The 56,234-nt window shown below is 67.8% G+C and carries 50 protein-coding genes, 1 tRNA gene and 1 pseudogene (2 of these 52 only partly in view); 35 read left to right on the top strand and 17 right to left on the bottom strand.

Going from position 1 to position 56,234, the window contains the following annotated elements; all coding sequences use genetic code 11:
* A protein-coding gene (locus tag FFS10_RS03595) for a fumarylacetoacetate hydrolase family protein (protein WP_137891541.1) crosses the window boundary here: on the bottom strand, positions 1-128 show its start. It extends 574 nt beyond the left edge of the window; 128 of the gene's 702 nt are visible here — the first part of the coding sequence; it begins with the start codon at positions 126-128; its stop codon lies beyond the left edge, outside the window.
* Positions 129-327: 199 nt separating this feature from the next.
* On the opposite strand from FFS10_RS03595, the gene FFS10_RS03590 reads away from it, so the two are divergent.
* On the top strand, positions 328-774 hold the full coding sequence (locus FFS10_RS03590; protein WP_137891539.1) for a MarR family winged helix-turn-helix transcriptional regulator: 447 nt from the start codon (positions 328-330) through the stop codon (positions 772-774).
* A gap of 127 nt (positions 775-901) precedes the next feature.
* A complete protein-coding gene (locus FFS10_RS03585; RefSeq protein WP_137891537.1) occupies positions 902-1,558 on the top strand; it encodes a YiaD family glycine zipper/OmpA-like lipoprotein in 657 nt (218 codons plus the stop codon).
* Positions 1,559-1,624: 66 nt separating this feature from the next.
* Here FFS10_RS03585 and FFS10_RS03580 read toward each other — a convergent pair whose 3' ends face one another.
* On the bottom strand, positions 1,625-1,927 hold the full coding sequence (locus tag FFS10_RS03580; protein WP_137891534.1) for an antibiotic biosynthesis monooxygenase family protein: 303 nt from the start codon (positions 1,925-1,927) through the stop codon (positions 1,625-1,627).
* A gap of 129 nt (positions 1,928-2,056) precedes the next feature.
* On the opposite strand from FFS10_RS03580, the gene maiA reads away from it, so the two are divergent.
* Together maiA and pgeF are read left to right on the top strand one after the other, a co-directional pair.
* On the top strand, positions 2,057-2,698 hold the full coding sequence (maiA, locus tag FFS10_RS03575; RefSeq protein ID WP_137891532.1) for a maleylacetoacetate isomerase: 642 nt from the start codon (positions 2,057-2,059) through the stop codon (positions 2,696-2,698).
* A gap of 19 nt (positions 2,699-2,717) precedes the next feature.
* A complete protein-coding gene (pgeF, locus tag FFS10_RS03570) occupies positions 2,718-3,524 on the top strand; it encodes a peptidoglycan editing factor PgeF (protein WP_249931152.1) in 807 nt (268 codons plus the stop codon).
* Here pgeF and FFS10_RS03565 read toward each other — a convergent pair.
* Positions 3,444-3,743: a hypothetical protein gene (locus FFS10_RS03565; RefSeq protein ID WP_137891528.1), complete on the bottom strand. Its 300-nt coding sequence runs from the start codon at positions 3,741-3,743 to the stop codon at positions 3,444-3,446. The genes pgeF and FFS10_RS03565 overlap by 81 nt on opposite strands.
* Before the next feature lie 110 nt (positions 3,744-3,853).
* On the opposite strand from FFS10_RS03565, the gene phaC reads away from it, so the two are divergent.
* The 7 genes from phaC (at position 3,854) to FFS10_RS03530 (ending at position 13,743) form a co-directional block, all read left to right on the top strand.
* Positions 3,854-5,569: a class I poly(R)-hydroxyalkanoic acid synthase gene (phaC, locus tag FFS10_RS03560; RefSeq protein ID WP_249931150.1), complete on the top strand. Its 1,716-nt coding sequence runs from the start codon at positions 3,854-3,856 to the stop codon at positions 5,567-5,569.
* 56 nt (positions 5,570-5,625) lie between these two features.
* Positions 5,626-6,804, top strand: coding sequence for an acetyl-CoA C-acetyltransferase (locus FFS10_RS03555; RefSeq protein WP_137891526.1), 1,179 nt, complete (start codon positions 5,626-5,628; stop codon positions 6,802-6,804).
* Positions 6,805-6,884: 80 nt separating this feature from the next.
* Positions 6,885-7,622 (top strand): acetoacetyl-CoA reductase, encoded by a 738-nt coding sequence (gene phbB / locus FFS10_RS03550; protein WP_137891524.1) that lies wholly within the window; start codon positions 6,885-6,887, stop codon positions 7,620-7,622.
* Between the two features lie 164 nt (positions 7,623-7,786).
* Positions 7,787-8,785, top strand: coding sequence for a tRNA dihydrouridine(20/20a) synthase DusA (dusA, locus tag FFS10_RS03545; RefSeq protein WP_502702648.1), 999 nt, complete (start codon positions 7,787-7,789; stop codon positions 8,783-8,785).
* Between the two features lie 153 nt (positions 8,786-8,938).
* Entirely contained in the window at positions 8,939-10,861 is a 1,923-nt protein-coding gene (locus tag FFS10_RS03540) for a PrkA family serine protein kinase (protein ID WP_137891522.1), read from the top strand.
* Between the two features lie 42 nt (positions 10,862-10,903).
* A complete protein-coding gene (locus tag FFS10_RS03535) occupies positions 10,904-12,178 on the top strand; it encodes a YeaH/YhbH family protein (RefSeq protein ID WP_137891520.1) in 1,275 nt (424 codons plus the stop codon).
* Positions 12,175-13,743: a SpoVR family protein gene (locus tag FFS10_RS03530; protein WP_137891518.1), complete on the top strand. Its 1,569-nt coding sequence runs from the start codon at positions 12,175-12,177 to the stop codon at positions 13,741-13,743. The genes FFS10_RS03535 and FFS10_RS03530 overlap by 4 nt, the downstream gene beginning before the upstream one ends.
* A gap of 25 nt (positions 13,744-13,768) precedes the next feature.
* On the opposite strand, the gene FFS10_RS03525 is transcribed toward FFS10_RS03530, so the two are convergent.
* Both FFS10_RS03525 and FFS10_RS03520 read right to left on the bottom strand, forming a co-directional pair.
* On the bottom strand, positions 13,769-14,173 hold the full coding sequence (locus FFS10_RS03525; RefSeq protein WP_137891516.1) for an RNA-binding protein: 405 nt from the start codon (positions 14,171-14,173) through the stop codon (positions 13,769-13,771).
* Between the two features lie 108 nt (positions 14,174-14,281).
* A complete protein-coding gene (locus tag FFS10_RS03520; RefSeq protein ID WP_137891514.1) occupies positions 14,282-14,929 on the bottom strand; it encodes a GntR family transcriptional regulator in 648 nt (215 codons plus the stop codon).
* A gap of 134 nt (positions 14,930-15,063) precedes the next feature.
* Between FFS10_RS03520 and scpA the strand changes: the two genes are divergently transcribed.
* From scpA to FFS10_RS03495, 5 genes are read left to right on the top strand one after another with little or no spacing between them, the layout of a single operon-like run.
* Positions 15,064-17,220, top strand: coding sequence for a methylmalonyl-CoA mutase (scpA, locus tag FFS10_RS03515; protein WP_137891512.1), 2,157 nt, complete (start codon positions 15,064-15,066; stop codon positions 17,218-17,220).
* The gene (meaB, locus tag FFS10_RS03510) at positions 17,217-18,305 is read left to right on the top strand and encodes a methylmalonyl Co-A mutase-associated GTPase MeaB (protein ID WP_137891510.1); all 1,089 of its coding nucleotides are present in this window, start codon (positions 17,217-17,219) and stop codon (positions 18,303-18,305) included. Before scpA ends, meaB begins: the two co-directional genes overlap by 4 nt.
* Positions 18,306-18,355: 50 nt before the next feature.
* On the top strand, positions 18,356-19,888 hold the full coding sequence (locus tag FFS10_RS03505) for an acyl-CoA carboxylase subunit beta (protein WP_137891508.1): 1,533 nt from the start codon (positions 18,356-18,358) through the stop codon (positions 19,886-19,888).
* A 20-nt stretch (positions 19,889-19,908) separates the two neighbouring features.
* Complete coding sequence (locus FFS10_RS03500) at positions 19,909-21,957, top strand: acetyl-CoA carboxylase biotin carboxylase subunit (RefSeq protein ID WP_137891506.1); 2,049 nt, start codon at positions 19,909-19,911, stop codon at positions 21,955-21,957.
* Between the two features lie 11 nt (positions 21,958-21,968).
* Positions 21,969-22,451 carry a VOC family protein gene (locus tag FFS10_RS03495; protein WP_137891504.1) on the top strand — a complete coding sequence of 161 codons (483 nt, stop codon included), beginning with the start codon at positions 21,969-21,971 and terminating at the stop codon, positions 22,449-22,451.
* Here FFS10_RS03495 and rsxB read toward each other — a convergent pair.
* Complete coding sequence (gene rsxB, locus FFS10_RS03490; protein ID WP_212744082.1) at positions 22,448-23,125, bottom strand: electron transport complex subunit RsxB; 678 nt, start codon at positions 23,123-23,125, stop codon at positions 22,448-22,450. The genes FFS10_RS03495 and rsxB overlap by 4 nt on opposite strands.
* Complete coding sequence (locus FFS10_RS03485; protein WP_137891502.1) at positions 23,118-24,479, bottom strand: polyhydroxyalkanoate depolymerase; 1,362 nt, start codon at positions 24,477-24,479, stop codon at positions 23,118-23,120. The genes rsxB and FFS10_RS03485 overlap by 8 nt, the downstream gene beginning before the upstream one ends.
* 235 nt (positions 24,480-24,714) lie before the next feature.
* On the opposite strand from FFS10_RS03485, the gene ygiD reads away from it, so the two are divergent.
* Positions 24,715-25,572, top strand: coding sequence for a 4,5-DOPA-extradiol-dioxygenase (ygiD, locus tag FFS10_RS03480; protein WP_137891500.1), 858 nt, complete (start codon positions 24,715-24,717; stop codon positions 25,570-25,572).
* Between the two features lie 31 nt (positions 25,573-25,603).
* Here the strand turns inward: ygiD and ppk2 are convergent, their stop codons facing one another.
* Entirely contained in the window at positions 25,604-26,515 is a 912-nt protein-coding gene (ppk2, locus tag FFS10_RS03475; RefSeq protein ID WP_137891498.1) for a polyphosphate kinase 2, read from the bottom strand.
* A gap of 127 nt (positions 26,516-26,642) precedes the next feature.
* Between ppk2 and FFS10_RS03470 the strand changes: the two genes are divergently transcribed.
* On the top strand, positions 26,643-27,647 hold the full coding sequence (locus FFS10_RS03470) for a magnesium transporter (RefSeq protein ID WP_212744081.1): 1,005 nt from the start codon (positions 26,643-26,645) through the stop codon (positions 27,645-27,647).
* 101 nt (positions 27,648-27,748) lie between these two features.
* Here FFS10_RS03470 and FFS10_RS03465 read toward each other — a convergent pair whose 3' ends face one another.
* Positions 27,749-28,948, bottom strand: coding sequence for an amino acid aminotransferase (locus FFS10_RS03465; protein WP_137891494.1), 1,200 nt, complete (start codon positions 28,946-28,948; stop codon positions 27,749-27,751).
* Positions 28,949-29,068: 120 nt separating this feature from the next.
* Between FFS10_RS03465 and uvrB the strand changes: the two genes are divergently transcribed.
* The 12 genes from uvrB to FFS10_RS03405 all read left to right on the top strand — a co-directional run bounded on the left by uvrB (position 29,069) and on the right by FFS10_RS03405 (position 40,193).
* Positions 29,069-31,171, top strand: coding sequence for an excinuclease ABC subunit UvrB (gene uvrB / locus FFS10_RS03460; protein ID WP_137891492.1), 2,103 nt, complete (start codon positions 29,069-29,071; stop codon positions 31,169-31,171).
* Between the two features lie 19 nt (positions 31,172-31,190).
* On the top strand, positions 31,191-31,853 hold the full coding sequence (locus FFS10_RS03455) for a LuxR C-terminal-related transcriptional regulator (protein ID WP_171016067.1): 663 nt from the start codon (positions 31,191-31,193) through the stop codon (positions 31,851-31,853).
* On the top strand, positions 31,850-33,736 hold the full coding sequence (locus tag FFS10_RS03450) for an ATP-binding protein (RefSeq protein WP_137891488.1): 1,887 nt from the start codon (positions 31,850-31,852) through the stop codon (positions 33,734-33,736). The genes FFS10_RS03455 and FFS10_RS03450 overlap by 4 nt, the downstream gene beginning before the upstream one ends.
* Before the next feature lie 192 nt (positions 33,737-33,928).
* Positions 33,929-34,468 carry a Fe-S cluster assembly transcriptional regulator IscR gene (gene iscR, locus FFS10_RS03445; RefSeq protein ID WP_137891486.1) on the top strand — a complete coding sequence of 180 codons (540 nt, stop codon included), beginning with the start codon at positions 33,929-33,931 and terminating at the stop codon, positions 34,466-34,468.
* A gap of 101 nt (positions 34,469-34,569) precedes the next feature.
* Entirely contained in the window at positions 34,570-35,790 is a 1,221-nt protein-coding gene (locus FFS10_RS03440; protein WP_137891484.1) for an IscS subfamily cysteine desulfurase, read from the top strand.
* A gap of 22 nt (positions 35,791-35,812) precedes the next feature.
* Entirely contained in the window at positions 35,813-36,199 is a 387-nt protein-coding gene (iscU, locus tag FFS10_RS03435) for a Fe-S cluster assembly scaffold IscU (protein WP_137891483.1), read from the top strand.
* 13 nt (positions 36,200-36,212) lie between these two features.
* The gene (iscA, locus tag FFS10_RS03430) at positions 36,213-36,536 is read left to right on the top strand and encodes an iron-sulfur cluster assembly protein IscA (RefSeq protein ID WP_137891482.1); all 324 of its coding nucleotides are present in this window, start codon (positions 36,213-36,215) and stop codon (positions 36,534-36,536) included.
* A 58-nt stretch (positions 36,537-36,594) separates the two neighbouring features.
* A complete protein-coding gene (hscB, locus tag FFS10_RS03425; RefSeq protein ID WP_137891481.1) occupies positions 36,595-37,128 on the top strand; it encodes a Fe-S protein assembly co-chaperone HscB in 534 nt (177 codons plus the stop codon).
* 5 nt (positions 37,129-37,133) lie between these two features.
* Complete coding sequence (hscA, locus tag FFS10_RS03420; RefSeq protein ID WP_137891480.1) at positions 37,134-38,993, top strand: Fe-S protein assembly chaperone HscA; 1,860 nt, start codon at positions 37,134-37,136, stop codon at positions 38,991-38,993.
* 14 nt (positions 38,994-39,007) lie between these two features.
* Complete coding sequence (gene fdx, locus FFS10_RS03415) at positions 39,008-39,346, top strand: ISC system 2Fe-2S type ferredoxin (RefSeq protein ID WP_137891478.1); 339 nt, start codon at positions 39,008-39,010, stop codon at positions 39,344-39,346.
* Complete coding sequence (gene dnaQ / locus FFS10_RS03410; protein WP_137891476.1) at positions 39,346-40,080, top strand: DNA polymerase III subunit epsilon; 735 nt, start codon at positions 39,346-39,348, stop codon at positions 40,078-40,080. Before fdx ends, dnaQ begins: the two co-directional genes overlap by 1 nt.
* Before the next feature lie 38 nt (positions 40,081-40,118).
* Positions 40,119-40,193, top strand: a tRNA-Val gene (locus FFS10_RS03405).
* 182 nt (positions 40,194-40,375) lie between these two features.
* Here FFS10_RS03405 and FFS10_RS03400 read toward each other — a convergent pair.
* Complete coding sequence (locus FFS10_RS03400; RefSeq protein ID WP_212744080.1) at positions 40,376-40,858, bottom strand: hypothetical protein; 483 nt, start codon at positions 40,856-40,858, stop codon at positions 40,376-40,378.
* Here FFS10_RS03400 and FFS10_RS03395 point away from each other — a divergent pair.
* Positions 40,857-41,150, top strand: a complete 294-nt coding sequence (locus tag FFS10_RS03395) for a hypothetical protein (RefSeq protein ID WP_137891474.1) — start codon at positions 40,857-40,859, stop codon at positions 41,148-41,150. The two genes, FFS10_RS03400 and FFS10_RS03395, sit on opposite strands and share 2 nt — an antisense overlap.
* Before the next feature lie 47 nt (positions 41,151-41,197).
* Here the strand turns inward: FFS10_RS03395 and FFS10_RS03390 are convergent, their stop codons facing one another.
* The 7 genes and pseudogenes from FFS10_RS03390 to dapC all read right to left on the bottom strand — a co-directional run bounded on the left by FFS10_RS03390 (position 41,198) and on the right by dapC (position 49,247).
* On the bottom strand, positions 41,198-41,725 hold the full coding sequence (locus FFS10_RS03390; RefSeq protein ID WP_137891472.1) for a hypothetical protein: 528 nt from the start codon (positions 41,723-41,725) through the stop codon (positions 41,198-41,200).
* Positions 41,726-41,844: 119 nt separating this feature from the next.
* Positions 41,845-43,812 carry an ABC-F family ATP-binding cassette domain-containing protein gene (locus FFS10_RS03385; protein WP_137891470.1) on the bottom strand — a complete coding sequence of 656 codons (1,968 nt, stop codon included), beginning with the start codon at positions 43,810-43,812 and terminating at the stop codon, positions 41,845-41,847.
* Entirely contained in the window at positions 43,809-44,783 is a 975-nt protein-coding gene (locus tag FFS10_RS03380) for a HemK family protein methyltransferase (RefSeq protein WP_137891468.1), read from the bottom strand. Before FFS10_RS03380 ends, FFS10_RS03385 begins: the two co-directional genes overlap by 4 nt.
* Positions 44,780-45,934, bottom strand: a complete 1,155-nt coding sequence (gene dapE, locus FFS10_RS03375; RefSeq protein WP_137891466.1) for a succinyl-diaminopimelate desuccinylase — start codon at positions 45,932-45,934, stop codon at positions 44,780-44,782. The genes FFS10_RS03380 and dapE overlap by 4 nt, the downstream gene beginning before the upstream one ends.
* 28 nt (positions 45,935-45,962) lie before the next feature.
* Positions 45,963-47,177 (bottom strand): annotated as a pseudogene (locus FFS10_RS03370) (PilT/PilU family type 4a pilus ATPase); the annotation flags it as partial.
* Between the two features lie 31 nt (positions 47,178-47,208).
* Complete coding sequence (dapD, locus tag FFS10_RS03365; protein WP_137891462.1) at positions 47,209-48,033, bottom strand: 2,3,4,5-tetrahydropyridine-2,6-dicarboxylate N-succinyltransferase; 825 nt, start codon at positions 48,031-48,033, stop codon at positions 47,209-47,211.
* On the bottom strand, positions 48,030-49,247 hold the full coding sequence (dapC, locus tag FFS10_RS03360) for a succinyldiaminopimelate transaminase (protein WP_137891460.1): 1,218 nt from the start codon (positions 49,245-49,247) through the stop codon (positions 48,030-48,032). The genes dapD and dapC overlap by 4 nt, the downstream gene beginning before the upstream one ends.
* 139 nt (positions 49,248-49,386) lie before the next feature.
* On the opposite strand from dapC, the gene smc reads away from it, so the two are divergent.
* The 4 genes in view from smc to def are tightly spaced (at most 56 nt apart) and all read left to right on the top strand, a layout consistent with a single transcriptional unit that may run on beyond the window.
* Positions 49,387-52,902 carry a chromosome segregation protein SMC gene (gene smc / locus FFS10_RS03355; protein ID WP_137891458.1) on the top strand — a complete coding sequence of 1,172 codons (3,516 nt, stop codon included), beginning with the start codon at positions 49,387-49,389 and terminating at the stop codon, positions 52,900-52,902.
* A 26-nt stretch (positions 52,903-52,928) separates the two neighbouring features.
* Entirely contained in the window at positions 52,929-53,972 is a 1,044-nt protein-coding gene (locus FFS10_RS03350) for a cell division protein ZipA C-terminal FtsZ-binding domain-containing protein (RefSeq protein ID WP_137891456.1), read from the top strand.
* A gap of 56 nt (positions 53,973-54,028) precedes the next feature.
* Complete coding sequence (ligA, locus tag FFS10_RS03345) at positions 54,029-56,140, top strand: NAD-dependent DNA ligase LigA (RefSeq protein ID WP_137891454.1); 2,112 nt, start codon at positions 54,029-54,031, stop codon at positions 56,138-56,140.
* A protein-coding gene (gene def / locus FFS10_RS03340) for a peptide deformylase (RefSeq protein ID WP_137891452.1) crosses the window boundary here: on the top strand, positions 56,137-56,234 show its 5' end (the start). It continues 442 nt past the right edge of the window; only the first 98 of its 540 coding nucleotides appear in the window; it begins with the start codon at positions 56,137-56,139; its stop codon lies beyond the right edge, outside the window. The genes ligA and def overlap by 4 nt, the downstream gene beginning before the upstream one ends.

Genomic DNA, 56,234 nt, shown 5'->3' with positions numbered 1-56,234 from the left:
AAGCCCATTTCCTTGGCGTGCTCTTCGTAATTGCGGCCCACGCAGTAGATGCGGTGCACCGGGAACCGTTCGCTCTTGCCGGTCACGGGCACGCAGACGATGGCAGGCGGGGAAACAACGTAGCTCATGGAGGCCTTTCTTATGGGGTATGGCGGATTCCTCGGGGGGCCGGGTTGCGGGCAGTGTGCCACGTGGGCGTGACAGGGCCAAGTTTTCCGAATGTCGTAAGTGTGCATATTAAAATGGGGATTGGCATTGGGGGTTCCCCCAGGTCGATGCGGGTCGGCGCAGGACCGCTCGGCGGCAATCGCTACACTCGCCGCCATCATGTCCAAGAGCTTCGATTTCGAGCATGCGCCGGGCCACCTGATCCGGCGCGCGCAGCAACTGGCCGTCGCCGTCTTCATGGAGGAGACGGCGGACTACGACGTCACGCCCGTGCAGTTCGCCATCCTCAACGCCTTGATGGACACGCCGGGCGTGGACCAGGTGACGCTGGCGGGCCGCGTGGCCTTCGATGCGGCGACCTCGGGCTCGGTGATCGGCCGACTGGAGGCCAAGGGCTGGGTGCGGCGGGAGGCCGACACGCAGGACAAGCGCCGCAAGCTGCTGTGGCTCACGCCGGAAGGCGAGCAGGCGGCCCTGCAGATGAAGCGTGCAGTGATCAAGGTGCAGGGCCGAATCCTGAGCCCGCTCGAAGCGGCCGAGCGCGAGCAACTGTTGGCCCTGCTGCACAAGCTGGTGCTGGGACACGAGGCGTCGAGGCAGGCCTGAAGCCTGAGCGCCAGCGGGTTGTTTGACGTAACTCACAATTTGTTGCGACTGCAGGCCAGGCCATCGGAAGCCTGGCGAATTTCACGCGTAAAGTTGTTCCCCCATCAACAACAAGGCAGGACGCAACATGAGCAAGCTTCTTACCCGGAGTCGTACCGCGGTACTCTCCTTGAGCGCGCTGGCGCTGCTCGTCAGCGGCTGCGCCAACATGACCGAGACCCAGCGTGACACCGCCATCGGTGCCGGCATCGGCGCCCTGGCCGGCGCCGTGATCGGCAAGGACACCAAGGGCGCGGCCATAGGTGCAGGCGTGGGCGCGCTGGGTGGCTATGTCTGGTCCAAGCACATGCAGGAGAAGAAGGCCGCGATGGAAAAGGCCACGGCCGGCACCGGCGTGAGCGTGAGCCAGACCGCCGACAACCAGCTCAAGCTCAACATTCCCAGCGACATCTCGTTCGATACCGGCCGCTCCAACATCAAGCCCAATCTGCAGCCCATCCTCAACCAGTTCGCCCAGGGCCTGAGCAGCCAGCCGAACACCGAGATCCGCATCGTCGGCCACACCGACAGCACCGGCTCGGACGCGATCAACAACCCGCTGTCGGTGGACCGCGCCAACAGCGCGCGCGACTACCTGATGGCGCGCGGCGTCGACGGCCGCCGCATCATGACCGAGGGCCGCGGCTCGCGCGAACCGATGGCCGACAACGGCACCGACGCCGGCCGCGCGCGCAACCGCCGCATCGAGATCTTCCTGGCCGAGCGCGCCGTGGCGCAGCAGTGACCCGCTGACGGTCCATCAAAGCACGAAGGGGGCCGCTGGCCCCCTTCGTCGTTCGATGGCCTGCGTTCAGGCCGTCTTGGTCACGAGCTCGAAGTGCTCCACGGCCGGCGGCGCGGCGAAGAACGGCCCGATGATGGCGCGCCACTCGGTGAACAGCGGCGACTGGCGGAAGCCCACCGTGTGGTCCTCCAGTGTGGCCCAGAAGATCTGCAGCATATAGCGCTCGGGCGACTCGATGCCCCGGTTGACCTTGGCGCCCTGGAAGCCCTGGGCGCGCGAGGCCACCGTGGCCAGTGCATGCTGGATGGCCTGCTCGAAGGCGGCCTGCTGGCCGGGCTGGATGCGGATGTCGGCGATCTCGAGAATCATGGTGGTGGGGCCTGATGTGGTCGTGTTGCGAAGCGGCCGAGTCTACCGTCAGAGCCGAGCGGCATCGCTCGCACCCGGGCCGGACTGACCGGGCCGGAATCGGCCCATACGGGTATATCCTTGCAGGCCATGAAGCTCTACAACTACTTTCGCTCCTCTGCCTCGTTCCGCGTGCGCATCGCGCTGAAGCTCAAGGGCCTGCCTTACGACTACCTGCCTGTGCACCTGGCCAAGGGCGAGCACAAGCAGCAGGCCTACGCCGCGCTGTCGGCCGAGCAGCTGGTGCCGATGCTGGAGACCGACGACGGCCAGCGCCTGTCGCAATCCATGGCCATCATCGAGTACCTCGACGAGACGTACCCTGAGCCGGCGCTGCTGCCCGCGGACGCGCTGGGCCGTGCCCGCGTGCGTGCGCTGGCGCAGGCTATCGCCTGCGAGATCCATCCGCTGAACAACCTGCGCGTGCTCAAGTACCTGGTGCGGGAGATGGGCGTGAGCGACGAGGCCAAGAACACCTGGTACCGCCACTGGGTGCGCACCGGGCTGGAGGCCTTCGAGCGGCAGCTGGCCGGCCTGCCCGCCGCCACCTACTGCTACGGCGAGACGCCCACGCTGGCCGACTGCTGCCTGGTGCCGCAGATCTTCAACGGCCAGCGTTTCGACGTGAACTTCGACGGCCTGCCGCGCACCATGGGCGCGTTCGAGGCCTGCATGAAACTCGATGCGTTTGAGCAGGCCCAGCCTTCGGCCTGCCCCGACAACGAAGCCTGAGGCGCTGGTCTTCGTGGGCTTGCACCCCGACTGGATCGTGCCCGACTGGCCCGTGCCGGCGCGCGTGCACGCCGTTTGCACCACGCGTGCGGGCGGCGTGTCCAGGCCGCCCTACGACAGCCTGAACCTGGGCGACCATGTGCGGGACGAGCCGCAGGCGGTGGACGCCAACCGCCGGATCCTGCGTGAGGCGACCGGGGTTCGGCCGGTGTTCCTGCGCCAGGTCCATGGCAGCGGCGTGGCCATGCTCGATCCGGCCATGCCCGACGGCGTGGAGGCCGACGCCAGCGTCAGCAGCGAGCCCGGCCTGGCCTGCGCCATCCTGGTCGCGGACTGCCTGCCGGTGCTGCTGTCCGACGCGCGCGGCAGCGTCGTCGCCGCCGCCCATGCGGGCTGGCGCGGGCTGGCTGGAACGGGTGGGAGAGGGGTGCTCGAGGCGGTGTTCGAGCGCTTTGCGGCCCAGGTTGAGGCGCTGCATGGGGCGCAGGCCAGGGCCGCTCTGGCTTCGCAGTCGCTGGCCTGGCTCGGTCCCTGCATCGGGCCACGTGCCTTCGAGGTGGGGGCCGAGGTGCGCGAGGTCTTCTGCGCCGGCGATGCGGCCGCAGCGCAGCATTTCCTGCCCAGCGGGGCAGGCAAGTACCTGGCCGACCTCGCGGGGCTGGCGCGCCAGCGCCTGCGCGCCTTGGGCATCACGCGCGTCCATGGCAACGACGGCAGCGCCGCCTGGTGCACGGTCAGCCAGCCCTCACGGTTTTTCTCGTTCCGGCGCGACCAGGCCGCGCTCGGCGGCAGCGGCCGGCTGGCCGCCTGCGTCTGGCTCGCCTGAGCCGGGCGTCACATCGGTCGGGGTGGCCGCCGCTTCCCGCGCCCGCAGCGCCTTGCGTCTGGCCGGCGTTCCCATGATGTACAGCACCAGGGCCAGCGGTCCGACGCCGTAGAGCAGGAAGGTGATGACTGCACCGAGCAGGGTGCCATCGGGGTGGCTGGCTTCGGCCACGCTCATCATCAGGGCGACATAGAGCCAGGCAATGGCGACGAGGTACATGTTGAGTTTGTACCTTGGTTTATGACAAGAAAGTCAAATTCCGGTGACAGAAACCTGACATACTCGCCCTATTATCTAAGCACGATTCAGGATCGCAAGGAGGAGAAGGCGTGAATCAAGCCTCATCGGAATACTGGAGCCGTGCCGCTCAGGAATTGCAACAGAACCTGGCCGGCAACTGGGCACAGGCCCTGCAGTCCTTCCAGCACATGGACCTGGGCGGGGTGGTGCCGGGCAAGCTCAACTTGCCTCAGCTGAGCTTCTCGCCCGATCGGCTGGCCGAGGTGCGCAGGCGCTACCTCGAGGAGGCGGCCGAACTGTGGAACCAGGGTCTCCAATCTCCTCCCAAGGTCAGCGACAAGCGCTTTGCCGCCGAGGCCTGGGCCAGCAACCCCATGGCCGCCTACTCGGCCGCGACCTACCTGCTCAACGCCCGGACCCTGATGGGCCTGGCGGAGGCCGTCGAGACCGACGCCAAGACCAAGAAGCGGATCCGCTTCGCGGTCGAGCAGTGGATGGCCGCCGCCGCGCCCAGCAACTTCCTGGCCCTCAATGCCGACGCGCAGAAGAAAGCCGTGGACAGCCACGGCGAGAGCATCGCCAAGGGGCTGCAGAACCTGCTGCACGACATCCGCCAAGGCCATGTCTCGATGACCGACGAAAGCCTGTTCGAGGTCGGCAAGAACGTGGCCACGACCGAGGGCGCGATCGTGTTCGAGAACGAGCTGTTCCAGCTCATCGAATACAAGCCGCTCACGGACAAGGTCTACGAGCGTCCGCTGCTGCTGGTGCCGCCTTGCATCAACAAGTTCTACATCCTCGACCTGCAGCCGGGCAATTCGCTGATCCGTTACGCCGTGGCGCAGGGGCACCGCACCTTCGTGGTCAGCTGGCGCAACCCGGACCGCTCGCTCGCGACCAAGACCTGGGACGACTACATCGAGGACGCGGCCATCCGGGCCATCCATCTGGTGCAGGAGATCTCGGGCGCGCCGCAGATCAACACGCTGGGCTTCTGCGTGGGCGGAACCATCCTGGGCACGGCGCTCGCCGTGCTGGCCGCGCGCGGCGAGAAGGCGGTGGCCTCGGCGACCTTCCTGACCACCTTCCTGGATTTCTCCGACACCGGCATCCTCGACGTCTTCATCGACGAGGCCTTCGTCAAGTACCGGGAGATGGAGCTGGGCCAGGGCGGCCTGCTCAAGGGCCAGGACCTTGCCTGCACCTTCAGCTTCCTGCGGCCGAACGACCTGGTGTGGAACTACGTGGTCGGCAACTACCTCAAGGGCGAGACCCCGCCGCCGTTCGACCTGCTGTACTGGAACAGCGACGCCACCAACCTGCCTGGACCGTTCTACGCCTGGTACCTGCGCAACACCTACCTCGAGAACAACCTCGTCAAGCCCGGCAAGGTCACGGTGTGCGGCCAGAAGATCGACCTGGGCCAGGTCGACCTGCCGGTCTACCTCTACGGCTCGCGCGAGGACCACATCGTCCCGATAGGTGGCGCCTACGCCTCGACCCAGGTCCTGCCCGGACCCAAGCGCTTCGTCATGGGGGCGTCCGGCCACATCGCCGGCGTGATCAACCCGCCTGCCGCGAACAAGCGCAGCCACTGGATCCGAGAGGATGGCCAGCTCCCGTCGAGCGTCGACGACTGGGTCGCCGGTGCCGAGGAGCTGCCGGGCAGTTGGTGGACCGACTGGTCGGACTGGCTGCGCGGCCAAGCTGGCAAGCAAATTGCTGTACCCAAGACCTATGGCAAGAAGGGCAAGTACCAGGCCATCGAGCCCGCGCCCGGCCGCTACGTCAAGGCCCGGGCCTGAGCCACCGTTTTCTCCCCCTGTTTTCTTCTCTTCTCTAGTACCAGGAGACCTTTCAAATGGAAGACATCGTCATCGTTTCGGCTGCCCGCACCGGAGTGGGCAAGTTCGGCGGATCCCTCGCCAAGACGCCCGCCACGGAGCTGGGCGGCATCGTGATCAAGGAGGCCATCGCGCGGGCCGGCCTACAGGCCGACCAGATCGGCGAGGTCATCATGGGCCAGGTGCTCGCGGCCGGTGCCGGCCAGAACCCGGCGCGCCAGGCCATGATGAAGGCCGGCGTGGCCAAGGAAACCCCGGCGCTGACCATCAACGCCGTGTGCGGCTCGGGCCTGAAGGCCGTGATGCTGGCGGCGCAGGCCGTGGCCTGGGGCGACAGCGAGATCGTGGTGGCCGGCGGCCAGGAAAACATGAGCGCATCGCCCCACGTGCTGCTGAACTCGCGCGACGGCCAGCGCATGGGCGACTGGAAGATGGTCGACTCGATGATCGTCGACGGCCTGTGGGACGTCTACAACCAGTACCACATGGGCATCACCGCCGAGAACGTGGCCAAGCAGTACGGCATCAGCCGCGACATGCAGGACGCCCTGGCCCTGGCCAGCCAGCAGAAGGCCGTCGCCGCGCTGGAGGCCGGCCGCTTCAAGGACGAGATCGTCACCGTCTCGCTGGCCCAGAAGAAGGGCGATCCCATCCTGTTCAACACCGACGAGTTCATCAACAAGAAGACCAGCGCCGAAGCCCTGGCCGGCCTGCGCCCGGCCTTCGACAAGGCCGGCTCGGTGACGGCCGGCAATGCCTCGGGCATCAACGACGGCGCCGCCGCGGTGGTCGTGATGACGGCCAAGAAGGCCGCCGCGCTGGGCCTCAAGCCGCTGGCGCGCATCGTCGCCTTCGGCACCAGCGGCCTGGACCCCGCCACCATGGGCATGGGCCCGGTGCCGGCCTCGCGCAAGGCCCTGCAGCGCGCCGGCTGGAAGGCGTCCGACGTCGACCTGTTCGAGCTCAACGAGGCCTTCGCGGCCCAGGCCTGCGCGGTCAACAAGGAGCTGGACATCGATCCGGCCAAGGTCAACGTGAATGGCGGCGCCATTGCCATCGGGCACCCGATTGGTGCATCTGGCTGCCGCATCCTGGTCACGCTGCTGCATGAAATGCAGCGGCGCGATGCCAAGAAGGGCCTGGCGGCGCTGTGCATCGGCGGCGGCATGGGGGTTTCCCTGGCCGTGGAGCGCTGATTCAGCGCAATAGACTGCTTCTGAGCCCGGATGGTCGGGTTCTTGAGCTATCGTGTTTGTAGCAAGACGAGGAGAGCGATATGAGCCAGAAAGTAGCGTACGTGACCGGCGGCATGGGGGGCATTGGCACCGCGATCTGCCAGCGCCTGCACAAGGACGGCTTCAAGGTGATCGCGGGCTGCGGCCCGACGCGCGACCACGCCAAGTGGCTGGACGAGCAGAAGGCCCTGGGCTTCACTTTCTACGTCAGCGTGGGCAACGTGGCCGACTGGAATTCCACGGTCGACGCCTTCGCCAAGGCCAAGGCCGAGCATGGCAGCATCGACGTGCTGGTGAACAACGCCGGCATCACCAAGGATCGCATGTTCCTCAAGATGAGCCGCGAAGACTGGGATGCGGTGATCGACACCAACCTGAACTCCATGTTCAACGTCACCAAGCAGGTGGTCGGCGACATGGTCGAAAAGGGCTGGGGCCGCATCGTCAACATCTCGTCGGTCAACGGCGAGAAGGGCCAGGCGGGTCAGACCAACTACTCGGCCGCCAAGGCCGGCATGCACGGTTTCACCATGGCCCTGGCGCAGGAACTGGCGAACAAGGGTGTGACCGTGAACACCGTGAGCCCGGGCTACATCGGCACCGACATGGTCAAGGCCATTCGCGAGGACGTGCTCGACAAGATCGTCGCCACCATCCCGGTCAAGCGCCTGGGCGAGCCGGGTGAGATCGCCTCCATCATCGCCTGGCTGGCATCGGAGGACGGCGGCTACTCCACGGGCGCCGACTTCTCGGTCAACGGCGGCCTGCACATGGGCTGAGCGGCGCCGGACCGGCCGCATCAAAACCCGCTTCGGCGGGTTTTTTTCGTTCCGGGGCGGGGAAAAGCGGGACTGGCGCCGGGCATGTCGCCTGGGCGCATTCGCCCCGGGGGCATGACGGCGACCGGCCGCGGCGCGCCGGCGGGCCTGGGATAATCGGGGCGATGCATTCCCAGATGTCCGTGCCCGCCAGCCGCTGGAGACTTTCCGTCGCCCCGATGATGGATTGGACCGACAGGCACTGCCGCCACCTGCACCGCCTGCTCAGCCGCCACACCTTGCTCTACACCGAGATGGTGACCACGGGCGCCCTGATCCATGGCGACGTGGACCGCCACCTGCGCTACGCCCACGAGGAGCACCCCGTGGCCCTGCAGCTCGGCGGCAGCGAGCCGGCAGACTTGGCGCATTGCGCCCGGCTGGGCGAAGCCTGGGGCTACGACGAGATCAACCTCAACTGCGGCTGCCCCAGCGAGCGCGTGCAGCGCGGCGCCTTCGGCGCCTGCCTGATGGCCGAGCCGCAACTCGTGGCCGATGGGGTCAAGGCCATGCTGGACGTGGTCGACCTGCCGGTCACCGTGAAGCATCGCATCGGCATCGACAAGGCCGAGAGCTACGGTTTCGTGCGCGACTTCGTCGGCCAGGTCAGCGAGGCCGGCTGCCGGGTCTTCATCGTGCACGCGCGCAACGCTTGGCTGCAGGGGCTCTCGCCCAAGGAGAACCGCGAAATTCCGCCGCTGCGCTACGAGCTGGCCTACCGGCTCAAGCAGGACTTCCCCGGCCTGGTGGTCTGCGTGAACGGCGGCATCACGCGTGACGATCAGATCGACCAGCACCTGGGCCAGGTCGATGGCGTGATGGTCGGGCGCGAGGCCTACCACAACCCCTGGCTGCTGGCCGGCTGGGACCGGCGCTTTCACGGCGCCGCCGCCTCGGACCTCTCGCGCGAGGCCGTGGAGGAGCAGATGGTTGCCTACATGGAGCGCGAGGCGGTCCAGCACGGCACGCCCTGGCAGGCCATCGCTCGCCACATGCTGGGCCTGCGCAGCGGCCTGCCGGGCGCGCGCCGCTGGCGCCAGGTCTGGAGCGACCACCGCCTCAAGGCCCTGGCGCCGCGCGAGGTCATGGCGCTGGCGCACGAGGGCTTGCGCCTAGCGGCCTGAGGGCCGTCGCCACCGGAACTTTCCCTAGGGCCGGCGCTCTTATCCGGCAGACTCGATGTAGACATGCGAGTCTGGTATGCGGTAAGCTGAGTCCAGACACCACTCTGTGTTGTGCGATCCTCTCCTCAGATCGCTGCGTACAAAGGAGGTTTTATGGATGTCGTCAGCAATTTCCTCACGCGTTACGAGCAGACGCGCGAAGAAGAACTCTCCATCGAGGAATACCTCGAAGCCTGTCGGCGCGATCCGCTGATCTACGCAACGGCGGCCGAGCGCATGCTGGCCGCGATCGGCGAGCCCAAGCTGCTCGACACCCGGCACGACCAGCGCCTGTCGCGCATCTTCGGCAACAAGGTCATCAAGATCTATCCGGCCTTCCAGGACTTCTACGGCCTGGAGGACCCGATCGAGCAGGTCGTCTCCTATTTCCGCCATGCGGCCCAGGGCCTGGAGGAGAAGAAGCAGATCCTCTACCTGCTGGGGCCGGTGGGCGGCGGCAAGTCCTCGATCGCCGAGCGGCTCAAGCAGCTGATGGAGCATGTGCCGTTCTACGCGCTCAAGGGCTCGCCGGTCAACGAGTCGCCGCTGGGCCTGTTCAATAACGCCGAAGACGCGCCGGTGCTGGAATCGCAGTACGGCATCGCGCAGCGCTACCTGCAGCGCGTGCTCTCGCCCTGGGCCGTCAAGCGCCTGGACGAATTCGGCGGCGACATCCGCAAGTTCCGTGTCGTCAAACGCTACCCGTCCATCCTCAAGCAGTGTGCGATCGCCAAGACCGAGCCGGGCGACGAGAACAACCAGGACATCTCCTCGCTGGTCGGCAAGATCGACATCCGCAAGCTCGAGACCTTCGCCCAGGACGACCCGGACGCCTACAGCTACTCGGGCGGCCTGTGTCTGGCCAACCAGGGCCTGCTCGAATTCGTCGAGATGTTCAAGGCGCCGATCAAGGTGCTGCACCCGCTGCTGACCGCCACCCAGGAGAGCAACTTCAAGGGCACGGAAGGCTTCGGCGCGATTCCCTTCGACGGCATCGTGATGGCGCACTCCAACGAGAGCGAGTGGAAGGCGTTCAAGAACAACAAGAACAACGAGGCCTTCCTCGACCGCATCTACATCGTCAAGGTGCCGTACTGCCTGCGCGTGTCCGAGGAGGTCAGGATCTACGAGAAGCTGATCCGCAATTCCTCGCTGTCGCAGGCCATCTGCGCCCCGGGCACGCTCAAGATGATGGCCCAGTTCGCCGTGCTCACGCGCCTGAAGGAGCCCGAGAACTCGAGCATCTTCAGCAAGCTGCTGGTCTATGACGGCGAGACCCTCAAGGACACCGATCCCAAGGCCAAGAGCTACCAGGAATACCGCGACTACGCCGGCGTCGACGAGGGCATGAGCGGCGTCTCGACGCGCTTTGCGTTCAAGATACTGTCCAAGGTGTTCAACTTCGACTCGACCGAGATCGCGGCCAACCCCGTGCACCTGATGTACGTGCTCGAGCAGCAGATCGAGCGCGAGCAGTTCCCGCCCGAGATCGAGCAGAAGTACCTGGCCTTCATCAAGGAACAGCTCGCGGTGCGCTATGCCGAGTTCATCGGCAAGGAGATACAGACCGCCTACCTCGAGTCCTACTCGGAGTACGGGCAGAACATCTTCGACCGCTACGTGACCTACGCCGACTTCTGGATCCAGGACCAGGAATACCGCGACACGGATACCGGCGAGATCTTCGACCGCTCGGCGCTGAACGCGGAGCTGGAGAAGATCGAGAAGCCCGCCGGCATCAGCAACCCCAAGGACTTCCGCAACGAGATCGTCAACTTCGTGCTGCGCGCGCGCGCCAACAACGCGGGCAAGAACCCGGTCTGGACCAGCTACGAGAAGCTGCGCACCGTGATCGAGAAGAAGATGTTCTCCAACACCGAGGACCTGCTGCCGGTGATCAGCTTCAACGCCAAGGCCAGCGCCGACGAGCAGCAAAAGCACGAGGACTTCGTCAACCGCATGGTCGCCAAGGGCTACACCAAGCGCCAGGTGCGTCTGCTGTGCGACTGGTACCTGCGGGTGCGCAAGAGTTCCTGAGGCCGCGGCGGAACGATCACCATGGCCGCAGCGGAGACCCGGATGCTCCAGCAAGTCATCGACCGGCGCCTGTCGGGCAAGAACAAATCGATAGGCAACCGGGAGCGATTCCTGCGGCGCTTCCGCGAGCAGATCCGCGACGCGATCCGACGCGCGGTGTCGGGGCGCAGCATCCATGACATCGAGCAGGGCGAGGACATCACCCTGCCGCGGCGCGACGTGTCCGAGCCGGTGTTCGGCCATGGCGCCGGCGGCTCGCGCGAGGGCGTGCATCCCGGCAACCGTGAGTACGTGCAGGGCGACCGCATCGAGCGGCCCTCGGGGGGCGGCGGTGGCGGCAGCGGGTCCGGCCAGGCCAGCCCGGACGGCAGCGGCGAGGACGACTTCGTGTTCCGCATCACGCGCGAAGAGTTCATGCAGTATTTCTTCGACGACCTGGCCTTGCCGCACCTGGTGCGCACCCAGCTGCTGCCCGACGCGCCCGAATGGCGCTCGCAGCGCGCCGGCTTCATTTCCGAGGGCACGCCCACCAGCCTGCACGTGGTCCGATCCATGCGCATGGCCCTGGGCCGGCGCATCGCCATGGGCAGCGACGCGCGGCGCCGCCTGCGGGAGCTGGAGCTGCTCCTGGCCGAGCTCATGCGCCAGGTGCCGGAGCCCAAGCACGAAATCCTGGAGGTCAAGGTCCAGATCGAGGCCCTGCGGCGGCGGGTACACCAGATCCCGTTCCTGGACCCCTTCGACCTGCGCTACCGCAATCGCGTCCGCGTGCCCCTGCCGACGGCCAAGGCGGTGATGTTCTGCCTGATGGATGTCTCGGGCTCCATGGACGAGTCGCGCAAGGACCTGGCCAAGCGCTTCTTCATCCTGCTCTACCTGTTCCTCACGCGGCACTACGATCGCACCGACGTGGTCTTCATCCGCCACCACACGCAGGCCGCCGAAGTCTCGGAGGACGAGTTCTTCCACTCGACCGAAACCGGCGGCACCGTGGTGTCCAGCGCGCTGATCCTGATGCACCAGATCATCCAGGCCCGCTACCCGAGCAGCGAATGGAACATCTACGGCGCCCAGGCGTCGGACGGCGACAACTGGCAGCAGGACTCGTCGACCTGCCGCGAATGGCTGATCGACAAGCTGCTGCCGAGCGCGCGCTATTTCGCCTACGTGCAGGTGGGCGAAGAGAACCAGAACCTCTGGGAAGAGTACTGCCGGGTCGCCGAGACCAACCCCAACTTCGCCATGCAGAAGATCACCGATGCGTCGGAGATCTATCCGGTTTTTCGGGAGCTGTTCAAGAAAGGCGTCAATGCATGAGCGAAGAACATGCCCCCACAGAGGGCGGCGGGCCCGCGGCCCTGACCGGCGTGGGGCGACGCCGCGCGCCCCTGCCCAGTCCTTCCGACTGGTCCTTCGAGCTGATCGAGACCTACCACGGCGAGATCGCGCGCACGGCGCAGCGCTTCGGCCTGGACACCTACCCGGTGCAGCTCGAGGTGATCACGGCCGAGCAGATGATAGACGCCTACGCCTCGGTCGGCATGCCGGTCAGCTACCGCCACTGGTCGTTCGGCAAGCAGTTCATCACGACCGAGAAGAGCTACCGGCGCGGCCAGATGGGTCTGGCCTACGAGATCGTGATCAACTCCAACCCCTGCATCGCCTACCTGATGGAAGAGAACACCATGCCCATGCAGGCGCTGGTGATGGCCCATGCCTGCTATGGCCACAACTCCTTCTTCAAGGGCAATTACCTGTTCCGCATGTGGACCGATGCCTCGTCGATCATCGACTACCTGGTCTACGCGCGCTCCTACATCGCCGAGTGCGAGGAGCGCCACGGCATCGACGCCGTCGAGCAACTGCTCGACTCCTGCCATGCGCTGATGAGCCATGGCGTGGACCGCTACCAGCGCTCGCAGAAGCTGTCGCTGGCCGAGGAGGAGGCGCGGCGCAAGGACCGCGAGGCCTATTTGCAGCAGCAGGTCAACGACCTCTGGCGCACCCTGCCCAAGCGGGCCGACAAGGAGACGGAAAGGATCAACCGGCGCTTTCCTGCCGAACCGCAGGAAAACCTGCTGTACTTCATCGAGAAGAACGCGCCGCTGCTCGATCCCTGGCAGCGCGAGGTGGTGCGCATCGTGCGCAAGGTGGCGCAGTACTTCTATCCGCAGCGCCAGACCCAGGTCATGAACGAGGGCTGGGCCACGTTCTGGCATTACACGCTGCTCAACGACATGTACGACGAAGGCCTGCTGACTGACGGCTTCATGATCGAGTGCCTGCGCTCGCACACCAACGTGATCTACCAGCCGCCCGTCACCCACCCGGCCTACAGCGGCATCAATCCCTACGCGCTGGGCTTCTCCATGTTCAGCGACCTGCGGCGCATCTGCGAGCATCCCACCGAGGAGGACAGGCGCTGGTTCCCGGACATCGCCGGCTCCGACTGGCACGAGACACTGGACAATGCGATGCGGCATTTCCGCGACGAGAGTTTCATCGGCCAGTACCTGTCGCCGCACCTGATCCGCGAGTTCCGCCTGTTCTCCCTGCTCGACGACGCCAGCCAGAGCGAACTCGTGGTGTCGGCCATCCACGACGAGTCGGGCTACCGCCATGTGCGTGAGGCGCTGTCACGCCAGCACGACCTCAGCTACCGCGAGCCCAATATTCAGGTCTGGAACGTGAACCTGCGCGGCGACCGTTCGCTGACCCTGCGCCACACGCGCCACAACGACCGTCCGCTCAATGCCGAGGCCGAGGAGGTGCTCAAGCATGTCGCGCGCCTGTGGGGCTTCAAGGTGCGGCTGGAGAGCGTGGACAGCCATGGCAAGGTGCTGCAGCACTGGGAAGTCGCGCCTCCCCAGATCGTCAACTGAGCCGGGGCGGCCCGCCCCTCGGTCCTCAGCTCATATCCTCGATCACCAGATGGCGGTATCTCTCCGCGTAGGAGAACGGGCTCTTGTGCACCACGTCCATGACGTGCTGAGTCTCTTTTTCGGACCGCACGTGGATCATGACCGCACAGTGCCCCTGGCGTGCCAGTTCCTCGTAGCGCAGCACCGTGGCGTTCTCGGTGCCGACCGAGGGGAAGATGTTGGCGTCATCGCGCACCGTGTGGCGGATCTCGCCCAGAATCGCCTCGGGCGTCACCAGCATGGGCTCGTCGCCGTTGAAGCCGCTGGCCTGCAGATCGCGGTCGAGTTTCTCTGCGGCTTCGATGCTGGGCAGCATCACGAAAAGGTAGCCCGTGGGATAGAACACGCCGCGTAGGGTCAGCATGCTCGAGGTCAACTCAAACGGCTTCATGACAACTCCTTTCGCTTGCGCTGCAGGACAGGGCGCATGGCGGCTTTGAATATACGCCTTGCGCCTCGTGCTGCCAACCGCTGGTGGGCAGCGTGCCGGGACCTCGCTTCAGACTGCGGCTTCGAGCCCGTGGCTGAAGTGCCGCTGGACGCAGCGCACGGCGGCCTGGGTGTCGCGTGCCGCCAGCGCCGTCATCAGGTCCCGGTGCTCCTGCAGCGACTCCTCGATGCGGCCGGCCTTGAGCAGAGAGTGTTGGCGGTTGAGCTTCATGACCTTGCGCAGGTCGGCCACCATCTGGCTGCGCCAGCGGTTGTCGGCCATTTCCAGCACGCGCAGGTGGAAGCGCTCGTTGAGCGCGAAGAAGCGATCGCGGTTTTCCTGGACGGGCAGGGCGGCGGCCTCGAGCTCATCGTGCAGGGCCTGCAGTTCGCGCAACTGCGCCTCCGTCGCGCGTTCGGCGACCACGCCGGCCGCGTCGCTCTCGAGCAGGCTGAGCAGGTGGTAGACGTCGGCCAGGTCTTTTTCAGAGACTTCGGTCACGTAGGCGCCGCGGCGCACCTTCATGGTCACCAGGCCCTCGGCCGCCAGCACCTTGAGCGCCTCGCGCAGCGGCGTGCGGCTGATGCCGTATTCCTCGGCGAGCTTGAGTTCGTCGATCCAGGCGCCGGGCTCGAGCTCGCGCCGGTAGATGCGCTGGCGCAGCAATTCGGCGACTTCCTCGTAGAGGGCGCGGGGGGAGAGGGAGAGGGCGGCCATGGTGTTCAGGTCTCTGGGCCTCGATTGTATGGCAGAAAAAATTCTGCATCAATAATTATGAATGATGTAAACTTCGGTTCGCACCAGGCGCCGCGCGGCAGTGCGGCCATTTCTTCTTCCAACGCCATTCCGCCATGAGCCAGAAAACCCCCGAATTCGCCGCCGCCAGCCTCGAGGCCTGGCACAAGGCCGCCGCCAAGTCCGCGCCCGGCGGCGACGTGAACGCCCTGAACTGGACCACGCCCGACGGCATCAGCGTCAAGCCGCTCTATACGGCGGAGGACACGCGGGACCTGCCCTACGCCGACACCCTGCCGGGCTTCGAGCCTTTCCTGCGCGGCCCGCAGGCCACCATGTACGCCGTGCGGCCCTGGACCATCCGTCAGTACGCCGGTTTTTCCACGGCCGAGGAGTCGAACGCCTTCTACCGCAAGGCGCTGGCGGCGGGCGGCCAGGGCGTTTCGGTGGCTTTCGACCTGGCCACGCACCGTGGCTACGACAGCGACCACCCGCGCGTGACCGGCGACGTGGGCAAGGCCGGCGTGGCCATCGACTCGGTCGAGGACATGAAGATCCTGTTCAACGAGATCCCGCTCGACAAAGTCTCGGTGTCCATGACCATGAACGGCGCCGTGCTGCCCGTGCTGGCCGGATACGTGGTGGCGGCGCAAGAGCAGGGCGTCTCGCAGGACAAGCTGAGCGGCACCATACAGAACGACATCCTCAAGGAGTTCATGGTCCGCAACACCTACATCTACCCGCCCGAGCCGTCGATGCGCATCATCGGCGACATCATCGCCTACACGAGCCAGAACATGCCCAAGTTCAACTCGATCTCGATCTCGGGCTACCACATGCAGGAGGCGGGGGCCAACCAGGCGCTGGAACTGGCCTTCACCCTGGCCGATGGCAAGGAGTACGTGAAGACGGCTTGTCGCCAGGGGCTGGACGTGGACGACTTCGCCGGCCGCCTGTCGTTCTTCTGGGCGATCGGCATGAACTTCTACCTCGAGGTTGCCAAGATGCGCGCCGCCCGCCTGCTGTGGTGCCGCATCATGAAGGGCTTCGGCGCCAAGAATCCCAAGAGCCTGATGCTGCGCACGCATTGCCAGACCTCGGGCTGGTCGCTGACCGAGCAGGACCCCTACAACAACGTGGTGCGCACCACCATAGAGGCCATGGCCGCGGTGTTCGGAGGCACCCAGTCGCTGCACACCAATGCGCTCGACGAGGCGATCGCGCTGCCCACCGAGTTCAGCGCCCGCATCGCGCGCAACACCCAGCTCATCATCCAGGAAGAAACCCACATCACCAACGTGATCGACCCTTGGGCCGGCAGCTACATGATGGAGCGGCTGACCCAGGACATGGCCGACAAGGCCTGGGCCATCATCGAGGAGGTCGAGGCCATGGGCGGCATGACGCGCGCCGTGGACAGCGGCTGGGCCAAGCTCAAGATCGAGGCCGCTGCCGCCGAGAAGCAGGCGCGCATAGACTCGGGCAGGGACGTGATTGTCGGCGTCAACAAGTACAAGCTGGCCAAGGAGGACCCGGTCGAGATCCTCGAGGTGGACAACGTCAAGGTGCGCGATGGTCAGATCGCGCGCCTGAAGGCGATCCGGGCCAGTCGCGACAGCGCGGCGGTACAGGCGGCGCTGGACGCACTCACGGCCGCGGCCGACTCGGGCCAGGGCAACCTGCTGGACCTGGCCATCAAGGCCATCCGCCTGCGCGCCACCGTCGGCGAGGTGTCGGATGCGCTGGAGAAGGTGTTCGGGCGCCACCGCGCCGATACGCAAAAGGTGACCGGTGTGTATGCAGCTGCCTACGACTCGGCCGAGGGCTGGGAAAACCTGAAGAAGGAAATCGGCGCGTTCGCGGAGCAGCAGGGCCGCCGCCCGCGCGTGATGATCGCCAAGCTGGGCCAGGACGGGCACGACCGCGGCGCCAAGGTGGTGGCCACGGCCTACGCCGACCTGGGCTTCGACGTGGACATGGGCCCGCTGTTCCAGACCCCCGAGGAATGCGCGCGCCAGGCGATCGAGAACGACGTGCACGCCGTGGGCGTGTCCACGCTGGCGGCCGGCCACAAGACCCTGGTGCCGGCCATCATCGCCGAGCTCAGGAAGCAGGGCGCGGATGACATCATCGTCTTCGTGGGCGGCGTGATCCCGCGCCAGGACTACGACTTCCTCTATGAGTCCGGCGTCAAGGGCATCTACGGCCCCGGCACGCCGATCCCGGCCAGCGCCAAGGACGTGCTGGAGCAGATCAGGGCAGCGCTCAAGTGAGCGCCGCTGTCTTGGTGGAAGGGGTCCTGCACGGCACGCCGCCCGTACAGCGCCGCGCCGTCGCCAAGGCCATCACGCTGCTGGAGTCCACGCGGGCGGACCACCGTGCCCAGGCCGACGGGCTGCTCACGGCCGTGCTGCCGCACGCGGGGCGCTCGTTCCGCCTGGGCATCAGCGGCGTGCCGGGTGTCGGCAAGTCCACCTTTATCGAGGCGCTGGGCCTGTACCTGATCGCCCTGGGCCACCGCGTGGCCGTGCTCGCCGTCGATCCCTCGTCCACGGTCTCGGGCGGCTCCATCCTCGGCGACAAGACGCGCATGGAGCAACTGTCCATGCACGAGAAGGCCTATATCCGCCCCAGCCCGTCCAGCGGAACGCTCGGTGGCGTGGCCGAGAAGACGCGCGAGGCCATGCTGGTCTGCGAGGCGGCGGGCTACGACATCGTGATCGTCGAAACCGTGGGCGTGGGCCAGAGCGAGATCGCCGTGGCCGGCATGACCGACATCTTCGTGCTGCTCCAGCTGCCCAATGCCGGCGACGACCTGCAGGCGATCAAGAAGGGCGTGATGGAGCTGGCCGACCTGGTGGTCATCAACAAGGCCGACATCGACCCCGACGCCGCCACCCGCGCGCAGGCCCAGATCACCTCGGCCCTGCGCCTGCTGGGCTTGCACGGCCACCCCGAGCGTTCGCCGGGCCGCCCCAAGGACGCGAGCGCCCCCTCGGGGGGCAGCGAACACGGTGAGCGTGGGGGCGCAGGCCATGCAGGCCATGCGGCCGGGCTCTGGCACCCCCAGGTGCTGCAGCTCAGCGCGCTGCGCGGCCAGGGCGTGGACCGCTTCTGGGCCGCTGTGTCCGAGTTCAGGTCGCTGCAGACCGCCAACGGCCGCATGGCCGCGCGCCGCCAGCAGCAGGCGCTGGCCTGGATGTGGGAGCGCATCGACGCCGGCCTCAAGCAGGCGTTCCGCGAGAACCCCGAGGTGCGCGAGCAGCTGCCCGCGCTGCAGCAGCGCGTGGTCGAGGGCCGCATCGCAGCCTCGACCGCGGCACGGAACCTGCTATCGGCCCATGCCGGCCATGCCTGAGCGCCCATCCCGAACACACCGAATCCAAACCATTCAACAGAGGACAAGCCATGCACGACATCCTGGAACAACTGGAGAAAAAGCGCGCCGCTGCGCGCCTGGGCGGCGGCGAGAAGCGCATCGCCGCGCAACACGCCAAGGGCAAGCTGACGGCGCGCGAACGCCTCGAAGTGCTGCTAGACGAGGGCACCTTCGAGGAGTGGGACATGTTCGTCGAGCACCGCTGCGCCGATTTCGGCATGCAGGACAACAAGATCCCGGGTGACGGCGTGGTCACGGGCTACGGCATGATCAACGGCCGCCTGGTGTTCGTGTTCAGCCAGGACTTCACCGTGTTTGGCGGCGCCCTGAGCGAGGCGCACGCCGAGAAGATCTGCAAGATCATGGACCAGGCCATGAAAGTCGGCGCGCCGGTGATCGGCCTGAACGATTCGGGCGGCGCGCGCATCCAGGAGGGCGTGGCCTCGCTGGGCGGCTATGCCGAGGTGTTCCAGCGCAACGTGATGGCCTCGGGCGTGATCCCGCAGATCAGCATGATCATGGGGCCGTCCGCCGGCGGCGCGGTCTACAGCCCGGCCATGACCGATTTCATCTTCATGGTCAAGGACTCCTCCTACATGTTCGTGACCGGACCCGAGGTCGTGAAGACCGTCACGCACGAGGAGGTGACGGCCGAGGAACTGGGCGGCGCCGTCACCCACACCACCAAGAGCGGCGTCGCGGACCTGGCGTTCGAGAACGACGTGGAGGCGCTCCTGATGCTGCGGCGCCTGTACAACTACCTGCCGCTGTCCAACCGCGAGAAGGCGCCGGTGCGCCCGAGCGGCGACCCGATAGACCGCATGGACCAGAGCCTGGACACCCTGGTGCCGGACAACCCGAACAGGCCCTACGACATGAAGGAGCTGATCCTCAAGACGGTGGACGACGGCGACTTCTTCGAGCTGCAGCCCGAGTACGCCAAGAACATCCTGATCGGTTTCGCGCGCATGGACGGCCAGACCGTGGGCATCGTGGCGAATCAGCCGCTGGTGCTGGCCGGCTGCCTGGACATCAAGAGCTCGATCAAGGCCGCGCGCTTCGTGCGCTTCTGCGACGCCTTCAACATTCCGGTGATCACCTTCGTCGACGTGCCTGGCTTCATGCCCGGCACCTCGCAGGAGTACAGCGGCATCATCAAGCATGGCGCCAAGCTGCTCTACGCCTACGCCGAGGCCACCGTGCCCAAGATCACCGTGATCACGCGCAAGGCCTACGGCGGTGCCTACGACGTGATGGCCTCCAAGCACCTGCGCGGCGACGTCAACTTCGCCTGGCCCAACGCCGAGATCGCGGTGATGGGCGCCAAGGGCGCGGTGGAGATCATCTTCCGCGAGGACAAGGGAGATCCGGCCAAGCTGGCCGCCAAGGAGGCCGAGTACAAGGCGCGCTTTGCCAACCCCTTCGTGGCCGGCGCGCGCGGCTTCATCGACGACGTGATCCTGCCGCACGAGACCCGCAAGCGCGTCTGCCGCTCGCTGGTCATGCTCAAGGACAAGAAACTGGACAACCCGTGGCGCAAGCACGGCAACATTCCCCTGTAAGCGCACGAGGAGAAGAAGACATGTTCAAGAAGATTCTGATTGCCAACCGTGGCGAAATAGCATGCAGGGTGATCGCCACCGCCCGCAAGATGGGCATCGCCACCGTGGCGGTCTATTCCGAAGCCGACCGCGAAGCGCGCCACGTGCTGCTGGCCGACGAGGCCGTGCTGCTGGGCCCGGCGCCCAGCCGCGAGTCCTACCTGGTGGCCGACAAGATCATCGCCGCGGCCAAGCAGACCGGCGCCGAGGCCATTCACCCCGGCTACGGCTTCCTGTCCGAGAACGAGGACTTCGCCCGGCGCGTCGAGGAAGAGGGCCTGGTCTTCGTCGGTCCCAAGCATTATTCGATCGCCGCCATGGGCGACAAGATCGCCTCCAAGAAGCTGGCCAAGGAAGCCAGGGTCAACACCATCCCGGGCTGGAACGACGCCATCGAGTCGGCTGAAGCCGCCGTGCAGATCGCCAAGGACATCGGCTACCCGGTCATGATCAAGGCCAGCGCCGGCGGCGGCGGCAAGGGCCTGCGCGTGGCCTTCAACGACAAGGAGGCCTTCGAGGGCTTCACCAGCTGCCGCAACGAGGCACGCAACAGCTTCGGCGACGACCGTGTGTTCATCGAGAAGTTCGTCGAGGAGCCGCGCCACATCGAGATCCAGGTGCTGGGCGACGCCCATGGCAACGTGATCTACCTGAACGAGCGCGAGTGCTCGATCCAGCGCCGCCACCAGAAGGTGATCGAGGAGGCGCCTTCGCCCTTCATCAGCGATGCGACCCGCAAGGCCATGGGCGAGCAGGCCGTGGCCCTGGCCAAGGCCGTGAGGTACCAGAGCGCCGGCACGGTGGAGTTCGTGGTCGGCAAGGACCAGAGCTTCTACTTCCTGGAGATGAACACCCGGCTGCAGGTGGAGCACCCGGTGACCGAATGCATCACCGGCCTGGACCTGGTGGAGCTGATGATCCGCGTCGCCGCCGGCGAGAAACTGCCGCTCGCTCAAGGCCAGGTGAAGCGTGAGGGCTGGGCCATCGAGTGCCGCATCAACGCCGAGGACCCGTTCCGCAACTTCCTGCCCTCCACCGGCCGCCTGGTGCGCTTCACGCCGCCGGCCCAGAGCATGTGGCAGGCCGACACCGCGGAGCTGTTCGGCGTGCGCGTGGACACCGGCGTGCAGGACGGCGGCGAGATCCCCATGTACTACGACTCGATGATCGCCAAGCTCATCGTGCACGGCAAGGACCGCAACGACGCTATTCGCCTGATGCGCGAGGCGCTCAACGGCTTCGTGATCCGCGGCATCAGCAGCAACATCCCGTTCCAGGCCGCGCTGCTGGCGCACCCCAAGTTCGTTGCCGGCGACTTCAACACCGGCTTCATTGCCGAGCACTACGGCAAGGGCTTCTCCTCGGAAGACGTGCCGCACGAGGACCCGGACTTCCTGGTCGCGCTGGCGGCCTTCGTGCGCCGCAAGTCGCGCGAGCGCGCGGCCGGCATCAGCGGCCAGCTGCCGGGCTATGCGGTGAACGCCGGCCAGGACTATGTGGTCATCACCCTGGCTGCCGACGGCCGGCATGTGCACATGCCGGTGCATGTGGACGAGTTCGTCGGCGCGGTGGGCCAGGCCCGTGTGCGGGTCGGCGGGCGCAGCTACGAAATCCGCAGCGATTCGCGGCTCAACGACATCTGCATCGCCGGCACGGTGAACGGCCAGCCCTTCATCGTCCAGGTCGAGCGCGGCACGCTCAAGAATCCGCTGGCGCTGCGCCTGCAGCACAACGGCACGCTCATCGAAGCGCTGGTGATCTCGCCGCGCATGGCCGAACTGCATCGCCTGATGCCGTTCAAGGCGCCGCCCGACATGAGCCGCTTCGTGCTCTCGCCCATGCCGGGCCTGCTGGTCGACGTGGCGGTGCAGCCGGGCCAGAAGGTGCAAGCCGGCGAGCGCGTCGCGGTGATCGAGGCGATGAAGATGGAGAACGTGCTGTTCGCCGCGGCCGACGGCGTGGTCGGCAAGGTGCTGGCCGCCAAGGGCGAGAGCCTGGCGGTGGACCAGCCCATCGTCGAGTTCGTGTGAGGAGGCGGCTCATGACGCAACGCCCCTTCAAGGTGCTGGGCATCCAGCAGATCGCGATCGGCGGGCCGGACAAGTCCCGCCTGCGGAAACTCTGGGTCGAGATGTTCGGCCTGGAAGTCACCGGTCAGTTCCAGAGCGAGCGCGAGAACGTCGACGAGGACATCTGCGCCATAGGCAGCGGCCCGTTCAAGGTCGAGGTCGACCTGATGCAGCCGCTCGATCCGGACAAGAAACCGGCCGTGCATGCCACGCCGCTGAACCATGTGGGCCTGTGGATCGACGACCTGCCGCGCGCGGTCGACTGGCTCACGGCGCAGGGCGTGCGCTTCGCGCCGGGCGGGATACGCAAGGGCGCGGCCGGCTTCGACATCTGCTTCGTCCACCCCAAGGGCAGCGAGGAACTGCCGATCGGCGGCGAGGGCGTGCTGATCGAGCTGGTGCAGGCGCCGCCCGAGGTGGTGGCGGCCTTCGCCCGGCTGCAGGCAGCAGCTTAAGTCTTGCGGCGCTCGCGCGCCTTGGCCAGCGCCGCTTCGATGATGCGGCGCTTCTGCTCCAGCACGGCCGGGTCGGTGTGGCGCGAATGGGCCGGCAGGTCGGCCAGCTTGGCCGCGGCCTTGGCTTCGAGGCGGGCTGCCTGCTCGGCCCCGTCGCGCGCCTGGCGCTGCCGGTGGAAGGCGTAGCGCGCGCGCGCCTGCTCGGCTTCACGAACGGACCAGGCGGCCCAGCCGGTGCGCTCGCCGCTCGCGTTCTCAAGTGAAATGCAGTCCACCGGGCAGACCGGAATGCAGAGCTCGCAACCCGTGCAATAGGGCTCGATCACGGTGTGCATGCGCTTGTTCCCGCCCACGATGGCATCGGTGGGGCAGGCCTTGAGGCACAGGGTGCAGCCTATGCACCAGGCCTCGTCGATCACGGCCAGGCTGCGCGGGCCTTCCTCTCCATGGTCGGGGCTGAGCGGGATCACCGGCTGGCCGGTCAGCGCCGCCAACCGCGCTATGCCTTCGGCGCCCCCGGGCGGGCACTGGTTGATGGCCGCCTCGCCTGCGGCCACGGCGCGTGCATAGGCGGCGCAATCAGGGTAGCCGCAACGCGTGCACTGGGTCTGGGGCAGGGCGTCGAGCAGGCGTTCGGCCAGCGCAGCCGTGCGGGCTGCGCCGGCTTCAGGCACGGCGCGCCGGCTTGCTGCGCGCGGCTGGACGCTTGGCCGGTGCCGGGATGTCGTCGCTGGCGCCCGGCTCGCTCTCGGCGTGGATCTCGGCACTGTCGTGCTCGAGGATGAAGCGCCGGATTTCCGGGTAGACGATGTCGCGCCAGCGCCGGCCGCTGAAGATGCCGTAGTGGCCCGCGCCCTTGACCTCGAGGTGCTTCTGTTGGCGTTTGTCCACGCCGGTGCAGAGATTGTGCGCAGCCGCGGTCTGGCCGGAGCCGGAAATGTCGTCGAGCTCGCCCTCCACGGTGAGCAAGGCCGTGCCGCGGATGTCCTGCGGGCGCACGCGTTCGATGCGGCCGTCCTCGCCGCGCACGTCCCAGGTGCCGTTGCCCAGCCTGAAGTCCTGGAACACGGTGTGGATGGTTTCCAGGTAGTAGTGGGCGTCCATGTCGAGCACCGCGTTGTACTCGTCGTAGAACTTGCGATGCGCCTCGGCGCTCGCGTCGTCGCCCTTGATCAGGTCCTTGAAGTAGTCGTAGTGGCTGGTCACGTGGCGGTCCGGGTTCATGGCCACGAAGCCGGCATGCTGCAGGAAGCCGGGGTAGACGCGACGGCCCGCGCCCGGGAAGCTGGTGGGCACACGGTAGATCACGTTGTTCTCGAACCACTCGAAGCTCTTGTTCACGGCCAGGTTGTTCACCGAGGTGGGCGACTTGCGCGGGTCGATCGGGCCGCCCATCATGGTCATGGTCACCGGCGTCTTCTCGCCGCGGCTGGCCATCAGCGAAACCGCGGCCAGCACCGGCACGGTGGGCTGGCAGACGCTGATCACGTGACAGTTGCCATAGATGCCCTGCAAGTGGCGGATGAATTCCTGCACGTAGTTCACATAGTCGTCGAGGTGGAAATCCCCCTCGGACAGCGGCACCAGGCGGGCGTTGATCCAGTCGGTGATGTAGACCTTGTGGCCTTGCAGCATGGTGCGCACGGTGTCGCGCAAGAGCGTGGCGTAGTGGCCCGACAGCGGCGCCACGATCAGCACCGGCGGCTGGGCCTTGAGCTTGGTCAACGTGGCTGGATCGTCCGAAAAGCGCTTGAAGCGACGCAGCTCGCAAAACGGCTTGTGGATCTCGACGCGCTCGTGCACCACCACCTCCACGCCGTCGACGCTGACGGTGCGGATGCCGAATTCGGGTTTCTCGTAATCCTTGCCCAGGCGGTGGATCAGGTCGTAGCCCGCCGCCACACGTTGCGCCATGGGGACCTGGCCCAGGGGAGTCAGGGGGTTGGCGAAAATCTTGGCAGCCGCTTGCGCAAAGTCTGCAAAGGGCTCCATGAGGGTGCGCTGGGTTTCGTAGATCTGGTAGAGCATGTCGGAAGCTCCTGTTTCAGGATGTTGCAATGCAATATAGCAGCTGTGGCTGTAGCGTATTGGAGTCGTCATACCAATTCAGCTGGCCGTCAGGCTGTGGCGGGGCCGGCGCGGCCCTGCCGGAACTTTGGCTGTGGCCGGGGCTCCTTCCTGCTGAACCCTGTCTTTTTTATCGATGCAACGCGGCAATCAGCTCGCAGCTGCCCTCATCCTGTCGGCTTTTCCAGGAGCTTTCATGACATCCGGCACAGACGCCGCCGCGGCCCCGGCCCTTCAGGACCTCAAGCCCTCGCCCCGCATGCCCCTGCTGTTCCTGGGCCACGGCAGCCCCATGAACGCGATCGAGGACAACGGCTTTCGCCGTGCCTGGCAGTCGCTGGGCACCGAGTTCGGACAGCGTTGGCCGCGGCCCCAGCTGATCCTCTGCATCTCGGCGCACTGGCTCACGCGCGGCTGGTGGCTGACCGGCATGGGCCAGCCCAAGACCATCCACGATTTCGGCGGCTTTCCGCAGGCCCTGTTCGACCAGCAGTACCCGGTGGCGGGCGCGCCGGCGCTGGCGCGGCAACTGGCGCAGCAGCTGCAGCACCCGGCCACGCACGCGACGCTCGGCGTGGACCCCGGCGAGTGGGGGCTGGACCATGGCAGCTGGTCCGTCCTCAAGCCCATGTTTCCCGCTGCCGAGATCCCGGTGCTGCAGCTGAGCATGGACTACAGCCGCCCGCCGGCCGAGCATTACGCCCTGGGCCGGCAGCTCGCCGGCCTGCGCGAGCGCGGCGTGCTGATCATCGGCAGCGGCAACATCGTGCACAACCTGCGCGCCATCGACCGCAGCGCGGCGGCGGACCAGGCCTACGACTGGGCGCTCGAGTTCGACCAGCGCGTGGGCGAGCAGATCGCCCAGGGCCAGCTCGATGCGCTGGCCGACTTCCAGCAGCTGGGCCAGCTGGCCCGGCTTGCCCATCCGACCCACGAGCACTACCTGCCGCTGCTCTACGCGGCCGGGGCGGTACACCCCAAGGACGCGCCCCAGGTGTTCAACGCGAGCTTCCAGGCCGCCTCGATCTCCATGCGCTCGGTGCTCTGGGGCTGAGAGCGCGCCCTTGGCGCGCCGACGCGGCCATTCAGTATTTCTCGGGCACCATCATGTGCTGCGGCACGGGCACCCGGATGTAGTCCGGGTTGCGCACCCGCGCCGGCAAATCTATCTGCGCGTGCTCGATCTCGTGGTAGGGCACCTGGCCGAGCAGGTGGTCTATGCAGTTCAGGCGTGCACGCTTCTTGTCCACCGCGTGCACCACCCACCAGGGTGCCTCGGCGATGTGGGTGCGCTCCAGCATGGTTTCCTTGGCACGGGTGTAGTCTTCCCAGCGACGGCGGCTCTCCAGGTCCATGGGGCTGAGCTTCCATTGCTTGAGCGGGTCGTGGATGCGGCCGAGAAAGCGCGCATGCTGCTCGTCGTCGGTGATCGAGAACCAGTACTTGAGCAGCTGTATGCCGCTGCGCGCCAGCATCTTCTCGAACTCGGGCACGGAGCGGAAGAACTCCTCGTACTCGTCGTCGCTGCAAAAGCCCATCACGCGCTCGACGCCGGCGCGGTTGTACCAGCTGCGGTCGAACAGCACGAGCTCACCCGCCGCCGGCAGGTGCGCGACGTAACGCTGGAAATACCACTGCGTGCGCTCGCGGTCGTTGGGCGCCGGCAGGGCGGCCACACGGCAAACGCGCGGGTTCAGGCGCTGGGTGATGCGCTTGATCACGCCGCCCTTGCCGGCCGCGTCCCGGCCTTCGAACAGGATCACCAGGCGGTGCCCGGTGGCGACCACCCAGTCCTGCAGCTTGACCAGCTCCCCCTGCAGGCGCAGCAGGTCGCGGAAGTAGGCCAGGCGCGCCGCCCTGGCCGCGGACGGGGCTTCCGAGCCGGCCTCGCCCGGCCTATCGTCCAGTTCCATCTCCAGTTCTTCATCCAGTCCGTCCAGCAGGTCTGCGCGCAGGCGTTCGAGGTCGGTGGGGCTCAAGGGGGTCGAGTGGTTCATGTTCGGTCTGCCATTGGGCTCTGTTCAGGTGACAAATTCGTGACGTCTGGATGACGGCGGGGCGCTGGCCCTGGAGCGCATAGACTGTTTGTCTCCGATCTTCGCGAGCAGTTCACAGGAGATGCCGATGACGAATGCCATCGAGTCCGGTCCAGGCGGCAAGGCGCCGCCGCGGCGCGAGGAGACGGCCGGCCACTACGTGATCGCCAGCGTGCCACGGGCCGGCCGGGACCGGACCGCGGGCGAGACGGTCGACGCCTTGCTCGCCCATGCCCATGACTGCGTGGACATCGTCTGCGTGCTCGACGCCGACGAGCATCTGGTCGGCGTCATCCCGCTGGCTGGCCTGCTGGCGCTGCCGCGGGACGCGCGGCTGGGCCAGTCGGTCCACGCCGGCTTTCCCAGGGTGCACGCGGACACCGACCAGGAGAAAGTGGCCTCGCTGGCCTTGCACCACGCGCTCAGCGCCATCCCGGTAGTCGACGGCAGTGGCCGCCTGCTCGGCGTGGTGCCTCCGGTGGCCCTGCTGCATATCCTGCGCCGAGAGCATGTGGAAGACATCCACCGCTTCGCCGGCATCACACGTGAGAACCTGCGCGCCCGCGAGGCGATCGAGGCCCCGCCCATGCGCCGGCTGCGGCACCGCCTGCCGTGGCTGCTGCTGGGGCTGGGGGGCAGCGTCGTCGCCACCCTGATCATGGCGCGCTTCGAGGCCGCGCTGGCGCTGAACCCGGCGATCGCCTTCTTCGTCCCGGGGCTGGTCTACCTCGCCGATGCCATAGGCACCCAGGCCGAGGCGGTGGCGGTGCGCGGGCTCTCGCTCAGCCATTCGCGCCTGTCGACCCTCGTGGGCGGGGAGGCGCGCACCGGCGTGCTGATCGGCCTGGTCCTGGGCGGCCTCACGCTGCCCGGCGTGTGGCTGGCCTTTGGCGACCTTCGCCTGGCCCTGGCGGTCGCCAGCGCCCTGGTGGCCGCCGGCGGCATCGCCACCACCATTGGTCTGGCCCTGCCCTGGCTGCTCGATCGCCTGGGCACCGACCCGGCCTATGGCAGCGGCCCGCTGGCCACCATCATCCAGGACCTGCTGAGCCTGCTGACCTATTTCGTGGTCGTCGGCGCGATGATGGGCTAGGCAGCCCGAACCGCTGCTGTGGGGCCGGGGGCCTGGGCGCGCAGAGAAAGAAAAAGCCGCCCGGAGGGCGGCATGGCGGGGGAGGGCGGCGCCTTGGCGGCTCAGAGCATGACCTTGGCGATGGACTGGCAGACGTAGTCTATGTTCTTGCTGTTGAGTGCCGCCACGCAGATGCGGCCGGTGTCGGTGCCGTAGACGCCGAACTCGCTGCGCAGGCGCACCATCTGGTCCTTGGACAGGCCCGAGTAGCTGAACATGCCGATCTGCTGGGTCATGAAGCTCATGTCCTGCTGGATGCCGGCGGCCTTCAGGCCGTCGACCAGCTTCTGGCGCATGGCCTTGATGCGCACGCGCATCTCGCCCAGCTCCTTCTCCCACTGGGCGCGCAGCTCGGGGTTGCCGAGCACGGCCGCCACCACCGCGCCGCCGTGGATGGGCGGGTTGGAGTAGTTGGTGCGGATCGCGATCTTGAGCTGGGACAGCACGCGGCCGGCTTCCTCTTTGTTCTCGCACAGCACCGACAGGGCGCCCACGCGCTCGCCGTACAGGCTGAAGCTCTTGGAGAACGAGGTGGAGACGAAGAAGTCCAGGCCTGCGGCGACGAATTTACCGATCACGGCGCCGTCCTCGGCGATGCCGTTGCCGAAGCCCTGGTAGGCCATGTCCAGGAAGGCGACCAGACCCTTGGCCTTGACCGCGGCGACGACCTGGTCCCACTGGGCCGGCGTGATGTCGTAGCCCGTGGGATTGTGGCAGCAGGCGTGCAGGACCACGACGGTGCCCGGCGCGGCGGCGTTGAGGTCGGCCAGCATGCCCTCGAAGTCGACGCCGCGCTTGGCCGCGTCGTAGTAGCGGTAGGCCTCGACCGTGAAGCCTGCGTTGGTGAACAGGGCGCGGTGGTTCTCCCAGCTCGGGTCCGAGATCAGCACCGTGGCGTTCGGCTTGAGTTTCTTGAGGAAGTCGGCGCCGATCTTCAGGCCGCCGGTGCCGCCGATGGCCTGCACCGTGGCGACGCGACCGGACTTGACCGGCTCGCTGTCGGTGCCGAACACCAGGCTCTTGACCGCGGCGTCGTAGGCGGCGATGCCGTCGATGGGCAGGTAGCCGCGCGCGGCGGGCTTGTCCATCATGGCCTTCTCGGCGGCCTGCACGCACTGCAGCAGGGGCAGCTTGCCGTTGTCGTCGAAGTACACGCCCACGCCCAGGTTGACCTTGTTGGGGTTGGTGTCGGCGGCAAATTGCTCGTTGAGACCCAGGATGGGGTCGCGGGGGGCCATTTCGACGGCGGTGAACAGAGACATGAACGGTCCTTGGAATGGAAAGTCTGTGGCAGGATTTCCGAAGCTGCGGTAGGCTGTCGGGTTGTCCGCGATTTTAGCGGGCCGCGCCGCCCGCCCCGTTTGCCTGCTGTTGCCACCGCCATGCCAGAACTTGCCGAAGTCATTGCCGAGCCGGAAAAAGGGCAGTTCGTCCAGTTTCCGGGCTCGCCGTTCGAGCTCTACCAGCCGTACCCGCCCGCCGGCGACCAGCCCGAGGCGATAGTCAAACTGGTGGAGGGGGTGCGCGACGGCGAGGTGTTCCAGACTCTGTTGGGCGTGACCGGCTCTGGCAAGACCTTCACCATGGCCAACGTGATCGCCCGCCTGGGGCGCCCGGCCATCGTGTTCGCGCCGAACAAGACCCTGGCGGCCCAGCTGTACAGCGAGTTCCGCGAGTTCTTCCCCAAGAACGCGGTCGAGTACTTCGTCAGCTATTACGACTATTACCAGCCCGAGGCCTATGTGCCGCAGCGCGACCTGTTCATCGAGAAGGACAGCGCGATCAACGAGCACATCGAGCAGATGCGCCTGTCCTGCACCAAGAGCCTGATGGAGCGGCGCGACGTGGTGATCGTGGCCACGGTCTCGGCGATCTACGGCATAGGCGAGCCCGAGAGCTACCACCGCATGGTGATGACGCTGCGCGCCGGCGACCGGGTCGGCCAGCGCGACGTGATCGCCCAGCTGATCCGCATGCAATACCAGCGCAACGAGCAGGATTTCAGCCGCGGCAAGTTCCGCGTGCGCGGCGACACCATCGACGTGTTTCCGGCCGAGCACTCGGAGCTGGCGATCCGCATCGAGCTGTTCGACGACGAGGTCGAGAGCCTGCAGCTGTTCGACCCGCTCACCGGCCGCATCAAGCAGAAGATCCCGCGCTTCACGGTCTATCCGTCCAGCCACTACGTGACGCCGCGCGACAAGGTGCTGGCGGCCGTGGAAACCATCAAGGTCGAGCTCGGCGAGCGCCTCAAGGAGCTCGTTGCCGCCGGCAAGCTGGTCGAGGCCCAGCGCCTGGAGCAGCGCACCCGCTTCGACCTGGAGATGCTCAGCGAGGTCGGCCATTGCAAGGGCATCGAAAACTACACGCGCCACCTCTCGGGCGCGGCGCCCGGCGAGCCGCCTTCCACGCTGACCGACTACCTGCCCAGGGACGCGCTGATGTTCCTGGACGAGAGCCACCAGATGATCGGCCAGCTCAACGCCATGTACAACGGCGACCGGGCGCGCAAGACCACGCTGGTGGAATATGGCTTTCGCCTGCCCAGCGCGCTGGACAACCGGCCGCTGAAGTTCGAGGAGTTCGAGCAGCGCATGCGCCAGGTGGTGTTCGTCTCGGCCACGCCGGCCGACTACGAGAAGCAGCACTCGGGACAGGTCGTCGACCAGGTGGTGCGCCCGACCGGCCTGGTCGACCCCGAGGTCGAGGTGCGCCCGGCCACGCACCAGGTGGACGACGTGCTGCAGGAGATCCGCATCCGCGTCGAGCGGCGCGAGCGCGTGCTGATCACCACGCTGACCAAGCGCATGGCCGAGCAGCTGACCGACTACCTGGCCGACAACGGCGCCAAGGTGCGCTACCTGCACTCGGACGTGGACACGGTGGAGCGGGTGGAGATCATCCGCGACCTGCGGCTGGGGGTCTTCGACGTGCTGGTCGGCATCAACCTGCTGCGCGAGGGGCTGGACATCCCCGAGGTCTCGCTGGTGGCCATCCTGGACGCCGACAAGGAGGGCTTCCTGCGCGCCGAGCGCAGCCTGATCCAGACCATAGGCCGGGCGGCGCGCAACCTGCACGGCAGGGCCATCCTCTACGCCGACCGCATCACCGAGTCGATGAAGAAGGCGATTGGCGAGACCGAGCGCCGGCGCGCCAGGCAGATCGAGCACAACGCCGCGCACGGCATCACGCCGCGCAGCATCGTCAAGCAGGTGCGCGACCTGATCGACGGCGTCTACAGCGAAAAGGCCGGCCAGGATGCCGAGCGCCTGGCCCAGCAGGCGCTGCAGCGCGCGCGCGTCGAGGACATGAGCGAGAAGGACGTGGCGCGCGAGATCAAGCGCCTGGAAAAGCAGATGCTGGAGCACGCGCGCAACCTCGAGTTCGAGCAGGCCGCGCGCGTGCGCGACCAGCTGCACCTGCTCAAGCAGCAGGCCTTTGGCGCCCCGGGCGAGGACCATGTGCCGCCCGCGGCCGCCCGCTGAGGCGCTCGAGGCGGGGGCCATGCCGATCTCGATTTACCTGATTGAAGACGACGCCACGGTGCGTGATTTCGTCGTGCGAGCCCTGCGGCAGCGGCCCGACTGGACGCTGGCGGGCTACTCGCCCTCGCTAGGCCACGCGCTGGCCCATGCCGCCCAGGCCGCGGCCAGCGTCTACCTGGTGGACCTGGGCCTGCCCGACGGACGCGGCGAGGATCTGCTGCGCGCACTCTCGCAGACCAACCCAGGATCGGAATTGCTGGTGTTTTCCGTGTTCGGCGACGAGACGCGGCTGATCAACGCGATCGAGGCCGGGGCCACCGGCTATGTGCTCAAGGGCTGCAGCACGGACGAGCTGCTGGCGGCGATCGAGCAGATCTGCGAGGGCGGGGCGCCGATCTCCTCGCTGCTGGCGCGTCTTTTGCTCAAGCGCCTGCGCTCGGTGCAGGAGGCGCAGCGCGTGGCGACGCCGCTGCCGCCGGTGGCGGGCGATGCGATCCTGTCGGAGCGCGAGGTCGAAGTCCTCAAGCTGGTCGCACAGGGCTATGTGAACAAGGAGATCGCGCGCAAGCTCGAGATTTCCAGCCACACGGTGAGCTCTCACATCAAGAACCTCTACAGCAAGCTGGCCGTGCACTCGCGCGTGCAGGTGGTGCGCATCGCCCAGGCGCGGGGGCTGGTATGACGCGGCACGCCTCGGGCGTGCTGGCGCGCGTGCCGGCCTGGGTCTGGGTGGGAGGGCTGCTGCTGGCCCTGCTGCTGGGCCTGACCCTGGTGTCGCTGCCGCGCGTGGTGCAGGGTGCCGTGCTGGTGCAGCAGGCGCAGGTCTGGCGTCCGGGCGCGGCGCCCGGCGACGGGAAAACGGTGGCATTGCCGCATGTCTGGGACGACGAGCGCCCGCCCTGGCAGGGCGAGGCACGTTACACGGTGGCCTGGCCCGAGGGCCTGACCGCGGGGCCCGGCACGCGACTGGCGCTGTACTTTCCGCGCATAGGCGCGCGTTTCCGCGTCTGGCTCAACGACACCCTGGTCGACGAGGTGCACTGGAGCACGCCGGGCTACGTCGACGCCAGCGTCGTCCCCCACCTGGTGAGCCTGCCGGCCCCGCTGCTGCGCGAGCGTGCGGCAGACAACCGCCTGGTGGTCGAGGTCAAGGGGCAGCTGCTGCGCAAGAGCGGGTTGTCGCCGTTCAACATCGGCCCGCGCGAGGCGCTCGAGGCGCGCTACCAACGGGTGTTCTGGTGGCAGGTGCATGTCATCTGGATGGTGGTGGCCTGCTCGGTGGTGTTGGCCCTGCTCAGCGGCCTGATCTGGCTGCAAAGCAGGGAGCGCGTGTTTGCCTTCCTGGCGGCGGGGGCAGCGGCCTGGGCGCTGCGCCTGGCCCTGTCGCCAATGGTCCACCCGGCGCTGCCGTTCGAGCTCTGGTTCTACCTGCACAAGCTCAGCTACACCCTGTACTGCGGCTTCATCTACTTGTTTCTCTGGGACCTGTTCGATCACCGCGCGGGGCGGCTGCGCGTGCTGGGCACCGGCATTCTGTGGCTCGGGCCGGTCTGGCTGGCGGTCACGACGCTGAGCGACAACTACAACCTCTACCGGATCTGGACCGGCGTGCTGGCGGTGGTGGCCATGACCGCGCTGACCCTGATGTTCCGTCGCGCCCGCTGGGGCCTGGACGGCCAGCAGCGCCTGCTGCTGGTGGCCGGCCTGGTGACCGTGGTCACCGGGGTGCGCGACTTCGGGGTGGTCCAGCTCGGCTGGCCTGGCGATGCCGACCTGCGCTGGATGCCGGTGGGCAGCCTGGTGTTCCTGCTGACCCTGGCCGCCGTGCTGGTGCGGCGCACCTCGAGCTACCTGCAGCAGATCGGTCAGCTCAACCAGGCTCTGGAGCAGCGCGTGAAGGACCGAGAGGCCGAGTTGCACGCAGCCTTCGACCGCCTGCGCGAGGCCGAGCGCCGTCAGGTGCTGGAGGATGAGCGCCGCCGCCTCACGCGCGACATGCACGACGGCCTGGGCAGTCAGCTGGTGCAGACGCTCAACCTGGTGCGTACCGGCACAGCCCTGAATCCCGCGACGGTGACGGCCATGTTGCAGCACGCGCTGGAGGAGCTGCGCATGACGCTCGACTCGCTCGAGCCGCTGGACGGCGACCTGCCGACCATCCTGGGCACCTTGCGCCAGCGCATCGCGCCGGCCCTGGACGCGGCCGGCATCGAGCTGGACTGGCAGGTGCAGGAGGTGCCGCCGGTGGACGGCCTCGAGTCGCAGGGGGTGATGCAGCTGTTCCGCTGCCTTCAGGAGGTGTTCGCCAACATCATCCAGCACGCCAAGGCCCGGCATGTCAAGGTGCGTACCTGGCTGGAGGAGGGGCGCGCCATGCTCAGCGTCGCCGACGACGGACGCGGGCTGGGCGAGGGCTTCCGCGAAGGCGGCAGGGGGGTCAGCAACATCCGCATGCGCGCCGCGGCCATAGGGGCCAGTGTGCGCTTCGAGGCCAACCGGCCGGGCACGCGCGTGGAGTTTGCCTTTCCTTTGCCAAAAAGACTTAATGGTTCAAAAAAAGACTGATTGGTTCACTTACCCGATAAATTCGTTAGGGATTTGTGGTATACTTGACGCAAACAGTCAGGAACAACCCTGGAGTGAAGCCGGATTTCGCCACGAGCGGAGAAAGGTGGAGATGGGTTGCTGCCCCGGCGTCCGTGGCATCGGGCGGCGGAGTCTTCAGCGGTAGCCGAGCACAGTGATAGGAGCTTTGCCATGCGTCTCACCACCAAAGGCCGCTTTGCGGTCACTGCCATGATCGATCTGGCCCTGCGGCAGAACAGCGGGCCAGTGACGCTGGCGGCCATCAGCCAGCGCCAGCAGATTTCCCTGTCCTATCTGGAGCAGTTGTTCGGCAAGCTGCGTCGCCACGAACTGGTCGAGTCGACCCGTGGCCCCGGCGGCGGCTACACGCTGGGCCGCAAGGCCTCCGATATCACGGTGGCCGACATCATCGTCTCGGTGGACGAGCCCATAGACGCCACGCACTGCGGCGGCAAGGAAAATTGCCAGGGCGACGACGCCGGCCGCTGCATGACGCACGACCTGTGGACCGCGCTGAACGCGCGCATGGTCGAGTTCCTGGACTCGGTCACGCTGCAGAAGCTGGTCGACGAGCAACTGGCCAAGGGCGTGCAGATCGAGGACAAGCCCGCTATCAAGCGCGCCATCTCGAGCGCCCCCGTGGTCAAGCCTATCCGCGTCAACGCCCCCAACTCGGTGTTCGCGCTGGGCAATGCCTTTGCCAAGTCGTGAGGCCGACCACAGACTGACACTCCAGGCGCACAGACCGGGCATGGCCCGGCGCCAGCTTGCACCGAATCCGTTTTACCGACCGCCAGCCCTACAGCCCGCTCATGGACATGACCCCTCATCTTCCCATCTACATGGACTACGGCGCCACGACGCCCTGCGACCCGCGCGTCGTCGACGCCATGATCCCCTGGTTGCGCGCGCATTTCGGCAACCCGGCCTCGCGCAGCCATGCCTGGGGCTGGGAGGCCGAGGCCGCCGTGGAGCAGGCGCGCGAGCAGGTGGCCGAGCTGATCGGTGCCGACCCGCGCGAGATCGTCTGGACCAGCGGCGCCACCGAGTCCAACAACCTCGCGCTCAAGGGCGCGGCGCATTTCTACCAGAGCAAGGGCAGGCACCTGATCACGGTGAAGACCGAGCACAAGGCCGTGCTCGACACCATGCGAGAGCTCGAGCGCCAGGGCTTCGAGGTCAGCTACCTCGACGTGCAGGAGGACGGCCTGCTGGACTTGGACAAGCTCAAGGCCGCGATCCGCCCCGACACCATCCTGATCAGCGTGATGTTCGTGAACAACGAGATCGGCGTGATCCAGGACATCCCGGCGATCGGCACGCTGTGCCGCGAAAAGGGCATTCTTTTCCACGTGGACGCGGCCCAGGCCACGGGCAAGGTCGAGATCGACCTCAAGACCCTGCCGGTCGACCTGATGAGCCTGGCCTCGCACAAGACCTACGGCCCCAAGGGCATAGGCGCGCTGTACGTGCGCCGCAAGCCGCGCGTGCGCCTAGAGGCCCAGATGCACGGCGGCGGCCATGAGCGCGGCATGCGCTCGGGCACCCTGCCCACGCACCAGATCGTGGGCATGGGCGAGGCCTTCCGCATCGCGCGCCTGGAGATGGCGCAGGACAACGCCAAGGCGCGCGCCCTGCACGACCGCCTGCTGGACGGCCTCAAGGACTTGGAGCAGGTGTTCCTCAACGGCCACGCCACGCAGCGCGTGCCGCAGAACGTGAACATGAGCTTCAACTTCGTCGAGGGCGAGTCGCTGATCATGGGCATCAAGGGCCTGGCCGTGTCATCGGGCTCGGCCTGCACCTCGGCCAGCCTGGAGCCCAGCTACGTGCTGCGCGCCCTGGGCCGCAGCGACGAGCTGGCCCACAGCAGCCTGCGCATGACCATAGGCCGCTTCACGACCGAGGAAGAGATCGACTACGCCGTCGCCGTCATCAAGCAGAACGTGGCCAAGCTGCGCGAGCTGAGCCCGCTCTGGGAGATGTACCAGGATGGCGTGGACCTGAGCCAGATCCAGTGGACGGCTCACTGATTGACTGAAAGAGGTACACCAAATGGCATATTCTGAAAAAGTTGTTGACCACTACGAGAACCCGCGCAACGTCGGCTCCTTCGACAAGGGCGACGAGTCGGTGGGCACCGGCATGGTGGGAGCGCCCGCCTGCGGTGACGTGATGAAGCTGCAGATCAAGGTCAACCCGGCCACCGGCGTGATCGAGGACGCGCGCTTCAAGACCTACGGCTGCGGTTCGGCCATCGCCTCGAGCTCGCTGGTCACCGAGTGGGTCAAGGGCAAGACCCTGGACGAGGCGGCGGCGCTCAAGAACAGCCAGATCGCCGAGGAGCTGGCCCTGCCGCCGGTCAAGATCCACTGCTCCATCCTGGCCGAGGACGCGATCAAGGCGGCCGTGGACGACTACAAGAAGAAGCACGCGCACTGATACCGGGACCGACATGGCAGTGACATTGACCGAAGCCGCCGCGCGGCACGTGACCCGCTACCTGGCCAAGCGCGGCAAGGGCGTGGGGGTGCGCCTGGGCGTCAAGACCACGGGGTGCTCGGGCCTGGCCTACAAGCTCGAATACGTGGACGAGGTCGCCCCCGAGGACATGGTGTTCGAAGGGCACGGTGTGAAGCTGCTGATCGATCCCAAGAGCCTGGCCTACATCGATGGCACCGAGCTCGACTTCGTGCGCGAGGGCCTGAACGAGGGCTTTCGATTCAACAACCCGAACGAGCGCGACCGCTGCGGCTGCGGCGAGAGCTTCCGCGTCTGAGCGCCGGCTTTTTCGATCAAACCGCCTGCACGCAGCGTGTCGGCGGTTTTTTCTTGACATGAACCTGCAATCCAACGATTTCGAGCTGTTTGGCCTGCCGCAGCGCTTCGCCCAGGACCGCGCGGCGATCGACGCGCGCTGGAAGGCCTTGCAGCGTGAAGCCCATCCTGACCGCTTCGCGGCGCAGGGCGCGGCGGCGCAGCGCGTGGCCATGCAGTGGTCGGTGCGCATCAACGAGGCCTACCAGCGCCTGAAGGACCCGCTCAAGCGCGCCGCCTACCTGTGCGAGCTGGGCGGCGCGCCCATCCAGGCCGAGAGCAACACCGCCATGCCTGCGGCCTTCCTGATGGAGCAGATGGCCTGGCGCGAGGCGCTCGAGGAGGCGGACAGCGCGGCCGATCTGGAGCGCCTGGAGGCCGAGCTGATGCGCTCGCGCCGCGAGACGCTGCAGGGCCTGGAGCAGCTGCTCGACGCCCAGGGCGACTTTGGCGCCGCAGCCCAGCAGGTGCGGGCGCTGATGTTCATCGAGCGTTTTGCCGGCGACGTCGAAGCACGCATCGAGAAGATGGACACTGGCGAACAAGGACAATAACGGCCATGGCATTGCTACAGATTTCAGAACCCGGCCAGTCGCCCGATCCGCACCAGCGGCGCATCGCGGTGGGCATAGACCTCGGCACCACCCATTCCCTGGTGGCTGCCGTGCGCAGCGGCGTGGCCGAATGCCTGCCCGACGCGCAGGGCCGCGTGGTCCTGCCCTCGGTGGTGCGCTACCTGGCCGGCAATGCCCGGCAGATCGGCTTCGACGCCCATGGCGCCCAGGCCGAGGACCCCGAGAACACCATCGCCTCGGTCAAACGCTTCATGGGCCGCGGCCTGCAGGACATCGCGGGCCGCGACAAGCTGCCCTACCGCTTCGTCGACAAGCCCGGCATGGTGGGCCTGCACACGCGCGTCGGCGAGAAGTCCCCGGTCGAGGTCAGCGCCGAGATCCTGGCCACGCTGCGCTACCGCGCCGAGGACAGCTTCAACGACGACCTCTATGGCGCCGTGATCACGGTGCCGGCCTATTTCGACGACGCCCAGCGCCAGGCCACCAAGGACGCCGCCCAACTGGCCGGCATCCCCGTGCTGCGCCTGATCAACGAACCGACCGCGGCTGCCATCGCCTACGGCCTGGACAACGCCAGCGAAGGCATTTACGCGGTCTATGACCTCGGCGGCGGTACCTTCGACATCTCCGTCCTGCGCCTGACGCGCGGCGTGTTCGAGGTGATCGCCACCGGCGGCGACTCGGCCCTGGGTGGCGACGACTACGACCGCGCGCTGGCCGACGCCATGCTGGCGCAGGCCGGCCTGCAGGCCGTATCGGCCGGCGACAAGGCGGCGATCCATATGGCGGCGCGCCGCGCCAAGGAGGCCTTGTCCGACGCCGAGGCCACCACGGTAAGCGCCACGTTGGCCGGTACGCCGGTCGAGTTCCAGGTCGCACGCACCCAGTTCGAGACGGTGACGGCCGAGCTCACGGCCCGCACCATCGCGGCCGTGCGCAAGGCCTTGCGCGACGCCCGGCTGGCCAGGGACGAGGTGCAGGGCGTGGTGCTGGTCGGCGGCTCCACGCGCATGCCCCAGGTGCGCCGTGCCGTGGCCGGGTTCTTCGGCCGCGAGCCGCTGACCAACCTCAACCCCGACGAGGTCGTGGCGCTGGGCGCGGCCCTGCAGGCCAACCAGCTCGCCGGCAACGACCCCACGGGCGAGCTGCTGCTGCTCGACGTGATCCCGCTGTCCCTGGGGCTGGAGACCATGGGCGGCCTGGTCGAGCGCATCGTGCACCGCAACGAGACCATCCCCACGGCCAAGGCCCAGGATTTCACCACCTACAAGGACGGCCAGACCGCGCTGGCGCTGCACGTGGTGCAGGGCGAGCGCGACCTGGTGGCCGACTGCCGCAGCCTGGCCCGCTTCGAGTTGCGCGGCATCCCGCCCATGGCGGCCGGCGCCGCGCGCATCCGCGTGACCTTCACCGTCGACGCCGACGGCCTGCTCAGCGTCAGCGCCAAGGAGCTCGGCAGCGGCGTGGAGGCCCATATCGACGTCAAGCCCTCCTACGGCCTGTCGGACGCGCAGATCGCCGCCATGCTGCAGGACAGTTTCAGTACGGCCGAGGCCGACATGAAGGCGCGCGCCCTGGTCGAGGCCCGCGTCGACGCCGAGCGCATGCTGCTGGCCACGCAGAGCGCGCTCGACGCCGATGGGCAACTGCTCAAGCCCGAGGAGCGCGCTGCAATCGAGGCGCTGATGCTGGCGCTGCGCGAGGCCGCCGCGCGCGAGACCGAGGCCAAGGCGATCGAGGACGCGACCCAGGCGCTGGCCAAGGGCACCGAGGCCTTTGCCGCCGAACGCATGAACCACGGCATCCAGAAAGCCCTGGCCGGCCGGAACGTGGAAACCATTTGAGGACAAGCAAGCCCATGGCCGTGATCAAGATTCTTCCGCATGCAGAGTACTGCCCCCACGGCGCCGAGCTGAGGGCGCCGGCCGGCACCTCGATCTGCGAGGCCCTGCTCGACAACGACATCGCGATCGAGCATGCCTGCGACATGAGCTGCGCTTGCACCACCTGCCACGTGATCGTGCGCGAGGGCTTCAACAGCCTGAACGAGCTCGACGAGAACGAGGAAGACCTGCTCGACCGTGCCTGGGGCCTGGAGCCCAACTCGCGCCTGTCCTGCCAGGCCATCGTCGGGCAGCAGGACCTCGTCGTGGAGATCCCCAAGTACTCGATCAACCACGCCAAAGAGAATCATTGATGTCCAGGCAAATCGTTCTCGACACCGAGACCACCGGCCTGTCCGCCGAGGGTGGCGATCGCATCATCGAACTCGGCTGCGTCGAGCTGCTCAACCGCAAGCTGACCGGCAACAACCTGCACTTCTACTTCAACCCCGGGCGCGACAGCCACGAGGACGCGCTCAAGGTGCACGGCATCAGCAACGAGTTCCTGCGCGACAAGCCCAGGTTCGGCGAGCTGGCCGAGGAAATCCTGGCCTACCTGCAGGGCGCCGAGCTCATCATCCACAACGCGGCCTTCGACGTGGGCTTCCTGAACAAGGAGCTCGAGCTGATCGGCAAGCAGCGCCTGAGCGAGTTCGTGTCCGGCGTGACCGACAGCCTGGCCCTGGCCAAGGAGATGTTCCCGGGCAAGCGCAACAGCCTCGATGCGCTGTGCGACCGCCTGGGCGTGGACAACTCGGGTCGTACGCTGCACGGCGCCCTGCTCGACGCCGAGCTGCTGGCCGATGTCTACATCAACCTCACGCGCGGCCAGGACGCGCTGCTGATCGACCTGACCCCCGAGGCGCAGGGCGGTGGCGAGGCCACGCGCATCGACCTCAGCGGCTTCCAGCTGCCCGTGCTCGCCGCCAACGAACAGGAACAGGCTGCGCACGAGGACCTGCTGAACCAGCTCGACAAGGCCAGCGGCGGCAAGACGGTCTGGCGACTTGTTTCGCCGGCGGCGGAAGCGCAAAATTCTGTGGCATAATCGACGTTTTCGCCGGATAGCAAACGATCCGGTTAAAAGGGTGATTAGCTCAGCGGTAGAGCACTGCCTTCACACGGCAGGGGTCGCAGGTTCAAACCCTGCATCACCCACCAATTCAAAAGCCAGCGCATGCGCTGGCTTTTTCCTTTTCGGGTCTGCGCCGAACGGGCGCCGTCGCAAATGTCCCGAGCCGTGCCGTGGCCAGCTTCGCCTAGCCCGAAGTTCCTCCAAGCTGTGAGCGAGTTTGTCCTTGTGCGACAAGCACTTGCAGTGAGAGCGGGGTTCCGGTTTCTGTCTACGCGCTGATCTGCTCGATCAACTCGAGGGCGCGCCGCTGCTTGGCATTGGGCGTGGTGACGATGTCGAACGTCGGCGCCTGGGGCCCGGCGCCGGGCGTGTGACAGGTGTTGCGCACGACGGTGGCCAGCTCCGCCATCAAGGTGGAGAAGCTGTGCACCGGCGTGCCGTCATCGAGCGTGTGGCTCGCCGCCTTGTCCAGCGCCTTCTTGGATCGCCTGGCCGGCGCCACCGGGTCGCGCACGGCCTTGGCCGCCTGGTCGGTGTCGGCGAACATCAATTCGCGCCAGGCCTCGCGCATGTGCCATTCCACATAGTAGGCCAGCATGCACAGCAGGATGTGCGAGCGCACCCGATCGGCCGTGCGGTGGTGGATCGGGCGCACCTTCAGGTCCACCGTCTTGAGTGAGCGGAATGCCCGCTCCACATTGGCCAGCGCATCGAGCTGCAAACTGGTGAACCCAAGAAATTCGCCCGCCATGCCCACACCCCTCGCCCAAGCAAGCGCCGCTGAGCTGCAGCGCCACCTCGCCGAACTCACCGGCCACACCGTGGCCCATGTGCGCCCCTACGGCAAGCACCTGCTGATCCAGATGCAACGTGACGACGCCGTCGATACCGTGGCGCGTTTGACCGAGGTCGCACGCAACAAGTACACGGCAGCGTTTCGCAGTCACACTGGCCGCTGGGAGCCGTTGCCGGCTCCAGTGGCCGACCTGAAGCAAACCGCCGAACTCGTCACCACCCTTCTGGCGCCCTATCTTGAGCCCTGAAATACATAAAGTTATTTCAGGGATGTTGTACTAGTTGCTTAAGTTGCTTACGGCGTGCCGGCAGTGAACGCCGGCCCGCTCGACTCTGGCCCCGGCAGCCGCATCTGCGCCGCCAGCGCCACGCGCACGCAGTCCTTGATGTGCTGCTCGCCCAGATAGCGCAGGGTGGTGTAGCCGATGGCGGCCGAGACCGCCTGGCCTGCCAGCGGAACGAAGCGTGCGGCCTGGCCAGCGCTCAGGCGCAAGCCGATGGCCTGGGCTGCACGCAGCAGCAGGTCGCGCGTGATGAAGCGGCCTATCAGCACCGAGCCGATCATGGCCACGGCCTTTTGCACGCGCTCGCGCTGCGAAGGGGCCAGACGGTCGATCTGGTCGGGTAGCAGGCCGAACTCACCGCTGATTCTCGGGATCAGGCGCGCCAGCAGGGCCGCATCCACGGCCCAGTCCAGGCCGGGCAGGGGCACGACGCCGGCGGCTGCAGCGACCAAGGCGCGCTTGTGCAGCAGGGCGCGGCTGCGTTGCACGGCCTGTTTGAGCGCCGGATGGTCGGCGGCCAGTTCCATGGCGGAGGGCATGGGCTCAGCCTTTCGCGTGTGGAGGATGTCGCAACTGTAGCGCGGAGCGGCCTGGCTGGGCTCCCGCTGGCCCTCACCCCCGCCCTCTCCCAGAGGGAGAGGAAGCTAAATCAACAAACTCAGGTAGTCGCCTGCTCGATCTGTTCGCTGAGATGCAGCCATTTCTCCTCCAGCGCCTCGAGCTCGTCGTTGACGGCCTTGAGCTCGCGGCCGGCCTCGGCGATCGCGTTGGCCGGCTGCGGCGCGGCCAGGCGCTGCTCGAGCTCGCTCCTCTGCGCGTTCAGTGCGGCCATGCGCTGCTCGGTCTGCTCCAGCGCGCGCCTGAGCGGCCGGGTCTTCTCTGCGAGCTGCTGGCGGCGCTGGGCGTCCAGGCGCCGCTGTTCGGCGCCGCGCGGCGCGTTGTCTGGCGCGGCGACGGGGGCCGCGACCTCGGGCGCCGCCGCTGTGCGTTCAGCCTCGCGTGCCTGCTCGCGCAGGCGCTTGGCCTCTTCGAGCAGGTAGCGCTGGTAGTCGTCGAGGTCGCCGTCGAAGGGCGCCACTCCGCCGCGGCCGACCAGCCAGAACTCGTCGCAGACGGCGCGCAGCAGGGCGCGGTCGTGGCTGACCAGCATCACCGTGCCTTCGAACTCGTTGAGCGCCATCGACAGCGCCTCGCGCGTGGCCAGGTCCAGGTGGTTGGTCGGCTCGTCGAGCAGCAGCAGGTTGGGGCGCTGCCAGACGATCATGGCCAGCACCAGGCGCGCCTTCTCGCCGCCGCTCATGGTGCCCACGGACTGCTTGACCATGTCGCCGCTGAAGTTGAAGGTGCCGAGGTAGTTGCGCAGGTCCTGCTCGCGGCTCGATTCGCGGGCGTTCGCGCCGAGCTCCTTGGCCAGGCGCACCATGTGCTCCAGCGGGTTGTCCTGCGGGCGCAGCACGTCGAGCTCCTGCTGGGCGAAGTAGCCGATGTTCAGCCCCTTGCCCTCGGTCACGGTGCCAGCCAGCGGCCCCATGGTGCGGGCGATGGTCTTCACCAGCGTGGACTTGCCCTGGCCGTTGGCGCCCAGGATGCCGATGCGCTGGCCGGCCAGCACGGTGCGGTTGACGCCCTGCAGGATGGTCTTGACCTCGCCGTCGCCGCGGTAGCCGAAGCTGGCGTCGGTGATGGCCAGCATGGGGTTGGGCAGGTTGTCCGGTTCCTTGAACTCGAACGTGAACTCGGCGTTGGCCAGCACCGGCGCGATCTTTTCCATGCGCTCCAGGGCCTTGACCCGGCTCTGGGCCTGCTTGGCCTTGCTGGCCTTGGCCTTGAAGCGGTCGATGAACTTCTGCAGGTGGGCGATCTTGTCCTGCTGCCGCGCGAAGGCGGCCTGCTGCAGGGCCAGCTGCTGGGCCTGCAGCGTCTCGAAGGCGCTGTAGTTGCCGCCGTAGCGTGTCAAGCGGGCGTTGTCCAGGTGCAGGGTGACGTTGGTGATGGCGTCGAGGAACTCGCGGTCGTGGCTGATCACGATCAGCGTGCCGGGGTAGCGCTTGAGCCAGGCCTCGAGCCAGACCAGGGCGTCCAGGTCCAGGTGGTTGGTGGGCTCGTCCAGCAGCAGCAGGTCGGACGGGCACATCAGCGCGCGCGCCAGCTGCAGACGCATGCGCCAGCCGCCGGAGAAGCTGTTGACCGGCTGCCCGAGCTCGCCGGTCTTGAAGCCCAGGCCCAGGATCAGGGCCTGGGCGCGCGAGGCGGCGTCGTGCTCGCCGGCGTCGGCCAGGTCGCTGTGCGCGTGGGCGATGGCCATGCCGTCGCCCGAGGTCTCGGCTGCGGCCAATGCGGTCTTGGCCTCGGCCAGGCGCGTGTCTCCGCCCAGCACGAAGTCGGTGGCGCTTTCATCGGTTTCCGGCATGTTCTGCGCCACCTGGGCCAGGCGCCACTGCGCGGGCATGGCGAAGTCGCCGCCGTCCTCGTGCAGCGTGCCGTTGAGCAGGGCGAACAGGGTGGACTTGCCGGCGCCGTTGCGGCCCACCAGGCCGACCTTCTCGCCGGGGTTGAGGGTGACCGAGGCACCATCGAGCAGCACCTTCGCGCTGCGGCGAAGGACGAGGTTCTTGAGCGTGATCATGGTTGGGAGGGCAGGGTGGCCAGCGCCTCGCGCGTGGCCAGCAGCACCTGGTCGTCGCCGGCGCTGGTGGACAGCCAGACGACTTCGAGCTGCGGGAAGGCGGCCTCGAAATGCGCGCGCTCGTGGCCGATCTCCAGCACCAGCACGGCCTGCGGGTTCATGCGGGCCGGCGCATCGCGCAGCAGGGCGCGCACGAAATCCATGCCGTCGGCGCCGCCGGCCAGCGCCAGGGCGGGTTCGGCCTGGTACTCGGCGGGCAGGGCGGCCATGCTCTCGGCGTTGACGTAGGGCGGGTTGCACAGGATCAGGTCGAAGCGGCCCTCGACCGCCTGCAGACCGTCCGATTCGATGAGCGCGATGCGTTTGCCGAGCTGGTGCTTGTCGACGTTGATGCGTGCCACGGCCAGGGCATCGGGCGAGATGTCGGCGCCGACCACGCTGACCTCGGGGTAGGCCATGGCCGCCAGCACGGCCAGGCTGCCGTTGCCGGTGCACAGGTCCAGCACGCGCAGTGATTGAGCCCCCACGCTCGCCACTTCGTGTGCTTCGCTGCCCCCCGAGGGGGCGCTCGCTTGCTTGGGGCGGCCCGGCACAGCGCTCGGCTCGCTCAGCCAGGGGTCTATGGTCCCGTCGGCCAGCAGCTCGGCAATGAAGCTGCGCGGCACGATGGCACGCTCGTCGACGTAGAAGGGCACGCCCTGCAGCCAGGCCTCGCGCGTCAGGTAGGCGGCGGGTCGGCGGGTGGCGATGCGCTGCGTGACGAGCGCCTCGACCTGCGTCTGCTGGTCGGGCGTGACCGGCCGGCTACCGACCCCGTCTTCGCCCTCCAGTGCGCTGGAAAGCGGCAGGCCCAGGCGCCACAGCACCAGCCAAGCGGCCTCGTCGAAGGCGTTGCCCGTGCCGTGGCCGAAGGCCACGCCGGCGGCGTCGAGGCGGCGCGCCGCCTCTTCTATCAATTCCAGGACGGTCATGCGGCGAGCCCGGTGTCGAGCTGTTCCAGGGTGCGGCGGTAGATGTTCTTGAGCGGCTCGATGTCGGCCACGACCACGTACTCGTCGACCTTGTGGATGCTCGCGTTGGGCGGGCCGAGCTCGACCACCTGGGGGCAGATCTGGGCGATGAAACGGCCGTCGCTGGTGCCTCCGGTGGTGGACAGCTGGGCGGCGATGCCGGTCTCGGCGCGGATCGCCTGCTGCACCGCGTCGACCAGGGTGCCGGGCGTGGTCAGGAAGGGCAGGCCGCCTAGGGTCCAGGCCAGTTCGTAGTCCAGGCCGTGCCGGTCCAGCACGGCCTGCAGGCGCTGCTGCAGGGCCTCGGGCGTGGACTCGGTGCAGAAGCGGAAGTTGAAATCGATCACCACGCTGCCCGGGATCACATTGCTCGCCCCCGTGCCGCCGTGGATGTTGCTGACCTGCCAGCTGGTGGGCTGGAAGAAGTCGTTGCCGCGGTCCCATTCGATGGACACCAGCTCGGCCAGCGCGGGCGCGACCAGGTGGATGGGGTTCTTCGCCAGATGCGGGTAGGCGATGTGGCCCTGCACGCCCTTCACCGTGAGCTTGCCGCTCATGGTGCCGCGCCGGCCGTTCTTGATCATGTCGCCGGTGCGCTCCACCGAGGTGGGCTCGCCGACGATGCAGAAGTCGGGGGCCTCGCCGCGCTGCCTGAGCCGCTCGCAGACCACCACGGTGCCGTCGACGGCCGGGCCTTCCTCGTCGCTGGTCAGCAGGAAGGCCAGGCCCAGGGTGGGTTCGGGCCGGGCGGCGAGGAATTCCTCGACCGCGACCACCATGGCGGCCAGCGAGGTCTTCATGTCGCTCGCGCCGCGGCCGTAGAGCCGGCCCTCGCGGTGCGTGGGCGTGAACGGGTCGCTGTGCCATTGCGCCAGCGGGCCGGTGGGCACCACGTCGGTGTGGCCGGCAAAGGCCAGCGTGGCCATGCCACGGCCGGGGCGGCGCGCCCAGAGGTTGCGCACGCGGAAATCGGCAGGGCCGCTGGCTATGACCTCGCAGACGAAGCCCAGCGGCGCCAGGCGCGCCACGAGGATGTCGATGCAGCCCTCGTCGGCCGGCGTGACCGAAGGGCGCGAAATCAGTTGTTCGGCAAGGCGAAGCGTGTCAGACATGAATCCGGAATATTGAGGGGAGGGCGGCTCAGACGCTGCCCAGGTGCGATCCGCTGCCCCGGCCGCTGCTGCCAAAGCCGGTCGTGCCAAAGCCCGAGGGCCGCACGTCCAGCGTGATTTCGGTGAAGGAGGGCTCGTCGCTCGGCATCTCGTCCTGGGGCGAGGTCTTGCGCACGAAGTCGTTCTGCAGGCGCCACATCAGGTTGGTCGGCGAGTCCGCCTGGGCCAGGCCCTCCCGGCGCTCCACCTTGCCCTCCAGGATCAGGCGCGCGATGTCCTGCTCGAAGCTCTGCGAGCCCTCGGCGATGGACTTGTCCATGGCCTCCTTGACGCCGGAGAAGTCGCCCTTCTCGATCAACTCGGCCACCAGGCGCGTGTTGAGCAGCACCTCGACCGCGGGCAGCCGGGCGTTGTCCACCGTGCGCAGCAGGCGCTGCGAGATCACGGCCTTGAGCGCCGCGGCCAGGTCGCCGACCAGGGTGGGGCGCACCTCGACGGGGTAGAAGCTCAGCACCCGGTTGAGCGCCTGGTAGCTGTTGCTGGCGTGCATGGTGGCCAGGCACAGGTGGCCCGACTGCGCGTAGGCGATGGCGGCGGACATGGTTTCGCGGTCGCGGATCTCGCCGATCAGGATCACGTCGGGCGCCTGGCGCAGGGCGTTCTTCAGCGCCACTTGCAGCGACTGGGTGTCCGCGCCGACCTCGCGCTGGTTGACTACCGACTTGCGGTTGCGGAACACGAACTCCATCGGATCCTCGATCGTCAGGATATGGCCGGCCGCGTTCTCGTTGCGGTAGTCGATCATGGAGGCCAGCGTGGTGCTCTTGCCGGCACCCGTGGCGCCGACCATCAGCAGCAGGCCGCGCCGCTCCATGATCAGCTGGGACAGGATGGGCGGCAGGTTCAGCGTGGCCAGGGGCGGGATGTCGGGCGTGATGTAGCGGATCACGGCCGCGTAGCTGCCGCGCTGGCGCAAGGCGCTGAAGCGGAAGTTGCCCACGCCCTCCAGCGGGACCGCCAGGTTGAGCTCGCCCGTTTCGCGCAGTTCCTCGATGCGGTTGGGCGGAATCAGCTCGGACAGCAGGTTCAGCGTGGCCTCGGGCGGCAGGACCTGGTTGTTGACCGCGATGCACTGCCCGTTGATCTTGATGAGCACGGGCGAATGGGCCGACAGGTAGACGTCCGAGGCCTTGCGCTCGGCCATCAGGCGCAGGATGCGCTCCAACATGTTCATGCGCGGTCTTTCATCTTCCTGTCGGCCTTTTGGTTACAGCTCAGTCGCGCAGCAGGTCGTTGATGCTGGTCTTGGCGCGGGTCTGGGCGTCCACCCGCTTGACGATGATGGCGGCGTACAGGCTGTACTTGCCGCCGGCCTTGGGCAGGGTGCCGCTGATCACCACCGAGCCGGCCGGAATGCGGCCGTAGCTCACTTCGTCCTTCTCGCGGTCGTAGATCGGGGTGCTCTGGCCGATGTACACGCCCATGGAGACCACCGAGTTTTCCTCCACGATCACGCCTTCGACGACTTCCGAGCGCGCGCCGATGAAGCAGTTGTCCTCGATGATGGTCGGGTTGGCCTGCAGCGGCTCCAGCACGCCGCCGATGCCCACGCCGCCGGAGAGGTGCACATTCTTGCCGATCTGTGCGCAGGAGCCCACGGTGGCCCAGGTGTCGACCATGGTGCCCTCGTCCACGTAGGCGCCGATGTTCACGTAGCTGGGCATCAGGATGGCGCCCTTGGCGATGAAGCTGCCGCGGCGCGCCACGGCCGGCGGCACCACGCGCACGCCGGTGGCCTTCATTTCCTCTTCGGAGAGGTGGGCAAACTTGGTCGGCACCTTGTCGTAGAAGCCCAGGTCGCCGGCGCGCATGAGCTCGTTGTCCTTGAGGCGGAAGGACAGCAGCACCGCCTTCTTGATCCACTGGTGCACCGTCCACTGGCCCACGCCTTCGCGCGTGGCCACGCGCAGGTGGCCGTTGTTGAGCTCGGCGATCACATGCTCGACGGCGTCGGCCACTTCCTTGGGCGCGGCGGCGGCAGAGATGTTGGCGCGGTTGTCCCAGGCGGTGTCGATGATTTGCTGCAGTTGTTGGCTCATGTGCTTGACTTCGGGTTGGATGAGATGAATTGAACGATGCGCTGCGCGGCTTCCAGGCATTCGGCGGTTTCCGCCACCAGGGCCATGCGCACGCGGCCGCGTCCCGGGTTCTGGCCGGCCACCTCGCGCGCGAGGTAGCTGCCGGGTAACACGGTCACATTGTATTGAGCCAGCAAGGCCCGCGCGAACTCGGTGTCGCTGCCGCCCCAGGCGGCGGGCACGCCGGCCCAGAGGTAGAAGCCTGCATCGGGCAGAGCCACGTCCATCACGCCGGCCAAGAGCGGCGTGACCTGGGCGAACTTGTCGCGGTACATGGCACGGTTCTCGACCACATGCGCCTCGTCGTTCCAAGCCGCGATGCTGGCGGCCTGAACCACGGGGCTCATGGCGCTGCCGTGGTAGGTGCGGTAGAGCAGGAATTGCCTGAGGATGGCGGCGTCGCCGGCCACGAAGCCGCTGCGCATGCCCGGCACGTTGCTGCGCTTGGACAGGCTGGTGAAGGCGACCAGGCGTCTGAAATCGGTGCGGCCCAGCTTGACGGCAGCCTCCAGGCCGCCCAGCGGCGGCTCGTCGCGGAAGTAGATCTCGCTGTAGCACTCGTCCGAGGCGATGACGAAGCCATGGCGGTCGCTGAGCTCGAACAGGCGTTGCCATTCCTGCAGCGGCATGACGGCGCCGGTCGGGTTGCCCGGCGAGCAGACATAAAGCAGCTGGGTGCGCGCCCAGACGGCCTCGGGCACGCTGTCCCAGTCCACGGCGAAGTTGCGCGCCGGGTCGCTGGGCGCGTAGTGGGGCCGGGCGCCGGCCAGCAGGGTGGCGCCCTCGTAGATCTGGTAGAAGGGGTTGGGGCAGACCACGGTGGCCCCTTCGCGCGTAGCGTCGACCACGGTCTGGGCGAAGGCGAACAGGGCCTCGCGCGAGCCGTTCACGGGCAGGATCTGCGTTGCCGGGTCTAGGCTGACCCCGTAGCGACGCTGCAGCCAGCCGGCGCAGGCCTGGCGCAGGGCCGGCGTGCCGCCGGTGGCCGGGTAGCCGGCCAGGCCGGTGTCTAGCGCAGCCGCCAGGGCCTGCTTCAGAAACAAGGGCGTGGCGTGCTTGGGCTCGCCTATGCCCAGGCTGATGGGCGAAAAGGCCGGATTCGGCGTCACGGACGCAAAAAGTTCTCGCAGCCGCTCGAAAGGATAGGGCTGCAGGGTCGCCAGGAGGGGATTCATGCCCTGGATTATCCGGGATAGTCACCCGCCCACCGGAGGTGGTCGGTTAACATTGCCCGCTGGCGCCGGCCTCGCCGCGCCCAGGTCCCTAGGTCCTCCCGCGCCAGCCGGTGCGGGCTGCTTCGAATACAAGTTCGCCGTGCGTCTCAATTCCATCAAGTTATCCGGGTTCAAATCCTTCGCCGAGCCCACCAACTTCATGCTGCCGGGGCAGCTGGTGGGTGTGGTGGGGCCGAACGGCTGCGGCAAGTCCAACATCATGGACGCCGTGCGCTGGGTGCTGGGCGAGTCCAAGGCCTCCGAGCTGCGCGGCGAGTCCATGCAGGACGTGATCTTCAACGGCACCACCAGCCGCAAGCCGGCCAGCCGCTCCAGCGTGGAGCTGGTGTTCGACAACGCCGACCACCGCGCCGGCGGCCAGTGGAGCCAGTTCACCGAGATCGCGGTCAAGCGCGTGCTCACGCGTGACGGCACCAGCAGCTACTACATCAACAACCAGCCGGTGCGCCGGCGCGACGTGCAGGACGTGTTCCTGGGCACCGGCCTGGGCCCGCGCGCCTACGCCATCATCGGCCAGGGCACGATCAGCCGCATCATCGAGTCGCGCCCGGAAGAGCTGCGCCTGTTCCTCGAGGAAGCGGCGGGCGTCTCCAAGTACAAGGAGCGGCGCCGCGAGACCGAGAACCGCCTGTCCGACACGCGCGAGAACCTGACCCGGGTCGAGGACATCCTGCGCGAGCTCAACAGCAACCTCGACAAGCTGGAAAAGCAGGCCGAGGTGGCCCAGAAATACACCCAGCTGCAGGCCGACGCCACGCTCCGGCAGCACCAGCTGTGGTTCCTCAAGCGCGCCGAGGCCGAGGCCGACCAGGGCAAGCTCAAGGCCGAGGCCGACAAAGCGGTCAACGACCTCGAGTCGCGCGTGGCCGATCTGCGCCATGTCGAGGCCGACCTCGAGACCATACGCCAGGCGCATTACACGGCGGGGGACCAAGTCAACCAGGCCCAGGGCCAGCTCTACGAGGCCAGTGCCGAGGTGGGCCGGCTGGAGGCCGAGATCCGTTTCGTGGTGGAAGGCCGCCAGCGCGCCGAGCAGCGCCTGGCCCAGCTCAGGGAGCAGGCCGCGCAGTGGGCGGCGCGCAAGGACGAGGCCCTGGCCGAGACCGAGACCCTGGCCGCCCAGGCCATGGAGGCCGAGGAAAAGGCCGCGCTGCTGGCCGCCCAGGTCGAGGAGCAGGCCCTGGCCCTGCCCGACCTCGAGGACGGGCTGCGCCAGGCCCAGGCGCGCGCCAACGCGCAGCGCGCCAGCGTGACCCAGGTGCAGCAGCAGATCCAGGTGCTGGCGGCCGACCAGCGCAACATCGAGGAGCAGTCGCGCCAGCTGGACCAGCGCCGCGAGCGCCTGAGCGCGGACCGCAATGCCCTGGCCGCGCCCGACGCGCAGCGCCTGGCCAACCTGCAGGGCCAGCTTTCGGCGGCCGAGGAGGGCGCGGCCGTGGCCGACGCCCGCCTGCAGGAGCTGCAGGAGCAGGTGCCCCAGCTCGACGAGGTGCGCCGCGCCTTGCAGCAGGCCGTGAACCAGGAGTCGGCCAGGCAGGCCGACCTGTCGGCGCGCATGGAGGCGCTCAAGGCGCTGCAGGAGAAGGTGCGCACCGACGGCAAGCTCAGGCCCTGGCTGGCCAAGCATGGCCTGGACAGCTTGCAAGGCCTGTGGAGCCGCATCCACATCGAGCAAGGCTGGGAGAACGCGCTGGAGGCCGCGCTGCGCGAGCGCCTGGGCGCGCTCGAGGTCTCGCGCCTGGACATGGTGCGCGCCTTCGCCGCCGACGCGCCGCCGGCCAAGCTGGTCTTCTACAGCCCGCCCCAGGCGGCCTTGCCGGAGAAAGCCGGCGCGCTGCCGCGCCTGGCCGACCTGCTGCGCCTGAACGATGCCGGCCTGCGCGCCCTGCTGGGCGACTGGCTCAGCGGCTGCTACACCGCCCCCAGCTTCGAGGAGGCGCTGGCCCAGCGTGGCCAGCTGCAGCCCGGCGAGCTGATCTACGTGAGCTCGGGCCACGCGGTCAGCGCGCATGGCGTGAGCTTTTACGCCCAGGACTCCGAGCAGGCCGGCCTGCTGGCACGCGCCCAGGAGATCGAGAACCTCGAGAAACAACTGCGCGCCCAGGCCCTGATCAGCGAGGAGGCGCGTGCCGCGCTGGTGCGCGCCGAGGCCGCCTACGCTGACGCCTCGCAACGCCTGGTCACGGCGCGGCGCGAGGCCAGCGAGTCGCAGGCGCGCGCGCACGAGCTGCAGGTGGAGAGCCTGCGCCTGACCCAGCTGGCCGAGCAGACCCGCGCGCGCAGCGAGCAGATTGCCGGCGACCTGGCCGAGGTCGACGCCCAGCTCGATGCACTGCAGGAGCGCCGCGTGACGGCCGAGGCACGCTTCGAGGAGCTGGACATGCAGCTGGCCGACAGCCAGGAGCGCCATGCCCAGCTCGACGAGCGCGTGATCGAGGCCGAGCGCAAGCTGGCCGAATGCCGCGAGCAGCAGCGCAGCCTGGAGCGTCAGGCCCAGGAGGCCACCTTCGCCGAGCGCAGCCTGCAGGCGCGCCGCGCCGAGCTCTCTCGCGCCATCGAGACCGCCGCCCAGCAGGCACAGGGCCTGGCCGCCGAGGAGCAGCGCGCCCACGACGAGCTGGCCCGCCTGACCGACGCCGCGGCCCAGGCCGGGCTGCAGGGCGCGCTCTCGCTCAAGCACGAGCGCGAGCAGACCCTGGGCGCCCGCCGCAGCGAGTACGACGATCTCACGGCCAAGCTGCGCGCCAGCGACGAGCGCCGCCTCAAGCTCGAGCGCGAGCTCGACCCGATGCGCCAGCGCATCACCGACTTCCAGCTCAAGGAGCAGGCCGCGCGCCTGGGCCTGGAGCAGTACGCACAGCTGCTCGCCGACAACCAGGCCGACCTGGAGGCTGTGGCCCGCTCGGTGGCCGAGGGCGCGGTGCGCCTGGCTGGCCTGCAGGGCGAGATCGACCGCCTGCACCGCGAGATCGCCGCCCTGGGCGCGGTCAACCTGGCGGCGCTGGACGAGCTCAGCAGCGCGCGCGAGCGCAAGACCTTCCTCGACGCCCAGTCGGCCGACCTGACCGAGGCCATGACCACGCTGGAGGACGCGATCAAGAAGATCGACGGCGAGACGCGCGAGCTGCTGGCCGGCACCTTCAAGACCGTCAACGAGCATTTCGGCCGCATGTTCCCCGAGCTGTTCGGCGGCGGCAATGCCAAGCTCATGATGACCGGCGAGGAGATACTGGACTCCGGCGTGCAGGTCATGGCCCAGCCGCCGGGCAAGAAGAACCAGACCATCCACCTGCTGTCGGGCGGCGAGAAGGCGCTGACCGCGATCGCGCTGGTGTTCGCGATCTTCCAGCTCAACCCGGCGCCGTTCTGCCTGCTCGACGAGGTCGACGCGCCGCTGGACGACGCCAACACCGAACGCTACGCCAAGCTGGTGGCCAGCATGAGCAAGGAAACCCAGTTCCTGTTCATCAGCCACAACAAGATCGCCATGGAGATGGCCGAGCAGCTGATCGGCGTCACCATGCAGGAGCAAGGCGTCTCGCGCATCGTGGCGGTGGACATGGAGTCCGCCGTCGGCATGGCCGAGGCGGCCTGATACCCGATACACGAGGCAACACACGCATGAGTTCATTGCAGATAGGACTGGCGGTCGCCGGCGGCCTGGTGCTCGCCGGCGTGGTGGCGCACAGCGCCTGGTTCTCGCGCCGCAACGCGCCGCGCCAGGCCCGGCCCGAGGCTCGCCCCGCCGAAGAGCCTCGCCTTGACCCGCCGCTGGAAGCGCCGGGCGAGCGCCAGGAGCCGAGCTTCGATTCCACGCTGGCGCCCCTGCCGCTGCCCGAGAAGAAGCCCGGCCTGGACGCGCTGATCGACGTGATCGCGCCGATCGCGCTCGAGGGCCTGGTCTCGGGCGACGCGGCGCTGGCGGCCCTGCCGCCCACGCGCCGCGCCGGCAGCAAGCCGTTTGCCATCGAGGGCCTGAACGAGGCCACCGGGCATTGGGAGCTGCCGCTCGCCGGCCAGCGCTACACCGCGTTCCAGGCCGGCGTGCAGCTGGCCAACCGCATTGGCGCGTTGAACGAGATCGAGTATTCGGAATTCGTGATGAAGGCGCAGGCCTTCGCCGACGCCGTGAACGGCGCGCCCGAGTTTCCGGAAATGCTCGACGAGGTCAACCGCGCGCGCGAGCTCGACCAGTTCGCCGGCGAGCACGACGCCCAGCTCGGCTTCACGCTGCGCGCGCGCAGCGCGGCCTGGAGCCCGGGCTATGTGCAGCAGAACGCGGCGCGCCTGGGCTTCGTGGCCGGGGCGATCCCGGGGCGCATGGTGCTGCCCGCCAGCACCACCGGCCTGCCGCCCATCCTGGTCCTGTCCTTCGACACCCAGGCCGCGCTGGCCGACGACCCGGCCCAATCGGCCATCCGCGAGCTCACGCTGAGCCTGGATGTGCCCCAGGTGCAGCGCGCCGAGCATCCCTTCCAGCGCCTGCGCGAGGCGGCCCAGGTCCTGGCCGAGGCCATGGACGGCTTGGTCACCGACGACCGCGGCCAACGCCTGGCGCAAGAGACCATGGACGGCATCGGCGCCGACCTCGAGCAGCTCTACGACACGCTGGACGCGCGCGACCTCTCGGCCGGCTCGCCCCAGGCGCGGCGGCTGTTTTCCTGAAGGCGGGCGGCGCCCAGCCGTTGCCGCCGCTTACCGAACGATTTTTCCTGCCTGCCATGGCCACCCTGGACCTTTTCTCCGCGGCGCTGCAGCCGTCCGAGCCGCCGGCCGCACGCGCCCAGGCGCTGCGCGCGCTGCTGCACCACCACGCCCATCTCTACTACACGCTGGACGCGCCGGAGATCCCCGACGCCGAGTACGACCGCCTGTTCCACGAGCTGCAGGCGCTGGAGGCGGCCCACCCCGAGCTGCGCGCCCCGGACTCGCCGACCCAGCGCGTGGGCGGCAAGCTGCTCGAGGCCTTTGCCAGCGTGCGCCACCGCGTGCCCATGCTCAGCATACGTACCGAGACCGACACCGAGGCCAGCGGGGCGCGCAATTTCGACGCGCGCGTGCGCCGCGAGCTGGGCTTGTCGGAGAGCGAGCCACCGATCGACTACGTGGCCGAGCTCAAGTTCGACGGCCTGGCCATGAGCCTGCGCTACGAGCATGGCGTGCTGGTCCAGGCCGCCACCCGCGGCGACGGCGAGGTGGGGGAGGATGTCACGCAGAACGTGCGCACCATCGGCCAAATTCCTTTGCGTTTGAATCCTGATGCGCACCCTGCGGGCGCGAAAGCCTTGGGGGTCCCTTCCGTGCTGGAAGTGCGCGGCGAGGTCTACATGCGCCGCGACGAGTTCGAGGCCATGAACGAGGCTCAGCGCGAGAAGGGCGAAAAGACATTCGTCAACCCGCGCAACGCCGCCGCCGGCGCGGTGCGCCAGCTCGACCCGGCCATCGCGGCCCAGCGGCCGCTGAGCTTCTATGCCTACGGCCTGGGCGACCTCACGCCGGCCGAGCAGGGCGGCCCGGCCTTCGAGTCGCATTACGACATGCTGCAGACCCTCAAGGCCTGGGGTTTCCCGGTGACCGAGCTCGTGGCCCGGGTGTCTGGCGCCGACGGGCTGGTGGCCTACCACCAGCGCATAGGTGCGTCCCGTGACCGCCTGCCGTTCGACATCGACGGCGTGGTCTACAAGGTCGACAGCCTGGCGCTGCAGCGCCGGCTCGGCTTCGTCACGCGCGAGCCGCGCTGGGCCGTGGCGCACAAGTACCCGGCCCAGGAGCAGCTGACCGTGATGCAGGGCATAGACGTGCAGGTCGGGCGCACCGGCAAGCTCACGCCGGTGGCACGTCTCGCCCCGGTGTTCGTCGGCGGCGTCACGGTGACCAACGCCACCCTGCACAACCTGTTCGAAATGCGGCGCAAGCGCGTGCGCGTGGGCGACACCGTGATCGTGCGTCGCGCCGGCGACGTGATCCCCGAGGTGGTGGGCGTGGTCGGCGGCCCTCGGGCTCACTACGTCCCCAACTTCCGCATGCCGCGCCGCTGCCCGGTCTGCGGCAGCACCGTGGTGCGCGAAAAGGGCGAGGTCAACCACCGCTGCACCGGCGGCCTGTTCTGCGCCGCACAGCGCAAGGAGGCCATACTGCATTTCGCCCAGCGCCGCGCCATGGACATCGAGGGCCTGGGCGAGAAGCTGGTCGACCAGCTGGTGGAGTCCCACGTGATCCGCACCCTGCCGGATCTCTACAAGCTGGGCTTGACGGCGCTCGCGAGCCTGGAACGCATGGCTGAGAAGTCCGCGCAAAACGTGCTCGACGCGCTGGAGAAGTCCAAGCAAACCACGCTGCCGCGCTTCCTGTTCGGCCTGGGGCTGCGCCACGTGGGCGAGGCCACGGCCAAGGACCTGGCGCGCCACTTCGGCCGCCTCGACGCCATCATGGACGCCAGCGTCGAGCAGCTACTCGAAGTCAACGACGTGGGGCCGGTGGTGGCGCAAAGCATCAGGACCTTCTTCGAGCAGCCGCACAACCGCGAGGTGGTCGAGCAGTTGCGCGCCTGCGGCGTGCGCTGGGAAGAGGGCGAGCCCGCGGCCCAGGCGCCCAAGCCGCTGGCCGGCAAAACCATCGTGCTGACCGGCACCCTGCCCACGCTGAGCCGCGATGAGGCCAAGGACCTGCTCGAGGCCGCCGGCGCCAAGGTGGCCGGCTCGGTCAGCAAGAAGACCGACTACGTGGTCGCCGGCGCGGAAGCCGGCAGCAAGCTCGACAAGGCGCAGGCGCTGGGCGTTCCCGTGCTGGACGAGGCGGGCCTGATGATCCTTTTGCAAGGAGAGCTTTCATGACGGTCCGTGAAATCCTCAAGATGGGCAACCCGCGCCTGCTGCGCGTGGCGCAGCCGGTCAAGGTCTTCGACACGCCCGAGCTGCACGCCCTGGT

Origin of the sequence: Ramlibacter sp. 2FC (assembly GCF_005503345.1) — a bacterium.
GTDB lineage: Bacteria > Pseudomonadota > Gammaproteobacteria > Burkholderiales > Burkholderiaceae_C > SCMQ01.
This window is presented reverse-complemented; position numbering and strand designations above follow the sequence as displayed.

Excerpts from the sequence above, each read along its gene's own strand:
- FFS10_RS03495 (WP_137891504.1), top strand. The coding sequence starts at position 21,969 with ATGACGCAACGCCCCTTCAAGGTGCTGGGCATCCAGCAGATCGCGATC.
- FFS10_RS03520 (WP_137891514.1), bottom strand. The coding sequence starts at position 14,929 with ATGGCCGCCCTCTCCCTCTCCCCCCGCGCCCTCTACGAGGAAGTCGCC.
- FFS10_RS03505 (WP_137891508.1), top strand. The coding sequence starts at position 18,356 with ATGCACGACATCCTGGAACAACTGGAGAAAAAGCGCGCCGCTGCGCGC.
- dapD (WP_137891462.1), bottom strand. The coding sequence starts at position 48,033 with ATGAGCCAACAACTGCAGCAAATCATCGACACCGCCTGGGACAACCGC.
- ppk2 (WP_137891498.1), bottom strand. The coding sequence starts at position 26,515 with ATGAACCACTCGACCCCCTTGAGCCCCACCGACCTCGAACGCCTGCGC.
- ygiD (WP_137891500.1), top strand. The coding sequence starts at position 24,715 with ATGACATCCGGCACAGACGCCGCCGCGGCCCCGGCCCTTCAGGACCTC.
- FFS10_RS03580 (WP_137891534.1), bottom strand. The coding sequence starts at position 1,927 with ATGATTCTCGAGATCGCCGACATCCGCATCCAGCCCGGCCAGCAGGCC.
- dnaQ (WP_137891476.1), top strand. The coding sequence starts at position 39,346 with ATGTCCAGGCAAATCGTTCTCGACACCGAGACCACCGGCCTGTCCGCC.
- FFS10_RS03500 (WP_137891506.1), top strand. The coding sequence starts at position 19,909 with ATGTTCAAGAAGATTCTGATTGCCAACCGTGGCGAAATAGCATGCAGG.
- FFS10_RS03555 (WP_137891526.1), top strand. The coding sequence starts at position 5,626 with ATGGAAGACATCGTCATCGTTTCGGCTGCCCGCACCGGAGTGGGCAAG.
- FFS10_RS03565 (WP_137891528.1), bottom strand. The coding sequence starts at position 3,743 with ATGTACCTCGTCGCCATTGCCTGGCTCTATGTCGCCCTGATGATGAGC.
- FFS10_RS03530 (WP_137891518.1), top strand. The coding sequence starts at position 12,175 with ATGAGCGAAGAACATGCCCCCACAGAGGGCGGCGGGCCCGCGGCCCTG.
- FFS10_RS03395 (WP_137891474.1), top strand. The coding sequence starts at position 40,857 with ATGCCCACACCCCTCGCCCAAGCAAGCGCCGCTGAGCTGCAGCGCCAC.
- iscU (WP_137891483.1), top strand. The coding sequence starts at position 35,813 with ATGGCATATTCTGAAAAAGTTGTTGACCACTACGAGAACCCGCGCAAC.
- FFS10_RS03385 (WP_137891470.1), bottom strand. The coding sequence starts at position 43,812 with ATGATCACGCTCAAGAACCTCGTCCTTCGCCGCAGCGCGAAGGTGCTG.
- dusA (WP_502702648.1), top strand. The coding sequence starts at position 7,787 with ATGCATTCCCAGATGTCCGTGCCCGCCAGCCGCTGGAGACTTTCCGTC.
- FFS10_RS03380 (WP_137891468.1), bottom strand. The coding sequence starts at position 44,783 with ATGACCGTCCTGGAATTGATAGAAGAGGCGGCGCGCCGCCTCGACGCC.
- FFS10_RS03590 (WP_137891539.1), top strand. The coding sequence starts at position 328 with ATGTCCAAGAGCTTCGATTTCGAGCATGCGCCGGGCCACCTGATCCGG.
- FFS10_RS03450 (WP_137891488.1), top strand. The coding sequence starts at position 31,850 with ATGACGCGGCACGCCTCGGGCGTGCTGGCGCGCGTGCCGGCCTGGGTC.
- FFS10_RS03525 (WP_137891516.1), bottom strand. The coding sequence starts at position 14,173 with ATGAAGCCGTTTGAGTTGACCTCGAGCATGCTGACCCTACGCGGCGTG.
- FFS10_RS03470 (WP_212744081.1), top strand. The coding sequence starts at position 26,643 with ATGACGAATGCCATCGAGTCCGGTCCAGGCGGCAAGGCGCCGCCGCGG.
- FFS10_RS03585 (WP_137891537.1), top strand. The coding sequence starts at position 902 with ATGAGCAAGCTTCTTACCCGGAGTCGTACCGCGGTACTCTCCTTGAGC.
- hscB (WP_137891481.1), top strand. The coding sequence starts at position 36,595 with ATGAACCTGCAATCCAACGATTTCGAGCTGTTTGGCCTGCCGCAGCGC.
- phbB (WP_137891524.1), top strand. The coding sequence starts at position 6,885 with ATGAGCCAGAAAGTAGCGTACGTGACCGGCGGCATGGGGGGCATTGGC.
- ligA (WP_137891454.1), top strand. The coding sequence starts at position 54,029 with ATGGCCACCCTGGACCTTTTCTCCGCGGCGCTGCAGCCGTCCGAGCCG.
- fdx (WP_137891478.1), top strand. The coding sequence starts at position 39,008 with ATGGCCGTGATCAAGATTCTTCCGCATGCAGAGTACTGCCCCCACGGC.
- iscR (WP_137891486.1), top strand. The coding sequence starts at position 33,929 with ATGCGTCTCACCACCAAAGGCCGCTTTGCGGTCACTGCCATGATCGAT.
- scpA (WP_137891512.1), top strand. The coding sequence starts at position 15,064 with ATGAGCCAGAAAACCCCCGAATTCGCCGCCGCCAGCCTCGAGGCCTGG.
- FFS10_RS03440 (WP_137891484.1), top strand. The coding sequence starts at position 34,570 with ATGGACATGACCCCTCATCTTCCCATCTACATGGACTACGGCGCCACG.
- FFS10_RS03535 (WP_137891520.1), top strand. The coding sequence starts at position 10,904 with ATGCTCCAGCAAGTCATCGACCGGCGCCTGTCGGGCAAGAACAAATCG.
- iscA (WP_137891482.1), top strand. The coding sequence starts at position 36,213 with ATGGCAGTGACATTGACCGAAGCCGCCGCGCGGCACGTGACCCGCTAC.
- dapE (WP_137891466.1), bottom strand. The coding sequence starts at position 45,934 with ATGTCTGACACGCTTCGCCTTGCCGAACAACTGATTTCGCGCCCTTCG.
- FFS10_RS03350 (WP_137891456.1), top strand. The coding sequence starts at position 52,929 with ATGAGTTCATTGCAGATAGGACTGGCGGTCGCCGGCGGCCTGGTGCTC.
- uvrB (WP_137891492.1), top strand. The coding sequence starts at position 29,069 with ATGCCAGAACTTGCCGAAGTCATTGCCGAGCCGGAAAAAGGGCAGTTC.
- FFS10_RS03390 (WP_137891472.1), bottom strand. The coding sequence starts at position 41,725 with ATGCCCTCCGCCATGGAACTGGCCGCCGACCATCCGGCGCTCAAACAG.
- FFS10_RS03400 (WP_212744080.1), bottom strand. The coding sequence starts at position 40,858 with ATGGCGGGCGAATTTCTTGGGTTCACCAGTTTGCAGCTCGATGCGCTG.
- dapC (WP_137891460.1), bottom strand. The coding sequence starts at position 49,247 with ATGAATCCCCTCCTGGCGACCCTGCAGCCCTATCCTTTCGAGCGGCTG.
- FFS10_RS03540 (WP_137891522.1), top strand. The coding sequence starts at position 8,939 with ATGGATGTCGTCAGCAATTTCCTCACGCGTTACGAGCAGACGCGCGAA.
- maiA (WP_137891532.1), top strand. The coding sequence starts at position 2,057 with ATGAAGCTCTACAACTACTTTCGCTCCTCTGCCTCGTTCCGCGTGCGC.
- hscA (WP_137891480.1), top strand. The coding sequence starts at position 37,134 with ATGGCATTGCTACAGATTTCAGAACCCGGCCAGTCGCCCGATCCGCAC.
- FFS10_RS03465 (WP_137891494.1), bottom strand. The coding sequence starts at position 28,948 with ATGTCTCTGTTCACCGCCGTCGAAATGGCCCCCCGCGACCCCATCCTG.
- FFS10_RS03455 (WP_171016067.1), top strand. The coding sequence starts at position 31,191 with ATGCCGATCTCGATTTACCTGATTGAAGACGACGCCACGGTGCGTGAT.
- FFS10_RS03485 (WP_137891502.1), bottom strand. The coding sequence starts at position 24,479 with ATGCTCTACCAGATCTACGAAACCCAGCGCACCCTCATGGAGCCCTTT.